Here is a 46767-nt window from a genome sequence, read left to right on the forward strand (position 1 = left end):
ACCCCCGGCCATGTGCAGTACACCCGCAACATGGTCACCGGCGCCTCCACCGCCGAGCTGGCGATCATCCTCGTCGACGCCCGCAACGGCGTCGTCGAGCAGACCCGCCGGCACGCCGCCGTCGCCGCCCTGCTGCGCGTCCCGCACGTCGTCCTCGCCGTCAACAAGATGGACCTCGTCGGCTACGAGCGGGCCGAGTTCGAGCGGATCGTCGCCGACTTCACCGCGCAGACCGCCGAGCTGGGGCTTCCCGAGGTCACCGCGATCCCGGTCTCGGCGCTGGTGGGGGACAACGTCGTCGACCGTTCCGCGCACATGGACTGGTACGGCGGCCCGGCGCTCCTGGAGTTCCTGGAGAACGTCCCGGTCGCCACGGACGCGGCCGACGCGCCGGCCCGCTTCCCGGTCCAGTACGTCATCCGGCATGGAGACATCCGTCACTACGCCGGGCAGCTGGTCTCCGGCTCGCTGCGGGTCGGTGACCGGGTCACCGTCCACCCGTCCGGGGAGACCTCCGAGATCACGGCGATCGACGTGCTCGGCACCGAGGTGGAGGCGGCGCACGCCCCGCAGTCCATCGGGGTGCGGCTGGCCGACCAGCGGGACGTCTCGCGCGGCGACATGATCACCGCCGGGCCGGAGGCGCCCGTGCTCACCCGGGACGTGACGGCGTCCGTGTGCCACCTGGCCGACCGGCCGCTCAGAGTCGGCGACCGGGTGCTGCTCAGGCACGCCACCCGGACCGTCAAGGCGGTCGTCCGGGACCTGGCGGGCGCCACCCGGCTCACCGCCAACGACCTGGGCCGGATCACGCTGCGCAGCGCCGAGCCGCTGCCGCTGGACGCCTACGCGGTCTCCCGCCGTACCGGCGCGTTCATCCTGATCGACCCGGCGGACGGCGCGACGCTGACCGCGGGGATGGTCGAGCTCGGCTGATCGCCCCGCGCCCGTATCCCGGCCGTATACGGAGGAGCCCCCGGCAGCAGCTGCCGGGGGCTCGGTGCGTTCCGCACGGTCACAAGGTCACGGCGCGTCAATAAGGCGGTAACAGTGCGGGCGGCCGTGCGAGACGGCCCGTCGGGCTGGGTAGGCAGCCGGTTACCGGGACGAAGGTCCGGTCCGGGGCCCGCCGACGGGTTCCGGAACGGGACCCGTACCATTCCTACAGTTGAAAGCAGGACAAGCAGTGATCGCCTGCGCCATGAACGGAACCGCCGTGTACGAACCACCCTCCTCCGCCGCCTCCTGGCGTATCGCGCTGCCGCACACCGTCGCGGCCGTGCCGGTCGCCCGTGCCCTGGTGCGTTCGGCGATGGAGGAGACGGACCACGCGGCGGACCCCGACACCGCCGAACTGCTCACGGCGGAACTGGTCGCCAACGCGGTGGAGCACACCGCGGGCAGGGGGCCGATAGAGCTGGTCGTCGAGCTGATGCCGGGGGGCTGCAAGGTCGAGGTGCACGACCCGGACCCGGCGCCGCCCGGCCATCTGACCCGTCCGGTGATCGAGGAGCCCGACCCCATGCAGGAGGGCGGGCGCGGCCTGCTGCTGATCCGCGCCCTCAGCTCGTCCTGCGGGCACCGCCCCACCGAGTCCGGCAAGGCGGTGTGGTTCAGGCTTCCTGTAGTACCGCGTCAGTGGCGTTCGGCGTAGCCGGTACGGCGGTGGCCAGCGTGGAGTTCCGGCGCCCGTAGCCGACGTAGACCAGCAGGCCGACCGCGAGGAAGACGGCGAACTGGATCCAGGTCGTCCACCCGGTCTCGTACATCAGGTACAGGCAGAAGCCGACGCCCAGCAGGGGCGCGACCGGGTAGAGCGGCACCCGGAAGGTGCGGGCGAGGGCCGGTTCGCGGCGGCGCAGGGCGAGCACCGCGATGTTCACCACGGCCATGATCGCAAGGGTGCCGATGGTGCACAGGTTCATCACCGCGTCCAGTGAGGCGAAGGCCGCCGGGAGCGCGAAGACGGCCGCCACGATGACAGTGCCCGCGACGGGCGTGGCGGTCTTCGGGGAGACCTTCTCGAAGACGCGCGGGATCAGGCCGTCCCGGGACATGGACATGAGGATGCGGGTCTGGCCGTACATCACCGCGAGGACGACGGAGGCGATGGCGACGACCGCGCCGAAGGCGATCACACCGCCGCCGACCGTGGAGCCGGTGACCTCGTTGACGACGTAGGACAGGGCGGCGGGACGGCCCGCGACCTGGTCGCCGCCGATGGCGCCGGTCGCGGCGAGCGCGACCGCGCAGTAGAGCAGGGTGACCACGCCCATGCAGACCAGGATCGCGACCGGGATGTCCCGGCGCGGGTTCTTGGCCTCCTCACCGGCCGTGGTGATCGCGTCGAAGCCGATGTAGGAGAAGAACGCGGCCGTGGTGCCCGCGCCGATGCCGCCCAGGCCCGCCGGGGAGAACGGCACGAGGTTGCCGTCCTTGAAGGCGCTGAAGCCGATCGCGCAGAAGGCGACCAGGATGACCAGCTTCACGGCGGCCATCGCGGCGGTGGCCCGGGCGCTCTCCCGCACCCCGCGCACCAGCAGGACGGCGGCCATCGCGATGACGACGACCGCGGGGAGGTTCACGATCCCGCCGTCACCGGGACCCGCGGACAGGGCGTGCGGGAGCTGGAGGCCGGTGAGACTGTGCAGGAGTTCGTTGACGTACTGGCTCCAGCCGACGGCGACGGCCGAGATCGAGATGCCGTATTCGAGAAGCAGGCACCAGCCGACCAGGAACGCGGTGGACTCGCCGAGGCCCGCGTAGGCGAAGGAGTACGACGATCCGGAGACCGGGATCGCGCCGCCCAGCTCGGCGAAGGAGAGGGCGGTGAAGACGCAGGTGATCGCGGCGAGCACGAAGGAGACGACGACGGCAGGGCCGGCCTGGGCGACCGAGTCGGAGAGGCCGACGAAGATGCCGGTGCCGACGATCGCGCCGATGCCGAAGCAGATCAGCTGGAAGAGGCCCATGGTGCGGCGGAGGCCGTGGCCCGCGCGGTCGGCGCCGGATTCGGCGACCAGCAGGTGCGGGGACTTGATGCGGGGCATGCGGGCGGTGCTCGTTTCTGGTGGTGCGGGTGCGATCCCGGTTCGGTCGCGGTGGCGGCCCGGGCGAGGGGTGGTGCCGGGCCGCCGCACAGCATAGGGGCAATGAACGGGGCTGGTCAGGCAAGTGTGGCCACCAGGACCGCCTTGATGGTGTGCATCCGGTTCTCGGCCTCGTCGAAGACGACCGAGTGCTCGGACTCGAACACCTCGTCGGTGACCTCCAGCTCGGTCAGCCCGTGCCGCTCGTGGATCTCGCGGCCGACGAGGGTGCCGAGGTCGTGGAAGGCCGGCAGGCAGTGCAGGAACTTGACGTCGGCGTTTCCGGTGGCGCGCAGCACGTCCATGGTGACGGCGTAGGGGCCGAGCAGCGCGATGCGCTCGTCCCAGACCTCCTTGGGCTCGCCCATCGACACCCAGACGTCGGTGGCGACGAAGTCGGCGCCCCGGACCCCTTCGTGCACGTCCTCGGTGAGCGTGATCCGGGCGCCGGACGCGCCGGCGAGCTGCTGGGCCAGCTCCACGATCGTCTCGTCAGGCCACAGCAGCCGGGGCGCGACGATCCGGACGTCCATGCCGAGCAGGGCACCGGTGACGAGGTAGGAGTTGCCCATGTTGTAGCGGGCGTCGCCGAGGTAGGCGAAGGCGATCCCGTCGAGCGGCTTGTCGCTGTGCTCGGTCATGGTGAGCACGTCGGCGAGCATCTGGGTGGGGTGCCACTCGTCGGTGAGGCCGTTGTAGACGGGCACCCCGGCGAACGCGGCCAGCTCCTCGACGACGCCCTGGCCGTGCCCGCGGTACTCGATCGCGTCGTACATCCGGCCGAGGACCCGGGCGGTGTCCTTCACCGACTCCTTGTGCCCGAGCTGCGAGCCGGCCGGGTCGAGGTAGGTCGTGGACGCGCCCTGGTCGGCCGCGGCGACCTCGAAGGCGCAGCGGGTGCGGGTGGAGGTCTTCGCGAAGACCAGCGCGATGTTCTTGCCCCGCAGGTACTGCGGCTCGGTCCCGGCCTTCTTGGCCGCCTTCAGCTCGGCGGCCAGCTCGACCAGCCCGCGGAACTCCTCCTGGGTGAAGTCCAGCTCCTTGAGGAAGTGGCGGCCGGCGAGGGCGGTCGGGACAGTCGCCATGGGGGCGCTCCAGCGGTAGGGGTCGACTTCGGGGACTTTGGAAGTCTATACGATGTTACACATTTCTATACAGGCGCTGCCGGGCCATCCCGACCGGCACGTCTTCATGCTGCGCCCCTTGCGGGGCTTCGGCTTCAGACGCGCTCCCTTTTGATGCCGATGGCCGTCGAGCGGTCCGGTCCGGGTCCGGCCTCCGCGCCTTCGGCGGCATGCCGGATCAGGCCACCGCGAACAGTCGCCCGGCAGCGGCATCGCCCCTCGGGCGGACTGCGACGGCGCTCCTCACACGGCATCCCGCTGCACCGGGCAGCTCATGCACCGTGGCCCGCCCCTCCCCCGCCCCAGCTCGCTGCCCGGGATCTCGATCACCTCGATGCCCTGCCTGCGCAGGTGGGTGTTGGTGGTGGCGTTGCGTTCGTAGGCGACGACGACGCCGGGTTCGACGGCGAGGACGTTGCAGCCGTCGTCCCACTGTTCGCGCTCGGCCGCGTGCACGTCCTGGGTGGCGGTCAGGACCCGGATCTCGCTGAGGCCGAGGGCGGCGGCGATCGCCCGGTGCATGTGCTCCGGCGGATGGTCGGTGACCTTGAGTTCCTTCTCGCCGGTGCCCGGTTCGATGGTGTACGAGCGGAGCATGCCGAGCCCGGCGTACTGGGTGAAGGTGTCGCCGTCGACCATCGTCATCACGGTGTCGAGGTGCATGAAGGCGCGCCGCTTCGGCATGTCCAGGGCGACGATGGTCTGCGCCGAGCCGGCCGCGAAGAGCTTGTGCGCGAGCATCTCGACGGCCTGCGGGGTGGTGCGCTCGCTCATGCCGATCAGGACCGCGCCGTTGCCGATCACCAGGACGTCGCCGCCCTCGATGGTGGAGGGGTAGGCGGCCTGCCCCTCGGACCATACGTGGAACGTTTCGCCACGGAAGAGCGGGTGGTGCCGGTAGATCGCCTCGAAGTGGACGGTCTCGCGCTGCCGGGCGGGCCAGCGCATGGCGTTGATGGAGACCCCGTCGTAGACCCAGGCGGAGGTGTCGCGGGTGAAGAGGTGGTTGGGGAGCGGTTCGAGGAGGAAGTCGTCGAGGTCCATGACGTGGAAGCGGACCGAGGTGGGCTCCTCGTGGGCGGCCAGGAACTCCCGCTTGGTCATGCCGCCGACCAGCGCCTCGGCCAGCTCGCGCGAGGGCAGGTTCTCGAAGGCGGTGCGCAGGTGGTCGGTGGCGAGCGGGCCGTACTCCTTCTCGTCGAAGACCCGGTCCAGGACGAGGGCGCGGGCGGCCGGGATCGCCAGCGTCTCTTCGAGCAGGTCGCCGAAGAGGTGGACGGCGACCCCGCGGTCGCGCAGCACGTCGGCGAACCCGTCGTGCTCGGCCCGGGCCCGGCGGACCCAGAGGACGTCGTCGAAGAGGAGGGCGTCCTTGTTGCTGGGGGTGAGCCTTTTGAGCTCCAGATCCGGCCGGTGCAGGATGACGCGGCGCAGCCGCCCGGCCTCGGAGTCGACGTGGAATCCCATGCCTCCATCCTGACCATCGCGGACCGCCTTCACCCCCTGCTCGGCCGTTTCTTGTTCTCGTCCTCTTGACGACAAACAGGTCCCGAGATTATGGTCATGATGACTCTAAAGACGAGGGGGCGGATTCGATGGCCGACATCACCCGGCGCCTGGGCTGGCGCCATCTGCGCGGGGCTCCGACGGCGCACGTCAGACACCACCGGGACGGCAAACTGCTGCACGACGGACCGGGGCTCAGCTTCTGGTTCCGCGCGCTCACCGCGGCGATCTCCGAAGTACCGGTCGACGACCGGGAACTGGCGATGACCTTCCATGCCCGTACGGCCGACTTCCAGGACGTGGCGGTGCAGGCGACGGTCACCTACCGCATCGGCGACCCGACGGTGGCGGCCGCCCGCCTCGACTTCTCGATCGACCCGGACACCGGTGCCTGGCGCGGCACCCCGCTGGAACAGCTGGGCACGCTGCTCACGGAGACGGCCCAGCAGCACGCGCTGGACGTGCTGGCCGGCACCCCGCTGTCGGAGGCGCTGGTCGACGGGACGGCCACGGTCCGGGAACGGATCGCGGCCGGCCTCGGTGCGGAGCCCCGCCTCCCCGCGACCGGCATCGAGGTGGTGGCCGTCCGGGTGATGGCGCTGCGGCCCGAGCCCGAGGTGGAGCGGGCGCTGCGCACCCCGGCCCGCGAGCAGATCCAGCAGGAGGCCGACCGGGCGACGTACGAGCGGCGCGCGGTGGCCGTCGAGCGGGAACGGGCGATCGCCGAGAACGAGCTGGCCAGCCAGATCGAACTCGCGCGCCGCGAGGAGCAGTTGGTCGACCAACGGGGCACCAACGCGCGCCGGGAGGCGGAGGAGCACGCGGCGGCGGACGCGGTCCGGGCGGCGGCCGAGGCGACCCGGACGGTGAAGCTGGCGGACGCCGAGGCGGCGCGCACGGTACGGCTGGCGGAGGCGGAGGCGTCCCGGTCGGTGAAGCTGGGCGAGGCGGAGGCGTCCCGGGCGGTCACCCTCGCGCGGGCCGAGGCCGCCGGGGCGCGGGAGGTCGGCGAGGCGCGGGCCGCGGCACAGGCGGCCTGGCTGCGGGTGCACGGCGAGGCGGACGTGGCCACCCTGCACGCCCTCACCGGCACCCGGCTCGCCGAGAACCTGCCGCGCATCGACAGCGTGACCGTGTCGCCGGACGTGCTGACCGGGCTGCTCGCCAGGCTGGGCGGGGAGCGGGAGTGAGCCTCGCGCCACGGGCCGTGCTGGTCCACCGGACCACCGAGTACGAGGAGTTGGTGGCCCGGCACGGCACGCACGGCCAGGCCGCCTTCTTCCTCGCCTCCCGGGGCCGGGACATGGCCGAGGTCGCCGAACGGCACCGGCGCGGCCGGCGGGCGCTCGCCGAGGTGGCCTCGGCGGTGCCGCTGACCTGGCGCCAGGCCCGGGTGGAGCGGGCCGACCTGGACCGCTTCCTGTTCGGGCCCGAGGACGTGGTCGTGGTGGTCGGCCAGGACGGGCTGGTGGCCAACGTGGCCAAGTACCTGGACGGCCAGCCGGTGATCGGCATCGACACCGACCCCGGCCGCAACCCGGGGGTCCTGGTGCGGCACCGGCCGGAGCAGGCGGCCGTACTGCTGGCGTCGGTCGCGGCGACGGCCGCGGCCACGGGGGCCGACGAGCTGACGATGGTCGAGGCGGTCGCCGACGACACCCAGCGGCTCGTGGCGCTCAACGAGATCTACCTGGGTACCGCCGGTCATCAGACCGCCCGATACCGCCTGGGCCTCGAGAACGACGGGGGTGTCGTCGAGGCCCAGGCTTCCTCCGGGGTGCTGGTGGGCACCGGCACCGGGGCCACCGGCTGGCTGCGCTCGGTGTGGCAGGAGCGCGGGGCCCGGCTGCCGTTGCCCGCCCCCACGGAGGACCGTCTCCTCTGGTTCGTCCGGGAGGCCTGGCCGTCGCCGGCGACCGGGACCTCCCTGGTCGCCGGCGAGTTGACGGCCTCGGCGGCGCTGACCCTCACGGTCGAGTCGGACCGCCTGATCGTCTTCGGCGACGGCATCGAGTCCGATGCCCTGGAACTCACCTGGGGGCAGACGGTCCGGGTGGGCGCGTGCGCGCGGCGGCTCCGGCTGGTCGGCTGACCGGCCGGCCGGGAGCCGCCGCGGTTCACAGCCGCGGGTCGACCGGTTCCGACTCCAGGGCCAGGACCCCGAAGACCGCCTCGTGCACCCGCCACAGCGGCTCGCCGTCCGCGAGGCGGTCCAGGGCCTCCAGGCCGAGGGCGTACTCGCGGATCGCCAGGGACCGCTTGTGGTTGAGGAAGCGGCCCCGCAGCCGGGCGAGGTTGTCGGGGCGGGTGTACTCGGGGCCGTAGATGATCCGCAGGTACTCCCGGCCCCGGCACTTGATGCCGGGCTGGACCAGCCGGCCCTGCGGGTCGCGGACCACCGCGCCGGCCGGCTTGACGACCATGCCCTCGCCGCCCCGGCCGGTCATCTCCAGCCACCAGTCGACGCCGGACCGCACCGACTCCGGGTCGCCGGTGTCGACGTGCAGGCGCCGGGTGGTCTGCAGGAGCCCCGTCGGGTCGTGCTCCACCAGCCGGTCCAGGAGGGCGAGTTGTTCGTCGTGCGGGAGCGCGGCGAGGCTGCGGCCCTGGACCGCGAGGATCTGGAAGGGGGCGAGGCGCACCCCGTCCAGGCCCTCGGTGGTCCAGCAGTAACGGCGGTAGGCGTCGGTGAACGCGGCCGCGTCGGCGGCGCGTTCACGCTGCCGGGTCAGCAGCCCTGTGACGTCGACGCCGCGGGCCGCCGCGCCCTCCAGGGCGGCCAGCGCGCCCGGGAAGACCGCGCCGGAGGCGGCGCCCACGGCCGCGTACTGGGTGCGCAGCAGCCCGGAGGCCTTGAGCGACCAGGGCAGCAGTTCGGCGTCCAACAGGAGCCAGTCGGTGGCGAGTTCGTCCCAGAGGCCGGCCGCGTCGACCGAGGCGCGGATCCGGCCGAGGATCTCCTCGGTCACCGACGCGTCGTCGAAGAACGGGCGTCCGGTGCGGGTGTAGAGGGAGCCGGTCGGGCCGGACGGGACGCCGAAGCGCTTGTGCGCGACCTCCGCGTCCCGGCACACCAGCGCGACCGCCCGCGAGCCCATGTGCTTCTCCTCGCACACCACCCGGGCGACGCCGTCCGCGGCGTACTGGGCGAAGGCCTCCTCGGGGTGCTCCAGATAGCCCTCGACGTGCGAAGTGGCCGTCGGGGCCATGGTCGGCGGCAGGTACGGCAGCAGGCGCGGGTCGATCGCGAAGCGGCTCATCACCTCCAGGGCGGCCGCCGCGTTCTCCTCGCGGACCGCGACCCGGCCCTGGTACCGCGTCTCGACGACCCTTCGGCCGTGCACGTCCGCCAGGTCCAGCGGGCGTCCGTCCTGGCCGCCGGGTGCCTCGGTGTGCAGCGGCCGGGCCGGCTCGTACCAGACCCGCTCGGCCGGTACGTCGACCAGCTCCCGCTCCGGCCAGCGCAGCGCGGTCAGCTTGCCGCCGAAGACGGCGCCGGTGTCCACGCAGATGGTGTTGTTCAGCCAGCTGGCCTCCGGGACCGGGGTGTGGCCGTAGACGACGGCCGCGCGGCCCCGGTAGTCCTCGGCCCACGGGTAGCGCACCGGCAGGCCGAACTCGTCGGTCTCGCCGGTGGTGTCGCCGTACAGCGCGTGCGAGCGGACCCGGCCGGAGGTGCGGCCGTGGTACTTCTCGGGCAGCCCGGCGTGGCAGACGACCAGCTTCCCGCCGTCGAGGACGTAGTGGCTGACCAGTCCGTCGATGAACTCCCTTACCTGCGCCCTGAACTCCTCGCTCTCGCCGTCCATCTGCTCGATGGTCTCGGCGAGTCCGTGGGTGTGCTGGACCTTGCGGCCCTTGAGGTAACGGCCGTACTTGTTCTCGTGGTTGCCGGGCACGCACAGGGCGTTGCCCGATCCGACCATCGACATCACCCGGCGCAGCACGCCGGGGCTGTCCGGGCCGCGGTCGACGAGGTCGCCGACGAAGACCGCGGTACGGCCCTCCGGGTGGACGCCGTCGGTGTACCCCAACTTGGCCAGCAGGGACTCCAGTTCGCTCGCGCAGCCGTGGATGTCGCCGACGATGTCGAAGGGGCCGGTGAGGTGGGTCAGGTCGTTGAAGCGCTTCTCGGTGACGACGGTCGCCGACTCGATCTCCTCGACGCCGCGCAGGATGTGCACCTTGCGGAAGCCCTCGCGCTCCAGGTGCCTTATGGAACGCCTCAGTTCGCGAATGTGGCGCTGGATGACCCGGCGCGGCATGTCGGCGCGGTCGGTGCGGGCCGCGTTGCGCTCGGCGCACACCTCCTCGGGCACGTCGAGCACGACGGCGATGGGCAGCACGTCGTACCGCTTGGCCAGGTCGATCAGCTGGCGCCGGGAGTCCTGCTGCACGCTGGTGGCGTCGACGACGGTGCGGCGGCCGGCCGCCAGCCGCTTGCCGGCGATGTAGTGCAGGACGTCGAAGGCGTCCTTCGTGGCGCTCTGGTCGTTCTCGTCGTCGGAGACCAGTCCCCGGCAGAAGTCGGAGGAGATCACCTCGGTCGGCTTGAAGTGGCGGCGGGCGAAGGTGGACTTGCCGGAGCCGGAGGCGCCGACGAGGACGACCAGGGAGAGGTCGGTGACGGGCAGGACCCGTCCGGTGCGCTGTGTCTCGGTCATGCCGCCTTCGCCTCCTTCGCGACGCATACGGTGGTCGTGCCTATTTCAAAAATGGCCATCTGGGTGGGCGGGCCGACCTCGGGGTCTTCCGGGCCCACGGGGGTGAACTCGACGTCGTAGCCGTGGAGTTCGGCGACCCGGGTGGCCCAGGCGCGGAACTCCTCGCGGGTCCACTCGAAGCGGTGGTCGCCGTGCCGGACATGCCCGGCGGGCAGCGTCTCCCAGCGGACGTTGTACTCGACGTTCGGGGTGGTCACCAGGACCGTGCGCGGGCGGGCGGCGCCGAACACGGCGTACTCCAGGGCGGGCAGCCGGGGCAGGTCGAGGTGCTCGATCACCTCGCTGAGCACGGCCGCGTCGTAGCCCTTGAGCCGCTGGTCGGTGTAGGCCAGCGAGCCCTGGAAGAGCTGGACGCGGGACGCCTGCCGCTCCCCCATGCGGTCCAGCTTGAGCCGGCGGGAGGCGATGGTGAGCGCCCGCACCGACACGTCGACGCCGACGATCTCGGTGAACGCGGGGTCCTTCAGCAGCGCCTGCACCAACTGGCCCTGGCCGCAGCCGAGGTCGAGGACCCGGGCGGCGCCGGAGCGCTTGAGCGCGCCGAGGATCGCCTCCCGGCGCTGCACGGCGAGCGGGGTCGGCTTCTCCTCCGTCTCGGTCTCCTCCTCGACGGCGTTGTCGATCTCCTCGACCTCGCTGTCGTCGGCCTCGGCGAGCCGTACCAGCTCCAGCCGTTCCATCGCCTGCCGGGTCAGCGACCAGCGGCGGGAGAGGTAGCGGCTGGTGATGAGCTTCTGCTCGGGGTGGCCGGGCAGCCAGCCCGCACCGGCCCGCAGCAGCTTGTCGACCTCCTCGGCGGAGACCCAGTAGTGCTTGGCGTCGTCGAGGACGGGGAGCAGGACGTAGAGGTGGCGCAGCGCCTCGGACAGGGTCAGCGCCTCGGACTCCAGGACCAGGCCGACGTACCGCGACTCGCCCCACTCCGGGAACTCGGCGTCCAGGGCGACCGGTTCGGCGGTCACCGTCCAGCCGAGCGGCTCGAAGAGGTGCCGTACCAGGTCCGGGCCGCCGCGGGCGGGCAGTGCGGGCACCTCGATCCGCAACGGCCGCGGCTGCGCCGGGGCTTCGGGGCGGGCCTTGCAGACGCCGCGGATCGCGCTGGAGAAGACGTTGCCGATCGCCACGGCGAGCAGCGAGGAGGCCGCGTACGGGCGGTCGTTGACGTACTGCGCGAGCGCCGCGTCGGGTGCTCCGCCGCGTCCCTTGCCCTTGCCGCGCCGGACCAGCGCGACCGCGTCCACCTCCAGGAGCAGCGCCGCCGTGCAGCGCCCGGCGTCCGCCTCCGGGTAGAAGACGTGCGCGATGCCGTGCGAGGTGGTGAAGGTCTGCGCGTTGTCGGGGTGCTTGTGCAGCAGGAACCCGAGGTCGGTGGCGGGACGTTCGGGGGTGCCGGTGGTGGTGATCGTCAGGAACACGGTGGGTCGCCTCGAAATGGGTCAGGAATCCGTGCGAAAGCGCTGGTCGTGCGCTTGTGCGCGGTTCCAACGTACAGAGGGTCGCCGTGCGGGGCCGGGGATTTTCTCCCGGGTCACCGGTCGGCCCGCTTCCAGGCGCCGACGCCGAGCTTTCCCGTGGTCCCGAGATCCAGGTGCGGCGTGACCGTCACGGGCGCGGCGCCGGGCTTCGCCAGGACCCGGACGTAGGGCACGTTCACCGCGGTGCCCGCCAGGGTCGTGTTGCGCCAGATCAGGCCGGAGAGGGCGGTCTCGCCGGGCTTCAGGACGAGGGCGCCCGGCGGGTCGTCGAAGCCGGTTCCCGAGGCGATGGCGGCGCCGCCGTGCAGGATGCGGATGCCGTCGACGGGCTCGCGGTCGTCGTCCAGGAGGGACAGCCGCGGGTAGCCGTCGAGCGCGTAGTCCCGCTTTCCGCAGTTCTGCAGGTGGAGTCCGACGACGCGCAGGCCCATCGCGGCGTCGCCGTCGTCGGCCCACAGCCGCACTCCCGAGGAGGGACAGGCGCCGGTCTCGGCCGGTGCCTCGTCGGCGGGGACCTTGGTGACCTCGGCGACCTTCACCCTCGTCACCGGGGAGGCGCCGGGGGCGAGCACGCCCAGGTGGACGGTTCCGGTGGTGCTGCGGCCGGGTTGGACCGCGGCCACGGTCACCTTCTTGTTCGCCATGACCCCGCCGGCGTCCGTCGTGAAGTCGAAGAGCACGGTGTAGGTCATGGCCTCGTCGCCGTCGTTGGTGACCTGGTAGGCGGCCCAGATGCCGGAGTCGCCGGGCAGCCGGTCGGCGTGGACCCGGCCCGGGGAGACGGACGGGGTCGGGGAGGCGGAGGGGATGGTGACCGAGGTGATCCGTACGCCGTCGACCGGGGGGTCGGTGACGGTGGCGCCGGGTTCCGGTACGGCCGCGCCGGCGCCACCGCCCGGGTCCGCGTGCTCCGCGCCGCAGGCCGTGGCCAGCAGGAGGACTGCGGCGGGGACCAGGAGGCGGGGGAAGAGACGGGGGTGTGGTCTGCGCATCCGGTCACCTCATCAGGGCGAACCCCCCGACGACCGTGATGGAAGCCATACTTCCGGTCACAGAGGTGTCACAGCCGACCGGATGCGCGGCCCCTGCCGGTCACGACAGCTGCGGCTGGACCTTGGCGGAGATCAGCTCCAGGTGGTCCAGGTCAGAGAGGTCGAGGATCTGGAGGTAGAAGCGCCGGGAGCCGATCTCGGCGTAGCGGCCGATCTTCTCGACGACCTCGGCGGGGGTGCCGGCCAGGCCGTTGGTCTTCAGCTCGTCGACCTCGCGGCCGATCGCGGCGGCCCGGCGGGCGACCTCCTGGTCGTCCTTGCCGACGCAGACCACGAGCGCGTTGGAGTACGTCAGCTCGTCCGCCCCGCGGCCGGCCGCCTCGGCGGCGGCGCGCACCCGGCCGAACTGCTGCTCGCTGTCCTCGACGGAGGCGAACGGCATGTTGAACTCGTCGGCGTACCGCGCGGCCAGCTTCGGGGTACGGGTGGCGCCGTGGCCGCCGATCAGCACCGGGATCCGCGCCTGGGCGGGCTTGGGCAGCGCGGGCGAGTCGGTGAGGTCGTAGTAGGTGCCGTGGAAGTCGAAGGTCTCGCCGAGCTTGGTCTCCCACAGCCCGGTGACGATCGCCAGCTGCTCCTCCAGGCGGCCGAACTTCTCCTTCGGGAAGGGGATGCCGTACGCCTTGTGCTCGTCCTCGAACCAGCCGGCGCCGAGGCCGAGTTCGACGCGGCCGCCGGACATCTGGTCGACCTGGGCGACCTGGATGGCGAGCACGCCGGGCAGCCGGAAGGTTCCTGCGGTCATGAGGGTGCCGAGGCGGATCCGCCGGGTCTCGCGGGCGAGTCCGGCGAGGGTGATCCAGGCGTCGGTGGGGCCGGGCAGGCCGTCCACGTCGCCCATCTTCAGATAGTGGTCAGAGCGGAAGAAGGCATCGAACCCGAGGTCCTCGGTGGCCTTGGCGACGGTGAGAAGGGTGTCGTAGCTCGCGCCCTGCTGGGGCTCGGTGAAGATACGAAGGTCCATGCACCCATCCTGCACGGCCCCCGCCCCGTCAACCCCATCGGCACCGCCCGTCAGGGGCGTCCACCCGCGGGTGAATATCGTCAACGGCGGGGCTCCGGGGCGGTGACCGGCCCCCGCGGTGATCGTTGGGTGGGGGGTGCCGGGCCGTCCGGCACCCGCGCCGGACGGTCGCCGTCGCCGCGCGTCGTTCGTGGCCCGCCGCCGACGGCGGGCCGGGGGGCCGAGGAGGCCGTCTTGTCCGAAGAGTACGTTCCACAGCAGGGTGGCCCCTCATCCGGTCAGCCGAAGGGGCTGCTCCAGCAGATGGAGGAACTCATGGCGGCGTTGAACGCGGACATCTCCGCGCTGGACGCGGATCTGCAACGCACCCCGAGGGAAGAGGCCGACCTCGGCTAGAGGGCCGTTCCCGCCGGTCGGCCCGATCCGCCGGCCACCTCCCCGAGGCCTGCCCTAGCCGTCGCGGACCTCCTCCCGGGCCGCCAGTTTGCGGAGCATCTCCAGCACGCGGTCCCGGGACTCGTCGGCCGCGTCGATGGCCTCCATGCACTGCCAGTACGTCGCCTCGTCGGCCGCGGCGCTGGCCATGCCGACCAGGGCGATGCCGACCTCGGCGAGGAGGCCGCCGAGGGAGAGCAGCGTCGCACGGGCGTCGTCCAGTTCGGTGAGCTGGGCGGCGCGCAGGGTGCCGGGGTCCAGGTCGGGGGTGCCCAGCACGCCGCAGCCCCGGCCCGCCAGCTCGGTCAGGCCGAGGGCCTCGCCACGCAGCTCGGGCGGGCCGGAGACGGCCAGCCGGCTGCCGATCGCCTGGGCCAGGGCCTGGGCCTGCCATACCTCGGTCATCATCTCCGGAACACCCGCGCCGTGCGCCAGCGCCCGTCTGCTCGCCACGATGAGCCGCATCGCGTCCATCCGTCGCCCCGTCCCCGTCGGTCCGAACTGCCTTGCCGCACTCAGTAGTTCACTACCCAGAGTGAGGGTTGCCGAGACCTGGAGCCAGAGGAAGACGGAAATCTGTGGACAACAATTCAGATTCGGGCGGGGATGTGATTACGGAGCGTTAATTCTGAGTGCTGAATACTCTCTGACTGGCCGTCAGGCGGGCGGGAACCGCTTCTCGTTGCGCTCGATCTTCGCGGCCAGCGCGGCCAGCGGGTCGATGTCCAGGACGTCGCAGAGCTGGAGGAGGTAGGACAGGACGTCGGCGACCTCGTCCGTGACCCGGTGGGCGGTGCCGGGGTCGGACATCACCCGGGACGACTCCTCCGGGGTCAACCACTGGAAGATCTCGACCAGTTCGGAGGCCTCCACACTGAGGGCGGCCACCAGGTTCTTGGGGGTGTGGTACTGCTGCCAGTCGCGGGCGGCGGCGAACTCGGCCAGCCGGCGCCGGAGTCCTGCCACGTCGAGAGGTTCGTCGGTCACGCGTCCAGGTGTACCACTGTGATCGCCTCCGCTCCGCCGATCCAGGAGGCGTCGCTCACCGCGCCGACGAACCGGATGTGGCCGCGCTCGCCCATCAGGACGGCCGTGCGCAGGAGTTCGGCGCGCTGGCCCGGGTCGAGGCTGCGGTCGAAGCCGTCGGCGAGGACGGTGAGGCCGCGCATGGCGTCGGGGACCTCGCCCGGGGCGTCGACCGCCAGGACACCGGGGCCGGTGAAGAGGACCAGGGCGAGGGCGAGGTAGCGCAGTTCGCCGTCGCCGAGCCGCTGCAGCTCGGTGCGGTGGCCGTCACCGCGGTCGAGCAGCGCCCGTACCCTGCCGTCGCCGAGTGGTTCGGCGAGCAGGTCGACGACGGGGCCGGCACAGCCGGTGCGCACCGCGTCGACGAGCTGGGCGTGCCGGCGGCCGCATTCGGAGCGGGTGCGCCACAGGACGTCGGCGAGGTTGTCGCAGCCGCGCAGCAGCCGGCCGGAGCCGGTGCGGACGGGTGCGCGCATGTCCTCGGGCCGCGGATCGCAGGGGAACACCGACCGCAGGGCGACGACCATCTGCTCGGCGGCGGCGAGGACCTGCCGCTGCCCGTCCGTCTTCCCGGCGACGCGCAGCGGCAGCAGGGCGGTGCCGAGGCGGTCGTCGGGAAGCGGGGCCCTGGTGACCGGTGCGGAGCCCGCCGTGTGCCAGGCGGCCTGCACCGCCGGGCGGCTCGGGTCGCGCAGCGCGGTCTCCAGGAGCACGAGCCCGTCCGCGGTCAACCGCTCGCCGACGATGCGCAGTTCGGGCTCGGCCTGCACGGCGACGTCGAGCCGTACCGGTCCCTCGGGGCCGTCGGCCGTACACCCGATACGGAACCCGCGCCGCCGCTGCGCGTCCGGCCGGGCCCGCTCCGGCACCAGCGCGCCCGGGTCCGGAAACACCTCCGCGAGCGCGGCCCCGCCCCCGAGCCGCGCGAGCGCCTCGTAGGCCGCGAGCACCGCGCTCTTCCCGCTCCCGCTGGCCCCGTCGAGCAACGTGACCCGCCCGACGGGAAAGCGAGCCCCCCGATGCCGGGCAAAGGCGGAGAGCCGAAGCTCGGTGACCCGGGGGCGGGGGTCTCGGCGGGGGGTGGGGGCTACGGGCATGGAGGGCGTTGAGGGCATGGACGGCGACGGGGCGCCCGGACGGCCCGAGCGGGCGCGCGGGACCTGCTCCGAGGAGCGATCGGATCCTGCGGACGGGGCGGAGGAGGCGGCCATATGCGGACCGTAGGACTCCGCGGAACAGCCGAACCGTTCCGCCCGCCCGCCCTTCCTTCGATCGGGGGATGCCCGGCCGTCCCGCCGGGCCCTCAGCCGCCCGACACCCCCGCCCCCTCCATCAGCCCGCTGACCTCGGTGCCGGGCGGGGTGAGGAGGAAGACGTTGCGGTCGACCCGGTGCATTCCGCTGGCCAGGCCGAAGACCACGCCCGTGCTGAAGTCGAGGACGCGCTTGGCGACCTCCGTCTCGGCGCTGGTGAGGTCGAGCAGGACCGGTATCCCGGCCATCAGCGTCTCGGCGACCTCGCGGGCGTCGGCGAAGACGGTGACCCGCAGGACGACGAAACGGCGGCGCGTCTCGGTCTCCGCGTCCGGGAGCGCACGGTGGCCCACCGCCGACGGCCAGGCGTCGCGGCCCCTCAGCGGCACGACCTGGGCGAGCCCCTCCCACTGTTCATCGGTGACGTCGTAACGGCTCACCGGCTCCCCCTGACCTGACTCGCACTTGATGCCTGCACCAGCCAATTCTTACGCCAAGTCACCCGTTCAGCCCAACAGCGACACGAAGCGCGAGCGTTTCCGGACGTCCGCGCACGAAAGAAGTGATCTTTTCACTTTTCAGGCGATTGCCACGCATTGGTGGCTTCTTACCGCCCTCACACCGGACTCTTCTCCTCCTGTGACGCCCCGCTCACCGCCCGCGATTACCGTCCGGTCCGTGCACTTGGCAGAAACACAACAGGTGACACCCGACCGGCGGACACAGTCGGCGGTGTCCGCCGCTCCGGGCGATGCCGGAGCCCCCGTACCCTGGCACCGCGTCCTGACGCTCCTCGCCGACATCGGCCTGTTCATCGGCACCCGGTCGGTGTGGACGCAGGCGGTGACGCACCACCTGGTCCTGGCGGCCCTGATCTCCGTCTGCTACGTCTCGATCCTGGTGACGGGCGTGCTGGCACTGACGGTCCGCAGCACGCGCTCGCTGGCCCGCCTCGACCTGGTGGTCCTGGTCACGGCGGTGACGCTCGTCCTGTGCACCTGGGTGCTGAACCACAACGGCGGCGACGAGGGCGCCCTGACCACCCAGGCGGCCAGGGAAATGCTCGCCGGTCACCCGGTCTACGGCCAGGCCTGGCCGTGGCTGTTCCACAACACCGGCATCGCCCTCACGCCGACGATAGGCGGCGGCTACGACTACACGTACGGCTATCCCCCGCTGGCCCCGCTGCTGACCGTCCCGCTGCTGTGGCTCGGCCACCACGGCGCCCCGGCGACGGCGGTGTGCACGGGCGCCCTGATCGCCGGCACGGCCGCGCTGTGGCGGATGCTCCCGGTGCCGTGGCGGTCGACGGCGACGCTGACCTGCCTGTGCTTCGGCTTCCTGCCGACGTACGCCAGGGTCGGCTACCCGGCCGTCATCGCCCTGGCGCTGCTGATCCCGGTGGTGGTGCGCTGGCCGCGGATCGGGCAGGGCGGCCGGCTGGGCGCGGCCGGGATCGCGCGGGCCGCATGCCTCGGGGCAGCCTGCGCGGCGCAGCAACTGCCGTGGTTCGTCACGCCGTTCCTGCTGGCCGGCATCTACGCGGTGCGGCGCGGGGAACTCGGCGGCCGGGCCGCCGCCGGGGTGGTCCTGCGGATCGCCGGGGTGGCCGCCACGGTGTGGCTGCTGATCAACACGTACTTCATCGTGTCCGAGCCCGGCCGCTGGCTGGACGGGATCGCGCTGCCGCTGACCCAGGGCGCCGTGGTGCACGGCCAGGGCCTGGTCGACATCACGCTCTACTACACCAACGGCAGCGACCGCATCGACTGGTACTCGCACGCGAGCATGCTCCTCGCGGCGGCCCTGCTGGCCCTGTTCGTGCTGTTCGTACGGCGCCTGGGCCCGGCCGCGACCGTGCTGCCGTGGCTCGCCTTCTTCCTGGCGACCCGCTCCCAGGACGGCTACTACCTGCTGATGACCCCGCTGTGGCTGGCGGCGGCCGTCACCGCCCCGCTGCCGGAGTTCGAGCACGCCTGGCAGCCGCGCCCGGCCCTGCTGACCGGTCCCCGCCGCCGCCCCGCCCTGATCGCGACGGTCGCCCTGCTGCTCGCCCCGGCGCTGGCGAGCGCGGCGGTCGCGGTGTCCGGCGGCCCGCCCCTGCACATGGAGATCACCGCGCTGCAGCGCGCCAGGCACCAGGCCGCGGTGGTCAGGGCGATGACGCTGAAGGTGGTCAACACCGGGAGCGTCCCGCTCACCCCGCACTACACGCTGACCACCGGCCAGGGCATGAGCATGTACTGGCTGCTGGTGCGCGGTCCGGCGACGATTCCCGGGCACGGCACGGCGAGTGTCGAACTCAGGCCGGCGAACGGCCGGTTCGGCATCCCCGCCAAGCCGAGCACCCGCATCCGGCTGCGCGCCTTCACAGCGGATCCGCAGACGCTGTCCAGCCAGGACGTCAAGCTCCGCCGGACGGTCCGTTGAGGCCGGCGGCCCGTCAGGCCGCCGCGTGGGTGAAGCGCAGGGTGGCGGTCACGGTGGTCGGGCCGCCCATCATGCCCATCTGGTTGAACGTGATACCGAACTCCTCGCGCACCACGGTGAACTCCACCTCCAGCGTCAGCCCGTCGGCGTCCGCCGAGACCAGCTTCGCGGTGGCCTGCTGCGGCCGGCTGATGCCACGGACGGTCAGCTGACCGTCGACGTGCACCGCGTCGCCCGCGCCCCGCTCGGCACCGCGCACCGCGAAGGTGATCTCCGGGTGGTTCGCGGCGTCGAAGAAGTCGGCCGAGCGCAGGTGGTCGTCGCGCTTCTTGTTCTTGGTGTCCAGGGAGGTCGCGTCGATCGTCACGCTGCCGGTGGCGGCGCCGTCGGCGGTGACCTCGCCCCGGCCGGTGACGCCCGTGAAGGTGCCCTTGACGGCGACCAGGCCCCAGAAGGTCTTGTGCCGGACGGCGACGGCGGAGGCGGTCGGGTCGAGCTGCCAGAGGCCGGTTGCCACGGTGACGGTCATGGCCGTACTCCGATCCATTGATGGTTCAAATTTGGATGACTGCGTATGCCTGCACGCTAGCCCACTATCCAAATTTGGACAACAGGTAGACTCGATGCCATGGCCGCCTCCCCGGAACACCCCGCAGAGCTGCCCGAATGTCCCTCCCTCAAGGGCGGCGGGCTGCTCCCGGCCGAGTTGCGCGCCTGGATGCTGCTGCTGGCCGCGACCGGCGCGGTGGAGCAGCGACTGCGGTCGGTCGTGAAGGAGACGCTGGACGTCTCGCACGACGAGTTCCTGATCCTGTGCCTGCTGGCCGAGCAGCCGCGCGAGGGTCTGCGGATGACCCGGATAGCCGAGCTCCTGGGCCGCCCCAAGACCCGCCTCACCTACCAGATCGCCTGCCTCCAGCACGCCGGCCTCGTCACCCGCAAGGCCGCCTGCGGCGACAAGCGGGGCATCGAGGTCGCCCTCACCGACAAGGCCCGCCGGCACATCCAGGACGCCTCCGCCGCCCTCGCCGACACGGTCGGGCAGGCGGTCGGCCACGTCATCGGCCCGGAGCAGCGCGAGGCGCTGTGCGCGCTGATCCCGGAGCTCGCCGACGACACGCCCTGACCGTACGAATCCGGCCACTTCACCCCCGGGAGGCGCAGGTCACAGCCACGGGGAGGGCAAGGTCACAGCCCTGCCAACGGTGCGGTTCGGGCGGTCTGCCCTAGCATCCGAGCATGACGGTCCTGCCTGACGACGGGCTCTCACTGGCCGCCGAGTTCCCTGACGCGACGCAAGAGCAGTGGCAACGCCTGGTCGAGGGTGTGCTGCGCAAGTCGGGCAAGGAAGTTTCGGGCGAGGCCGCCGAGGACGCTCTGTCCACGACGCTGGAGGACGGGCTGCGCACCCGTCCCCTGTACACCGCGCGCGACACCGCACCCGACCCCGGTCTGCCCGGCTTCGCACCGTATGTGCGCGGCGGCCGTCCGGAGGGCAGCGTCGCGGGCGGCTGGGACGTCCGGCAGCGGCACGCGGCGGCTCCCGACGGCGCGGTCCTGACCGACCTGGAGAACGGCGTCACCTCGCTCTGGCTGCTCGTGGGCCACGGCGGCATCCCGGTGTCCGGCCTCGCCCGCGCGCTCGACGGCGTCTACCTGGATCTGGCCCCGGTGGTCCTGGACGCGGGCCGGGACACCGAGGCGGCGGCGGCCGAGCTGTTCCGGCTGTACGACGAGAAGGGCGTCGACCCCAAGGCCGTACGCGGCAACCTGGGCGCCGACCCGCTGGGGTACGAGGCCCGCACCGGCAAGGCCCTGGACTTCGCGCCCGTCGCCGCCCTGGCGCGGCGCTGCGCCGGGGAGTTCCCGGGCCTGCGCGCGCTGACCGTGGACGCGCTGCCGTACCACGAGGCGGGCGGCTCGGCCGGACAGGAGCTGGGCGCCTCGCTGGCCACCGGGGTGGCCTACCTGCGCGAGCTGACCGAGGCCGGTCTCGGCGTCGAACAGGCCCTCGGGCAGCTGGAGTTCCGGTACGCGGCGACCGCGGACCAGTTCCTGACCATCGCCAAGCTGCGCGCGGCCCGCCGGCTGTGGGCGCGGGTCGCCGAGGTCAGCGGGGCGGCCGACGCGGGCGCCCAGGTGCAGCACGCCGTCACCTCGCCGGTGATGATGAGCCGCCGCGACCCGTGGGTGAACATGCTCCGTACGACGGTCGCGACGCTGGCCGCCGGGGTCGGCGGCGCCGACTCGGTGACCGTGCTGCCGTTCGACCACGCGATCGGGCTGCCGGACGCGTTCGCCCGCCGGATCGCCCGCAACACCTCCACGATCCTGGTCGAGGAGTCCCACCTGGCCCGGGTCGTCGACCCGGCCGGCGGATCCTGGTACGTCGAGAAGCTCACCGACGAACTCGCCCACGCGGCCTGGGAGTTCTTCCGGACGATCGAGCGGGACGGCGGCCAGGCGGCCGTGCTGCGCTCCGGCCGTCTGCGCACCGACCTCGCGACCACCTGGGCCGAGCGCGCCAAGAAGCTCGCCAAGCGCCGCGAACCCATCACCGGGGTCAGCGAGTTCCCGCTGCTCGCCGAGAAGCCGGTGGAGCGCGAGCCCGCACCCGAGTTGCCGTCCGGCGGTCTCCCCCGGGTCCGCCGCGACGAGGCCTACGAGGAGCTGCGCGCCCGCTCGGACGCCCACCTCGCGGCGACCGGCAGCCGCCCCCGGATCTATCTGGCGACCCTCGGCCCGGCCGCCGCGTACACCGCGCGCGCCGGCTTCGCCGCCAACCTCTTCCAGGCCGGCGGCATCGAACCCGTCACCGAGGGCGGCTTCGAGGAGAGCGGCGCCACCGAGGCGGTGCTCTGCTCCAGCGACGCCCTCTACGCCGAACAGGCCGAGCAGACCGCCGAGTCGCTGAAGGCGGCCGGTGCCCGGCACGTGGTCCTCGCGGGCCGGGGCGAGTTCGCCGGTGTCGACTCGTACGTCTTCGCGGGCTGCGACGCCGTGGCCGTGCTGTCCGAGACCCTCGACCGCATGGGAGTGTCCTGATGGGAATCCCCGACTTCTCCGGCATCGAGCTGGGGACCCCTGTCACCGACGGCAGCCCCGGGGAATGGCGGGCGGCCGGCGGCGACCTGCCGCTGTGGGAGACCCCCGAGGGCATCGGGGTCAAGCCGCTCTACACCGGCCGTGACCTGGAGGGCCTGGACTTCCTCGGGACCTACCCGGGCATCGCGCCGTACCTGCGCGGTCCGTACCCGACGATGTACGTCAACCAGCCCTGGACCATCCGGCAGTACGCGGGCTTCTCCACCGCCGAGGAGTCCAACGCGTTCTACCGGCGCAACCTGGCGGCCGGCCAGAAGGGCCTGTCGGTCGCCTTCGACCTGCCCACGCACCGGGGTTACGACAGCGACCACCCGCGGGTGACCGGTGACGTCGGCATGGCGGGCGTGGCCATCGACTCGATCTACGACATGCGGCAGCTGTTCGACGGGATCCCGTTGGACAGGATGACCGTGTCGATGACGATGAACGGCGCGGTGCTCCCCGTGCTGGCGCTGTACATCGTGGCGGCGGAGGAACAGGGCGTACCGCCCGAGAAGTTGGCCGGGACCATCCAGAACGACATCCTCAAGGAGTTCATGGTCCGCAACACCTACATCTATCCGCCGAAGCCGTCGATGCGGATCATCTCCGACATCTTCGCCTTCACCTCGCAGCGGATGCCCCGCTACAACTCGATCTCCATCTCCGGCTACCACATCCAGGAGGCGGGTGCGACAGCCGACCTGGAGCTGGCGTACACGCTCGCGGACGGCGTCGAGTACATCCGGGCGGGCCGGGAGGCGGGCCTGGACGTGGACGCGTTCGCGCCCCGGCTCTCCTTCTTCTGGGCGATCGGCATGAACTTCTTCATGGAGATCGCCAAGATGCGCGCGGCCCGGCTCCTGTGGGCCAAGCTGGTCGCGCAGTTCGAGCCGCAGAACACCAAGTCCCTGTCCCTGCGCACCCATTCGCAGACCTCCGGCTGGTCGCTGACCGCGCAGGACGTGTTCAACAACGTCACGCGTACGGCCGTGGAGGCGATGGCCGCGACCCAGGGCCACACCCAGTCCCTGCACACCAACGCGCTCGACGAGGCGCTCGCCCTGCCGACCGACTTCTCGGCGCGCATCGCCCGCAACACCCAGCTGCTCATCCAGCAGGAGTCGGGCACGACCAGGGTCATCGACCCGTGGGGCGGCAGCGCCTACGTGGAGCGGCTGACGTACGACCTCGCGCGCAAGGCCTGGGCGCACATCCAGGAGGTCGAGGCCGCGGGTGGCATGGCCAAGGCGATCGACGCCGGCATTCCCAAGCTGCGCATCGAGGAGGCGGCGGCCCGCACCCAGGCCCGGATCGACTCCGGGCGGCAGCCGGTGATCGGCGTCAACAAGTACCGGGTGGAGAGCGACGAGGCGATCGAGGTCCTCAAGGTCGACAACTCCTCCGTACGCGCCCAGCAGATCGAGAAGCTGCGGCGGCTGCGTGCGGAGCGGGACGAGACGGCCTGCCGGGACGCGCTCGACGCGCTGACCCGGGCCGCGGACGGCGACGGCAACCTGCTGGAGCTGGCGGTGAACGCGGCCCGCGCGAAGGCGACGGTCGGCGAGATCTCGGACGCCCTGGAGAAGGTGTACGGCCGGCACGCGAGCCAGATCCGTACGATCTCCGGTGTGTACCGCAACGAAGCAGGCGAGTCCCCCGACGTGGACCGCACCCGGGCCCTGGTCGACGCCTTCGACGAGGCCGAGGGGCGCCGCCCGCGCATCCTGGTCGCCAAGATGGGCCAGGACGGTCACGACCGCGGCCAGAAGGTGATCGCGACCGCCTTCGCCGACCTCGGCTTCGACGTCGACGTCGGCCCGCTGTTCCAGACCCCGGAGGAGGTCGCCCGCCAGGCGGTGGAGGCGGACGTCCACGTGGTCGGCGTGTCCTCGCTGGCGGCCGGCCACCTCACCCTCGTACCGGCGCTGCGCGAGAAGCTCGCCGAGGAGGGCCGGGAAGACATCATGATCGTGGTCGGCGGGGTGATCCCGCCGCAGGACGTGCCGACCCTGCTGGAGATGGGAGCCACGGCCGTGTTCCCGCCCGGGACGGTGATTCCGGACGCGGCCTACGACCTGGTCGAGCGGCTGTCGGCGGAACTCGGGCACGGCCTGTGATCGATGTCGACACCTATGTGAAGGGGGTGCTCGACGGGAGGCGCGCGGTCATCGCCCGCGCCATCACCCTCGTCGAGTCCACCCGGCCACAGCACCGGGCGCTGGCGCAGGAGTTGCTCACCGAGCTGCTCCCGCACAGCGGCCGGGCCCGGCGGATCGGCATCAGCGGGGTGCCGGGCGTGGGCAAGTCGACGTTCATCGACGCGTTCGGCACGCTGCTGACCGGACTCGGGCACCGGGTCGCGGTCCTTGCCGTGGACCCGTCCTCCACCCGGACGGGCGGCTCGATCCTCGGCGACAAGACGCGGATGGAGCGGCTGGCGGTCGACCCGGACGCCTTCGTCCGCCCCTCCCCCAGCGCCGGCACGCTCGGCGGGGTCGCCAAGGCGACCCGCGAGTCCATGGTGGTCATGGAGGCGGCCGGGTACGACGTGATCCTGGTCGAGACGGTCGGCGTCGGCCAGTCCGAGACCGCGGTCGCCGACATGGTCGACTCCTTCCTGCTGCTCAGCCTGGCCCGCACCGGCGACCAGCTCCAGGGCATCAAGAAGGGCGTCCTGGAACTCGCCGACGTGATCGCCGTCAACAAGGCGGACGGCCCGCACGAGCGCGATGCCCGGTCCGCGGCCCGGGAGTTGGCGGGCGCGCTGCGCCTGATGCACGGCAAGGACGCCTTCTGGACTCCCCCGGTGCTGAGTTGCAGCGCTCGGGAATCGACCGGCCTGGAACTGGTCTGGGAGCGGCTCGAACAGCACCGGGCGCTGCTCGACTCCACCGGACGGCTCGCCGAGAAGCGCCGTGACCAGCAGGTGGGCTGGACCTGGTCGATGGTCCGGGACGACCTGCTCGGCCGGCTGGCCGCCCACCCGGCGGTGCGGGCGGCCGCCCCCGGCCTCGAACAGCAGGTCAGGGACGGCACGTTGACGGCGACACTGGCCGCCGAGCAGATCCTGAAGGCGTTCGGCGAGCCGGCCGAGGGTCCTCAGGCCAGCTGACCCTGCAGCGCCTCGCGGGCCCGGGCCACGCGGGAACGGACCGTGCCGACGGGGCAGTCACTGACCTCGGCGGCCTCGGCGTACGGCAGCCCGACGAGTTGGGTGAGGACGAAGGCCTCGCGGCGCTCGTCGGGCAGCGCCGCCAGCAGATCGAGCAGCGCGACCCCGTCGTCGAAGCCGGGCAGCCCGTGCGGCTGAGCCCGCTCGGCTGCGAGTTGCCAGTCGGGCACGTCCGCCGGACGCGGCCGGGCGGCTGCGTACCGGTGGCTGTCCACGACCGCCCGCCGGGCGATCGACAGCAGCCAGGAACGGGCCGAGCCATGGCCCTCGAAGCGGTGCAGGCTGCCCAGCGCGCGCAGGAACGTGTCCTGCGCGAGGTCGTCGACCGCCTGCGGGTCGGCGCAGAGATGGGCGACGTAGCGGAGGACGTCGCGGTGCAGGGCCCGTACGAACGCGTCCACGGCGGCCGGGTCTCCGGACCGGGCCGCGAGGGCCCAGGCCGTGATCGACGCGTCGCGTTTCTGGTCCGGCGCAGGGCGTGCGGGCAGGACGGAAGTGATCACTTGGTGTCCTTGTGAGAAAGGTGCGCGGGGGCGGCGGCCCTCAGGCGTACGGCCGCCGTGTTCGTCCGGGGCGCGCATGGGGCGGCCCCGGAACACCAGCTGTCGTCAGGCGACAGCCGTCCGCACCGGCGGACCCCGGGAAGTGATCGCGTGGACGAGGAGAAGCAGCCGCGGCGCCCGGTCCGAACGGCGGCGGCGCGGCCGAAGGCGCGGGCGCTCGGGGGTGGCCGGCAGCGCCAGCAGCAGCCGGAGCGGCGCGACGAGCCGGCCGGCGACGGCCCGGACGATACGGAACGCCGCGCGTTCGCCGTGGCCGAGCCAGAGGCCGCACAGCAGCGCGGCGAGCAGGTGGGCGGCGAACATGCCGGTGGAGGCGGTGCCGCCGGTGCCGAAGCCCAGGTATTCGACGGGGTCGGTGTGGGCGGGGCCCATGTGCATGGACCCCATGTTCATGGCGGCCAGGTCCCCGGCCATGTCCATGTGCACGGACCCCATGGACGTCATGGGCGCCGTGCCGCTCGTCCACACCTGGGCCGCGGAGAAGCCGGAGTGCAGGGCAGTCTGGGCGCCGACCGCGGCGGACACCACCAGCGGCAGCCCGCGTTCGCGTCCGGACAGGGCCCAGCCGAGGACGGCGGTGAGCGCCAGGGCGGCGGCCAGGGCCCAGCCGGGCACTCGGTTCCCGGACATCATGACGTGGCCGACGGCGGCGAGCAGCACGCAGACGGTCGCGAACACCGCGGACCGTATCGTGCGCGCACACCACCCTGCCGTCATGGCGCATCATCCTCGCATCAGGACCGGCCCTGTCAGGGAGTGGTACGGCGATCCACAGGTGGTGCGCTCAACTCATAGGCGAGGTGGGGTGGTTAACAGGTTCCTTCGGGCGCGGGCCGGTGGGGGCTGGTCGCGCAGTTCCCCGCGCCCCTGAAGGGGCGCTGCCCAGCCGTGTCTCCATAGCCGCGGGCAGCCCCGCTCAGCCCTTCGCCCACGGTCCCTCCGGCACCCCCGGCCGTACCCGTGCCCCCGTCACGTCCACCACGATCGTGCGGTCGTCGTCCAGGTCCTCCCTGACCCGGCGCAGCCGGCCCGCCCCGTCGATCCAGTACCTCAGCGGCGCGTCACCGGCGGAGATGACGTCGTACCGCCGGCCGTCGATGCGGTCCGTCCCCAGATGGCGTCGGCCCGACCGGGCGATCCGCCGCGCGTCTCCCGGGCGGTCGGCGGCCAGCGACAGCGTCAGCCGCAGCGCCGTGTCCAGCGAAGCGGGCCCGTACCGGCGCCGGATCCACGCCGCGGGCTTCAGCCGCGCCGCGTCCCGTACGGCCTCCGCCGTCGACGCCGGTCTCGCCAGCGGGCCCGCGCTGCCGTCCACCTTGGGGCGGGCGACCGCCAGCCCGGCACCGTCCCACGCCAGCAGCCCCCGCTCCGCCGCGTCCCCCGTGTCGAACCAGCCCACGGCCCGGTGCCGGTGCTCGTCGACCACCGCACGGACCACGGCCGTACCGCCGGGCAGCGGCGCCCGTACCGTCACCTCGGCCGGGCTGTCCCGGTACGTGCGCAGCGGAGTCAGGGCGACGCGCCGGGCCTCGGCCGCCGTCAGGGGGCGGGGACCGTCGCCGCCGGCGGCGAGGAACGGCAGCGCCGCGCACGTTCCCGTCACGGCGGCGAGGGCCGCCCAGGTCCAGGGGGATCGCATCCGTGCTCGTAGCCGCGCCGGTGTCATCCGCATGGCAACGTACCTACACGCCGGACGGGCCGCGCCCGGCGGGCACCGGTGCGCGGCCCGCTCGGCATCACCCTTGCGGGGTGCGCCGTTTGCTCCGTACCGGGGTGCAGGCCGTGTGGCGGGCCTCGGGCAGCCTGGTGGCGCGCAGCGAGGCCGTGTCATCTCCGGTCGAGATGACAGACATCCAGGATCATCGCCGTACGGAGGGAAGCATCGTGGACGGCCGGGCGCTGGTGAGGGGTGAGAGCAACGTCTCCGGTGAGGAAGGTCCCGTGTCCCAGTCGTCGTCGTCCGAAGTCCGCTCCCCGCGCCGGGAGGCGGCCGCCGAGGCCGCCCACGGGGTGCCGGGCTGGCTGATCGCGCTGTTCGCCGTCGCCTCCGGCATGACGGTCGCCAACCTGTACTACGCACAGCCCCTGTTGTCCGAGCTGCGCGGTGTCTTCCACATCGGTGAGCCCACCGCGGGTCTGCTGATCACGCTCACCCAGGTCGGCTACGTGATCGGCATGGTCTTCCTGGTGCCGCTCGGCGACCGGCTGGAGAAGCGGAACCTGGTCACCGCGCTGTTGACGGTCACCACGCTCGCCCTGGTGGCGGCCGGTCTCGCGACCGGGTTCCCGATGCTGCTGGCCGCCTCGCTGGTCAGCGGAGCCACCTCGGTGGTCGCCCAGATCCTGGTGCCGTTCGCCGCGAGCCTGGCGCCCGACCACGCCCGGGGCCGGGTGGTGGGCCGGGTGATGAGCGGGCTGCTCACCGGCATCCTGCTGTCCCGCACGCTCAGCAGCCTGGTCTCCGGCGCCGCCGGCTGGCGGGTCGTCTACCTCGGCTCGGCCGTCCTGATGGCCCTGCTGGGCGTGGCCCTGCGGCTGGCCCTGCCCCCGCAGGCGCCGACCACCTCGGTGCCGTACCACCACGTGCTGCGCTCCACGGCGGCGCTGGTGCGCACGCACCCCGCGCTGGTGCGCCGGGGCCTCTACCAGGCGGCGATGTTCGGTGCCTTCAGCGCCTTCTGGACCACCGTCTCCTACGTCCTGACCGGGCCCGGCTTCCGCTACTCCGCCGTCGGGGTCGGGGTGTTCGCTCTGGTCGGCGCGGCCGGTGCGGCGATCGCCCCGCTCGCCGGGCACTGGGCGGACCGCGGGCTGACCCGGCCGATGACCGGTGCCGCGTTCGGTGTGGCCGCGCTGGCCTTCGCCATAGCCGGCTTCGGGCAGCACAGCGTCGTCCTGATAGCGCTGGCGGCGGTCGCCCTCGACATGGCCGTCCAGACCAGCCTGATCCTGGGCCAGCACACCGTGTACCAGCTCGACCCGCTCGCCCGGGCCCGCCTCAACAGCGCCTTCATCGCGATCTTCTTCGTCGGCGGCGCCCTCGGCTCACAGCTCGGCTCGATCGCCTTCCGGGCCGGCGGCTGGAGCGCGGTCAGCATCCTCGGGGCCGCCCTGCCGGTGCTGGCCCTGCTGTACTGGCTGACCGAACGCCGGACCCGCGCGGCGCGCCCGGCGCAGGGCGACGGGGCCGGGGCGGCTGCCTAGGATGCCAGCGGAGACCGCGCTCGGCCGAGGCGGGCGCTGCGCCACCGGGAGCGGATGATGGATCTGCGGCAGATGGAAGTCGTCGTCGCCGTGGCCGACGCGGGCGGTTTCACCGCGGCGGCGCGGCGGCTGCACGTGGTCCAGTCCGCCGTCTCCGGCACGGTCCGCGCCCTGGAACGCGAGCTGGGCACCGCGCTGTTCACCCGGACCACGCACCGGGTCCGGCTCACCCCGGCCGGTGAGGCGTTCGTCCCGGCGGCGCGGCAGGCCCTGCGCGCCGCCGAGCTGGCCCGGGAGGCGGTCGACGCGGCGAAGGGGGAACTGCGCGGCCGGGTGACGGTCGGCACGATGCAGGGGGTCTGGGCGGACCTGCATCTCGCACTGGCCGCACTGCGGGCGGAACACCCGCGGGTGGTGGTCCGGTTGCGGCAGGCGGCCGTCACCGACCTGCGGCAGGCGCTGCGCGAGGGCACGGTGGACCTGGCGGTGGTGGCGCTGGACCGGCAGCAGCAGCGCGGGCTGGTGAGCAGGCTGCTGTCCCGGGAGGAGATGGTCCTGGTGGCCTCGCCCCGCCGGACCCTCACCACGAGCGGCACGGTGGACCTGGCGGACATCGCCGAGCTGCCGCAGGTGGAGTTCCCGCCCGGCTGGGCCATCCGGGACGCGGCCGACCGCTCGTTCCGGGCGGTCGGCGTCGAACGTGCCACGGCCTTCGAGGTCAACGACATCGTGGCCGCGTCCGAACTGGTCCGCAACGACCTCGGGGTCTGCATCATGCCGCCGACCATCGCCGGCCGCTTCCCGGACCTGGCGACCTACCGGATCGCCCGGCACGCGCCGACCTGGAAGGTGATGGTGGTACGGCCGCCGGGGGAGCCCCCGGCGGCCGTCGCGGCGCTGTTGCGCCACATCACCTGACGCGCGCGGGTACCGGCCGCTCAGAAGTCGTCGGACTCCGGGATCACGTGCATCGCCGCCTCCTCCGCCGACGCCCCGGCGCCGTCCAGGCCACGGTCGGAGGCGAACAGGTCGGAGTCGGTGACCTCGTGCGCGCCCTCGTCCGGTGCGAGGAGCCGGCCGGCGCGGTCGTCGCCGACCTCGTCGTCGAGGAGTTCGCCGTCCGTGTCCCAGGTGTCGCCGAGTTCGTCGCCCTCCGGGTCGGCGAGGTCGGGGACCTCCTCGGCGAGGCGCTCGTCCAGGGTCTCCCCGCGCCGTCCCTCCGCCGCCGTCACGCCGGTGTGCTCTACGGCCCAGGGCCGCTCCGGCGGCGAGTAGCCCTCGTCCAGGGCCTCCTCGCCGGCCCGGTAGTCCAGGGTGTCGGAGGCGTCCAGCAGTCCCGCGTCGTCCTGCACCTCCGAACCGTCCGGCTGGTAGACCTCGTCACCCATCGCCTCGTCGGTCATGCGCGCTCCATCGTCACTCGGGCCATCGGTTCGATCCGGCCGTCAGCGGAAAGGGTAGGGGCCGTTCTCGCGGCGGTGCGGTGCGATCACGAAAACACCGGTGCCTGGCGTGTGGGAGGCCGCGCCCGACGCGCGGGCTGCCGGACCGTGAGTGCGCCGGCAACCGGGTAGCGGACCTCGGGGACGACGGCGCGGCGTGGCGTGGCGCTTCCAGCGGAGCGTTCAGCTCTTCGGCGACCCCGTGTCCGGGGCGGGCCGGGCGCACAGGGCGTGGTCGACGAGGGTGCCCGTCGCGCGGTTGAGGGCGGCCAGGTCCGGCGGCGCGGTCGTGGTGGTGAGGGAGACGGTCACCGCGCGGCGGCCGTCCGCGCTGACCGCGGGGCGGGTGTTGACGCCCGCCCCGTCGCCCTCGTGGGTGTAGTAGTAACCGCCGCAGGAGAGCGGGATCCTGCGCAGCCCGAGGCCGTAGGTGCCCTCGGGCATCTCGGCGACGTCCTCCGGGTCGTCGGTCCGCCGGACGGTCTGCCGCATCTCGCGCCACTGCTCGGCGGGGAGCAGCCGGCCGCCGGCCAGGGCGCGGAAGAAGGTGTTCAGGTCGGCGGTGGTGCTCACCACCCCGGAGTCCGCGGTGTGCTGGAAACTGTGCTCGGTGACGTCGAGGCGCCGGCCGTCGGCGGTCGTCAGGTACGCGTTCACGTGCGGGTCGGGCAGGTAGGGGTCGAGCCCGGGAACGGTGGTGTTCCGCAGGCCCAGTTTCGCGATCACCCGGTGCGCGACCAGGTCCTGCCAGCTCGCGCCGCCGGCCTTCTCGGCGATCATCCCGGCGACCAGGTAGTTGGTGTTCGAGTACGCCCAGCGGGTGGCTCCGCCGGGCTGCGGTACGAACACCGGCCGGTGCTTCATCGCCACCGCGACCAGGTCGGCCGCCGGGGTGGTGTCGTAGCGGTTCTCGTCGAAGTGGTTGATCAGCCGGTCCTGGATCTCAGGGTCGTCGACGTAGTCGTACAGGCCGCTGGTCTGGCGGAGCAGGTCGCGGACGGTGATACGGCTGCCGTCGTTGCCGTTGCCCGCGACGACCCCCGGCAGCCAGTGCTCGACGGTGTCGTCCAGCGACAGCCGTTTCTCGGCGGCGAGTTGGAGGACCACGGTCGCCGTGAACGTCTTCGTCGTGCTCGCCACGCGGAAGTGCGCGTTCCACGGGACCGGGTCCGCGGAGTCGGCGGTCCGGGTGCCGATGCGCGCCATGAGCGGCGGCCCGTCGGCCCGGTCGACCCTGGCGAGCACGTTCACCTCGCCTCCCCCGGCCTGCCGTACGGCCGCCAGGTCCTGCCGGAGCGTGGCCTCGCCGTAGGAGGGCCGCGCGGCCGGCCGGTGTCCGGTGGTGACGGCGGTGGCGGTCAGGGGCGAGGCCAGCACGAGCAGCGCTGCGGACAGCACGGCGGCCCTGGCCTTCTTCGACGACGGCATCTGCATGGACGGATCCCCCGTTGCACTGGGTGTCGGTCGGTGACGACCACCAGCCAACCGGATCCGGCAGCGCGTGAGGATGGGACTTCCCTCCGGATGCGGGGTGTACGTAGCGCCACCCGGGTCGGCGAAGGCGGACCGTTATGTACACATATGCCATTCTGAAATCTGATAAAGAACCTTCAGCCTGCTTATCCGTTCTTGCTGTGGCCACGGTGGGGCAGGGACGCGCCAGGAGGCCGGAATGCACCGCTCAATCGTGTGGGCGGACCCGACGACGTCGGTGCTGGGCGACGCCCGTCGGCCGCAGGCGACCGCAACGGGACACCCGTGATGTCAGGAATCGGGGAAGGGGCGTACGCCAGGGAGCCTCACCTCTCCGACCTGCACCTGCGCCTGCGCACCGAGCTGGGCCGGATCGACGAGCAGCTGCACGCCCTGCTGACCGCCATGGACCGGCTCCAGGGGCTGCTGGACGCGGTGGTGGCCATCAGCAGGGAGGTCGAGCTGCCCGGGGTGCTGCACCGTATCGTCACCACCGCCATGGACCTGGTGGGCGCCCGCTACGGGGCACTGGGCGTACTCGACGAGTCGGGAGACCGGCTGGCGCAGTTCATCTCGGCGGGCCTGTCCGAACGGGAGCACGCCGATCTGGCCGAGACCGGCTACCCCCGCGGCCTGGGGGTCCTCGGGCACCTGATCCACCATCCCGAGCCGCTGCGGGTGGAGCACATCCCGGCCCATCCGTCGTCCGTCGGCTTCCCGCCCGGCCACCCGCACCTGCGCACCCTGCTCGGCATCGCCATCAGCGTCCGCGGCGAGGTCTACGGCGACCTCTACCTCTCCGAGCGGTACGACGGACGGCCCTTCGACGCCCACGACGAGAGCGTCGTCGTCGCCCTGGCCGGCGCGGCCGGCATCGCGATCGAAAACGTCCGCCTGTTCGAACGGGTACGCATCGGAGCGGAGCAGTTCCAGCGCCTTCTGCTGCCCAAGCTGCCCGACCTCCGGCCCTTCACCGCCGCCGCGGTCTACCGGCCCGCCGCCGAGCCCAGCCGGCTCGGCGGGGACTGGTACGACGCGATCCCCCTGCCCGGCAACGTCGTGGCGGTCGTCATCGGCGACGTGGTCGGTCACGACCTCCGGGCCGCGGCCGCCATGGCGTCCATCCGCAACATGCTGCGCGCGCTGCTGTTCGAAGGGGGCGGCCCGCCCGGGGCGGTTCTCGCCCAGCTCGACCGCACCCTGCAGGCCATCACGGAGAACCCCGTCACCACCACGACCCTGGCCCGCATCGAACCGGACGGGCCGGGCTGGCGCCTGCGGTGGAGCAGTGCCGGGCACGTCCCGCCCCTGCTCATCGTCCCCGGGCGCCGGGCGGAGTACCTGTTCGTCGAGCCCGGGCTGCCCCTCGGGGTCGACTCCGAACAGCCCCGTCCCGACCACTCCCGCTTCGTGCCCCCGGGCGCCACCCTGGTCTTCTTCACGGACGGGCTGATCGAGCGCCCGGACCGGCCCATCGACGCGAGCCTCGACGACCTCACCGGTCTTGCCACCACGTACGCCGATCTGCCCCTGGCGGAGTTCGTCCGGGCACTGGCCGACCACCATCCCAGCGACGGCCACGACGACATGGCCGTACTCGCCCTGCGGACCCCGCGCGCATGAGCCGCCCGGCCCGACACCCGGACCGACGCCCGACCCGACGCCCGGCGCGCCGGCACAGCCGAACATCCAGCTCAACGGTGCCGTGGAGGATCGGACGGATCCGGCGGATGATGGACCTCGGGGCGATGTCGATGCGGAGGTCGCCCGATGGCTGTCGCCCGGCGTGAACGGCTCCGGCGCGGCGGTGTGGCTGCCGTGGACATCTGCGTCGTCGCCGCGCTGTACTACGGCGCGGCGAAGGTGGGGCTCCTCCAGCAGCTGGTGCGCGGCCAGGTCACCCCGCTGTGGCCGCCGACCGGTATCGCCGTGGCGGGCCTGCTCCTGCGCGGCCCGTGGGTCTGGCCGGGGATCGCTCTCGGCGCGCTCCTGGTCAACCTCTCCCTCGGACCGACGCTCTGGGCCGTACTGCTGATCGCGGCGGGAAACACCCTCGCGCCGGTCTGCTCGTACCTGCTGCTCCGCCGTACCGGATTCCATGTCGAACTGGACCGGCTGCGGGACGCGCTGGCGCTGATCTTTCTCGGCGCGTTCACCGGGATGCTGGTCAGCTCGACGGTGGGCAGCGGGACCCTGGCCCTCGCCGGCGCACTGCCCGACGACCGCTTCTGGCCGACCTGGTCGGTCTGGTGGACCGGCGACGCGATGGGCGTACTGGTGGTGACGCCGGTCCTGCTCGTGCTGCGCTCGGCACACCGGCCGAGGGACGTTCCGGTGTCCCGCTGGGTGGAGGCGCTGCTGCTCGTCGCGGCCACGTACGGCGTCGGCCTCCTGGAGACCGGCAGCACGCCCCTCATGTTCCTCGGCTTCCCGTTGCTGATCTGGGCGGCCTTCCGCTTCCGGCTGGCCGGGGCAGCGCCCTGCGCGCTGGCGGTGTCGACCTTCGCGGTGATGGCCGCCGCCCGGGGCACCGGCCCGTTCGCCGGTCACAACCTGCTCACCGACATGATCACCCTTCAGGCGTTCAACGGTTCCTCCTCGCTCACCGCGCTGCTCGTCGCGACGGCCGTCAGCGAGCGCGACGAGACCCAGCGGGAGATCGCACGAGCCTGCGGACAACTCGCCGCGATGGTGGCCAGGATCGCCGCGGGCGGCTACCACGCACTGGACGCCGGGGAAGAGCCCGACGAACGGCGCGGACGCCCCGAAAGACCGCCGTGACGGCCGCCCGTGCCCACTGCCCCCGCCCGGCACCGTCGGCGTGTACGTCACGGGAGGAGCTCATGGAGTCGAGCCCGGAGAGACCGGGCGATCCGGTCCGCCTGGTCGGCCGTCACCCGCTCCTGTTCCGGCCGTCGCAGCAGCTCGAAGACGCCCGGCCCGCGATGCTCCGGTCGCAGATCCGCCATCCGCGGAACGATGTGGAAGTGCACATGCGCGAAGCCTTCCGCTTCGGCGAACTGGACGACGTAGGTCTTGGCGCAACCGGTCACGGCCCGCAGCGCCCGGGAGAGCCTGACCTGCCACATGCCCAGGGCCGACGCCTCGGCATCCGTGAGGTCGTGCACCGCGGCCACGTGACGCCGGGGCAGCAGCACCAGCCAGCCGGGCACCGCGGTGCCCAGGGCGTGGGCCACCCGCCAGTGCTGGTCGTGCGCCACGCACTCGCGTGCCGGCAGGCCGTCGAACTCCGCTTCCTTGCCGCATGCGTAGCAGTCGGGGGTCGTCATGAACCGAGATCGTAGAACCGGGGGCTACGGGAGCCGGTCTCCGCCCAGCCCCGCGCGCATCGCGAGCAGCCCGGCCTGCACCCGGCTCTCGCAGTGCAGTTTCTCCATGATCCGCGAGACATGGGCCTTCACGGTCGGCACGCGCAGGTTCAGCCGTCGGCCGATCTGGGCGTTGCTCAGCCCGTCCGCTATCGCCGCCAGCACCTCCCGCTCGCGTGGTGTGAGCGCGGACAGCCGGGGCGGCACGGCCGGCGGCGGCTCGGCGGCGGCCCGGGCCACCAGGTGGTTCACCGCCTCGGGGGCCAGGGCGTGGCGGCCGGCCGCGGTGTTCCGTACCGCGTCGAGGACCTGGCCCGGCTGGGCGTCCTTGAGCAGGAAGCCGTGGGCGCCGGCCCGGAGCGCCGGCAGCAGGTAGGTCTCCGCGTCGAACGTGGTCAGCATCAGGATCCGCGGCGGTGCGGGCAGCGCGGACAGTTCCCTGGCCGCGCCCACGCCGTCCAGGCCGGGCATCTGCACGTCCAGCAGCACCACGTCCGGGTTCACGCGGGCGCACGCCTCGACCGCGGTCCGTCCGTCGTCGGCCTCGGCGACCACCGTGATGTCGGGGGCGGTCTGCAACAGCAGACGCAAGCCGGTGCGGACCAGGGCCTCGTCGTCGGCGAGCAGGACCCGGATCACCGGGCCTCACCGGCGGGCTCCGCCCTCGTCGTCCCCTGCTCCCGGTTCGGTGCGGGCGGTGCGACGGGCAGCCGGAGCAGGACCCGGAACACGCCGTCCCGGTTCTCGGTGTCCAGCACGCCGCCGAGCAGCGCGGCCCGCTCCCGCAGACCGTGCAGGCCCAGGCCCGCACCCTCCCCGGCCGCCTCGCCGGGCAGGCCGGTCACCGGGTTGGTCACCTCGCACTCCAGGTTGTCCCCAGTCACCCGCAGCCCCAGCGTGGCGCGGGCGCCGTGGGCGTGCTTACGGACGTTGGTCAGCGCCTCCTGGACGATACGGTAGACGGTGTGCTCCACCGCCGAGGGCAACGGCCTCGCCCCGGCCCGGACTTCGGTCGCCTTCGCGGACCACGGCGCCCAGTCCACGGGCACACCCGCCGCCGCCGAGTCGGCCAGCAGCTGGGGCAGGTCCCGCAGTGCCGGGCCGGGCCGGAAGGAACTCTCGACGGTGTCCGGGTCGCGCAGCACATCGAGGATCTGGCGCAGCTGAGCCAGCGCGCGCCTGCCGGTGACCCTGACCAGCTCGCCGGTCTCGCGGGCCCGCTCCGACTCCCGCGGATCCACACTCAGCGCGCCCGCGTGCAGCGTGATCAGGCTCACCTCGTGGGCCACCACGTCGTGCATCTCGCGCGCCAGCGCGGCCCGTTCCTCCGCGCGGACCCGGCGGGCGATCAGCAGCGCCTCCCGTTCGGCCTGCTCGGCGCGCTCGGCCAGCTGCTCCAGCCTGGCGTACCGGTACCGGATCACGGTGCCGCGCCAGGCGGGCGCGCCCACCAGCAGCGCTGCCGCGATGACGCCCGTCGCCGGGGAGCCCGTGGTGAACTGGCTGAGCACCGCGGTGGCGTAGACGCCGTACCGCAGGAGGCTCGTCGCCCGGCGTCTGGCCAGCGAGTACATCGCGAACGGCAGGGCCGGCTGAACGCTCAGCAGGCTGACTCCGGCGACCACGGCCGCGACCAGGGTGGGCCGGTCGCGCCGCCAGGCCAGCAGGAGTCCGGTGCCGCACTCCAGGACAGCGGAGACGGCGAGCGGCAGCGGCAGCAGGGACCGCGGTGCGACGGTCTGCAGGAGTCCGCCGCTGGCGATCACCGCCGCCAGCACCCAGGCGAACGGCTCGGCGGGCCACTTGATCCGGGCAGGGCGGGCCGGGACCGGGGGCGGCGCGGAGGAGACGGACACGCGTGCCAAGGTAGAGGACCCTTCGGATGATCGTTCCGGTGACTGCCGCCGGCGTACGGCCGAGCCGGTTCAGGGCTTGGCGCTCTGGCTGCTCTTGCCGTTGTCCTGGGCGGCCTCGTCCGCGGCGGACGGCAGGGCCTTGGTCAGGGCGACCTTGCCGTCCCGGTAGCAGATCTGAAAGGTCTGCTTCTTCTCCAGGGACACCTGCTTCTGCAGGTAGTAGTCACAGGTGGTGCCGGCCGGCGGCTTGGGCTTGTCCTGCGGCTGGAGACCGCCGGGCTTGCCGATGCGGTCCCGCACGGCGTCCTGGTCCTCGCCGACGTGCACGCCCTTGAACTGGGCCTCGGTGATGGTGTGCGAGCTGATGTCGCCCGCGACGTGCCTGATGCTGAGCCAGAGACCGACTCCGGCGAGCACGGCGAGTCCCATGATTCCGAGCAGGATCTTTCCGGCGACGCGCATGGCAGAACTCCTTGGTCAAGGGGGGATCGACGTCCTTCGACGCCGCCCAAGCAGTCTGTTGCGGCACGCCGCGCGGATCGTCGCCCTGCGCGGGGAACCCGACCCCCGACTTTCGTATCCCCTCACGTCCTCCGTGCAGCCCCGGGGCCGGCCCCCTCTCCCCCTACGCTCCCGGCTGGAGATCCTGTTTCGCCAGCCAGTCCAGACTCGCCTCGGCGACCTCGCGCCAGCCGCTGTCGCTGGTCAGCGAGTGGCCGCGGGTCGGAAAGCCGGCGAGGTCGGTCACGGCTTTTGAATCCCGGTACTGGTTGAGCGTCGCCCTGGTGATCGTTTCCGGGACGGTGTGGTCACGGCCGCCCGCCACCAGCAGCAGCGGCCCGCAGTCCGGGTTCCGGGTGTCGGCCTCGGCCGGTGAGTGCCGGGAGAAGTTGGCCGCCGCCGCCTCGAAGAGCGGTGTTCCACGCTCTCGGCGACCCCGGGCCGGCCGGGGGCGACGGGGCGGTAACCGATTCCCGGAAGAGCTCCTCCCAGGGGCCCCAGGAGCTGGGATGCAGCCAGAGGCCGTGGATGAGGACGACGGGACGCGGGGACCGGTTCACGCTCGGTCTTCCTTCCAACTGGTTGTCTCGGGAAAGGGGTTCGGAGTACGGCAGCTCACCACGTAGGGGTTCTGGGTACGGCGACTCACCACGTGGGGACGAACCCGCCGTCGATCCGCAGGTCGCTGCCGATGATGTTGGCGGCCCGGTCACCGGCCAGGAACACGACCAGGTCGGCGATCTCCGAGGCCCGGGAGAAGCGGCCGCTGACGGTGGCGGCCGCGGCCTGCGCCATGACGTCCTCCGGTTCCAGTCCCGCCGCCGCCGAGACGGTGTCGGCCACGCCCCCGCCTCCGAGCCACAGGTCCGTCTCGACCGGCCCGGGGCTCACGCTGTTGACGCGCACGCCCCGCGGGCCGAACTCCTTCGACAGGGCTTTCGAGAAGTTGACCAGTGCGGCCTTGGACGCGCTGTAGTCGACCACGGTCGGGTCCGGCAGTTCGGCGTTGACCGAGCCGATGTTCACGATGGAGCCGCGACCTGCCTCCAGCATGCCCGGCAGTACCGCCCGGGTCACCGCGACGGCGGTGAACAGGTTGAGTTCGAACGTCTGCCGCCACTGGGCGTCGGTCACGCCCAGGAAGCCGCCGGGCCGGGCCGGGGCCGAGCCCACGTTGTTGACCAGCACGTCGATGCGCGGGCCTGCCGCGGCCACCAGGCGCTGCGCGCTGTCCGGCTCGGTCAGGTCCAGCCGGACCCAGCGGGCGCCGCCCGCCTTCACCAGGACGTCGAGCCCCGGCGACGTGGTCCGCGCCGCCGCGACCACCTCGGCTCCCGCCGCCACCAGCGCCTCGGCCACCGCGAGGCCGATGCCCTTGCTGGCGCCCGTGACCACGGCCGTCCTGTGGTGCAGTTCTGCTGCCATTGCCCTGCTCCTCGTCACTCGGGGTTGCCGGCTGTCTCCAGTCTCCGGCCGGGGAACACCGTCGTGCTTGAGTAGACCGACTGAGGCGGCTCCGGCCCGCTGCGCCACGGCGCCCGCGGCTACGTATGCTGGCCGCGCGCCGGCCGGGAACTGGCGGCCACCGGCGGCAGCGTGGACCGGCGGCGCCCCGGCCGCTGGGCGGCCCTGTTCCCGCAGGAGCTGGAGATCGCCCGGCTCGCCGGGCAGGTCCTGTCGAACCGGGCGATCGGCGAACGGCTGTATCTCTCGCACCGCACCGTCGGCTCCCATCTGTACCGGGTCTTCCCGAAGCTGGGCGTGCGGGCCCGGGGTCAACTGGCGGCCGCGCTGGCGGAGTCCGGGGAGTCTCAATGACCGAGTCGAGGAGATGAGGCGTCGTCCGTGGGTGAAGCCGGCGCCCGCGCCGTCGGCGACACTCTGCCAGTCACCATGATCGGCGAATCGGTGGGGCGTCCTTCAGCGAGGACGCCGGCAGCTCCGGCAGCTCAGTCGGCCGCACCACTTGCCGTGTGGGCTTGACCCGGCCGTTCTCCCATTGGAGCGGCACACAGCCAGGCTCGGCGCGTCGCAGGTCAGCGAAGTAGCGTGCGTAGAACGGCTCGGGATATTCTACGGTGAGAGCCTCTTCGAGCATCTGCGTCAGGGTCTGGTCGAGCGGGAAGAGTGCGTGCTCCAAGCAGCACAGGTTCGGGTCCCAGCCCCATAGCGGCCCGGACGGGTCGCGGCAGTCGATCAGAGTCGTGATCGCGCAGCCCCAATCGATCAGCGGGAGGCACCAGCGACGCTCCCCCCAGTCAGGGTCGTCGACAGTCGCGAGCGCTGCGTCGGTCATGTCGGCGAAGATGTCGGTGCAGTACCAGTTGTGGCCGCGCACTCCGTAGAGGGCCCCGCGTGGCCCGAAACCGCCGTTGGCAACTTCCGTGAACAGTCGCACGAGTAGTGGGGGCAGACGGTATCCGCAGGCGGCCTCGGTCTCGGCGACAGCTTCGCGTGTCGCGGGACGAGGAACGTCACGGCGGAAAACGTCGTTGCGGACAGCACCCACCAGTTCGTCTTCGGTCACGACCGCACTGTAGGTCGGCGCTCTGACACCTCATCGCGGCTCAATGAGCACTTTCCCAACCTGCCGGCCGAGTTCGGGCCTCCTCGCGGGGCCGGGCGCACTGAAGCCTTCTCAGTGGCATCTCGTGATGGTTACGAGGGGGAAGCTTGTTCCTGGCGCGCTCGATCGCGCCGAAGGAAACCGCGGGGGAGAGCTGTCGGCTACTGCTCGCCCAGACTGGTGGCGTGTTGATCCACTTCGATGTCCGAGCGCCGTACGCCAGTGAATCGTGTGGGCCGGAAGGCCCCGAGGAGGTCCTGCTCCTGATCGGTTGTGATCTCGGCCGCGACCAGGCGTCCCAGAATCGGCGCCAGGGTGACCCCGCTGTGCGAGACGAGGCAGTAGACACGGGACTGCGCGGAGGCATAGCCGGCGACAGTGTGGCCGTCCGCGGGCAGTGACCGGAAGCCGATGCGCAGGTCGATCTCCGGTGCCCCGCCCGGGTCGGGCAGCAGTGCGGAGAACCGTCGGGCGAGGGTGCTTGCGATGTCCCCGTCCGCGGCCGGCGGGTCTGCCGGATCGACGTGGGCGTTCAGATCGAGAGCCTGCAGGACGGTATGCCCGCCGACCTCGGGGCGGAGGTTGAGGCCGGGGCTGTGGATCACGCAGCGCAGGTCGAGTTGTGGTGACCTGGCGTACCCGAGCAGGCCGACGGTCTGCGCTCCGCGACCGGCATCCGTGACCATGGGAACGTCGATCCCGGCCCGTGCGGCGAGCCGTTCTGTCCAGCGGCCTGCCGCCAGGACGACCCGATCGCCCGTGCAGACCTTGCCTCCGGCCAGGGTGACGGAGACTCGGTCGGGCCCGTCGTTGATGGCTACGACCTCGCCCATCGCGAACGTGGCTCCGTGCTGCTCGGCGTCCGCCAGCAGGCTGTTCACGAAACGGCCCGGCAGAACGTATCCCTCGCTGGGGAAGTGTGCGATGGACGTGATGGTCGCCGGGATGCGGAGGCCGCCTGCGGTCCGCGCCGCTTCGTTGGGGGTGACCCAGTATGCGGGGTAGCCGAGTGCCTGCAGTCGTTCCACGTTGTCGGCGAGCCGCTGCTCGTTTGCGGCGTCCGCCCACTGCAGCGCTCCGCTGGGGAAGTACGACGGTGCGCCGCGCAGTTGCCCAGCGAGCCTGGTGTGCTCCGCCATCCCCGCGAGGTTCAGCCGGTGGTAGTCCGGGTCGGGCTTCCGGCTGGAGTTGGTCCAGGCGAAGGTGGTCGCGGTCGTGCCGGTGCCGGCTCCCCGCTGATCGAGCAGGAGAACGTCCTCACCGGCGACGGCAAGCTGCCTCGCGACGCTCACGCCCAGCACGCCGGCACCGACGATGATGACCTTCATGGTGTGCGCATCCTTTCTGGCAGCGGCACGCTGCTCACATGGCGGGGACGGGAAGCTCCAGGAAGAACTCGGCGGTTCCCGGACGGACGAGGGTCGTCACCACCTCGACGGTGCTGCCGTCATCGGCACGCAACTCCCTGCGCCTCGTCAGCGCGGGCGTTCCGGCCTCGCTGTGCAGCAATGCGGCGTCGTGCTCGTCGAGGGCCACCGGGTCGAGGTAGAGCCGGATCGAGTCGATCGGTACCCCTCGGCGCTGCAGATACGGGAGGGTGACGAGTTCTTCGAGGTTCTCGTTCAGCAGGTCGGGGGCGGCCGCGAAGAGGACGACGTGCCGCTCGACCGACTGCGGCTCCTCGCGTACGTTCAGTTTGCGGCGGACCAGTTCCACTACGGCCGTGTCGGCGGAGGCGCCAGGGAGGGCCAGGATGGCGTCGGCGGCCCTGACGATCCGCGCGGAAACCACTTCGTGCCTGCCCGGCGCGCCCTTTGCGGCTGCCGCGGGGGTGACGAAGTTGAGCAGATTGATCTGCCGCGTCACGTCCGCCACGAACGATCCGTGGCGCCGCTGGCGGATTGCCAGCCCCGCCTCGGCCAGGTCGTTGAGTACCCGTTGGGCCGTGGCACGACTGACGCCGTACTCGGCGGAGATATCCATCTCGCTTGGCAGACGCGAGCCCGGCGGGAGGGCCCCGGACAGGATCTTCGCTTCGAACTCTCGCCTGATCTGTACATAGAGTGGCACGGTCATGGCTAGACCGTACATTCAATCGATTGACTGGTAAGAGCGAGCTGACCAGCCCAGTCTTCAGCGTCCGAGCCTCATGGGCGGGGTGCTGTTCCCGACCTGTCCCGCGCGGTTCGGGTTCGACGGTGACCACGGAGCCGAGCCGACGACGGTACGGGCGCGGCTGCGCCTGGACCCTTGCCTGATTCGCCATGTCGGTCTCCCGCCTGATCTGCCCGGCGACCAGCACCCTCCACTAGACCGTACAATCAGATAATTGACCGGTCAATACGCATGGGCAGAGGATCTACTCAGCAGCCACCTCCCTGAGAGGAAGGCCAGTGCCGCCGACGTCCTCGCCGGGTAGCACGGTCTGCTGCGACTGGGCTGCCTCCAACGCGGCGGCTGCAACCGCGTCCGCGCCTCGCACCGCCCGGTTGGCAAGCCGCGCCGCGAGCGGCGCCCGGCCACTGCGCCTGATCGTGGATGGGGTCTGATGGCTGGTCAGCAGCACCAACGCACTCTTGTGGGCCGAGTGGTCGAAGGCCCGTTCCAGTGCCGGAAAGTTGCCTGTGCGTACGTCGCGGAGCCGGTTGACCATCCGCACTCGATCGGCCACCAGGTCCGAGCGACAGTCGGTCGGCAAGGCAAGGTCCGCAGCCGGCTGAGCGGGCACGTCGATAGTGGCGAAGTCGCGGCGGTGGCGTGCGGTCGCCGTCAGGATCGCAGCCTCGGTCGTTCTCGATCTTCTTGGACCACCAGGTCGTCCCGGTCTCATCGACGACTGCAGCCCAGTGGTGTCCCTTGCCCGCATCGATTCCGGCCCAGACAGTGATCCCCTCCTGCGCCTACAACGCCTTGAGGATCTCGGCGAGTCGGGCCCGAGAGGTGATGCCTAGCCGGGGGAAGATCCGGTACAGGTACGAACCCACCGTACGGGGCGAGAGATAGAGCCGGTCGCCGATCTGACGGTTGGAGAGTCCTTCGGCGGCCAGCTGCGCGATCTTTCGAAGATCTCCTCCAGCCAGGCCATGCGGGCGCGTTCGAGCTCCGGCAGATCGTCCCGGCCGGCCGCGCCCAGCAGCCGCCGCACGAGGTCGGAGCGGCCGAGCCGAAGGCGTGTTCGGCCGCAAGGAGCAGACGTCGTGCGTGGTCGGCGGGGGCCGGAGACAGCTCGGCGGCACGCTCCAGCACCCGGATCGCCGTGAGCGCCGAACCGCGCTGGAGCGCGAGCCGGTGATGGGCCTCCACCCGGCCGGCGACTTCCTCGTCGGGGGCGTCGAGCGCGAGCGCCTGGTGCCAGGTGGCGCGGTAGGGGTCGTCGGCGAGCAGCCGTGCCAGTGCCTGGTGCGCGGCGCGCAGGCGCCGCGGCGGAGCCGCCTGGAGGACGCCCGACCGCACCAGGGGATGCCGGAAGTGGACGCGCAGGCCGTCGACGCGCATGAGCCCGGTGTCCACGGCGGGCTGCAGGTCGTCCATGGTCAGCTGACGGCCGCTCAGTACCGAGGCGACGGCGAGGATTTCGGCGATCCGGTCGCCCGAGTCCGCCGCGGCCACCAGAACCAGGTCGCGGGCGGTCCGCGGCAGGTCGCGCAGCCGCCCGACGAAGGCCTGCTCCAGCCGGGCGGTGAGGGTGAGCCCGTCACCGTACTCCCCCGGCTCCGGCAGGGAGGCCGCCGGGTCGGCCGGCTCCGCAGGAGAGGCCCCCGGGTCGGCCGACCAGCTCGTCGACAGCTCCACGAGGGCGAGCGGGTTGCCCTCGGCCTTGGTGAGGATGCGGTCGCGGGCGGTCGGGGCGAGTCGGCGCGGGCCCGTCGCACGAGCTCGGACGCGTCGGCCGCGGACAGCGGGCCCAGATCGACCCGGGGCAGGTCGGCCGGGACCGGCCGCTCCCCGGTGTGCGTGCGGGAGGTGGCCAGCAGCACGATCGGGTCGTAGCCGAGGCGCCGGGCCACGAAGGCGAGGGCGTCGGCGCTCGGCTGGTCCAGCCACTGGAGATCGTCCACGCACACCAGCACCGGCGCCTGGGCCGCGGTCTCGACCAGCACTCCGAGGGCGGCCAGAGCGACCAGGAAGGGCTGTGGAGCGGACCCCTGCCGCAGTCCGAGGGCGGTCATGAGCGCCCGGTACTGGGCCGCGGGAAGGCGGGAGGCCCGGTCGAGGAGCCGGACGAGCAGCCGGTGCAGGCCGTGGGACGACACCTCCGCGGCCGACTCGGAACCGGCCACGCGCACCACGGTGAAGCCGGCCTGCCCGGCCTGCAGCCGCGCGGCTGCCAGCAGGCTCGTCCTGCCGATCCCCGGCTCCCCGGCGACGACCAGTGCGCCACCGCCCTCCGCCGCCAGGAGCCTGCCGATGATCCGCAGCTCCGCCTCCCGGCCGACGAGCACCCCCGTGTCGGCGGCGGCCGGGGCACCGGCCGAGTCATGATCAGTACCGCCCACGCACCGGATCCTACGTGCCCGAAGCGGCCACCAGCAGATCACGAGCCCCTTCGCCGGCCCCTGGTCAGGACAGGTCGGCGGACGCCCGCCACGCCGGTTCCGCCGCGGGTCGCAGTCACATGACACAAGCGGCCCCGCTCCGTCGCTCCCATGCTGGAGGGGAAGGGCACATCCGCCGCAAGGAGTGAGGGAACGATGACCGACATGCGCGCTGTTCGTGCTCACGAGCGAGGCGGTCCGGAGCAGCTGGTGTACGAGACCACGCCGCGTCCCCGGCCGGCCGACGGCGAGGTGCTGGTCGCCGTGCACGCGGCCTCCGTCACCAACGGAGAGCTCGCCTGGGACGCCACCTGGACCGACAGCTTCGACGGAACCGGCGCCGACCGGACACCGGTCGTGCCCTCGCACGAGGTCAGCGGTGTCGTGGCCGAGCTCGGTCCGGCGGTGACGGACCTGGCCGTGGGGGACGAGGTGTACGGCCTCACGCCCTTCACCCGGGACGGAGCCGCTGCCGAGTACCTCGCCGTTCCGGCCCGGGTGCTGGCGGCCAAACCGGCCGGCCTGGACCACGTGCGGGCGGCGGCCGTACCGCTGGCGGCGCTCACCGCCTGGCAGGCGCTGGTGGGCCGGGCCGTACTCGCGCCCGGGCAGCACGTCCTGATCCACGGGGGCGCAGGCGGCGTCGGCACCCTCGCGGTGCAGATCGCCGCGGCGCTCGGCGCACGGGTGACGTCGACCGCGTCCGCGCAGGACCGCGAGTTCGTCGCACGGCTCGGTGCGGAGCAGGTCCTCGACTACGCCGCCGACCGCTTCGAGGAGCATGTGCACGACGCCGACGTCGTGCTGGACACGGTGGGCGGGGAGACACTGTCGCGCTCGTGGGCCGCGCTGCGCCCCGGCGGGGTCCTGGTCAGCATCGTCCAGCCGCCGGACCAGGACGCCGCCGCCGCGAAAGGGGCGCGGGGCGTCTTCTTCGTCGTCGAGCCGGACCGGGCCGCGCTGGAGGCCGTCACCGGCCTGATCGACAAGGGCAGCCTGATCCCGGTCGTGGACCGGGTAGTACCCCTGTCGGAGACACGCGCCGCGTACGAGGCGCTGCAGACGGAGCACCCCCGGGGAAAAATCGTGATCCGGGTGAGCGTGCCCTCCGCCTAGGGGCTCCCCGCCGGCTGTGTCTGTCGTCACCGGCGACAGATAGTTGATCGTTGAACTTTCTTGGGTACAGTGAAGACGCGGAGGCCCGGCGGGAGAACGACCCGTCGACCCCTCCCGTCGCCGTACGTCCACATCCTCATTGTGGATTGATCAATCCTGAACCCTGGGAAGAAACTCATGTCTCACCTGCTCCACATCGACTCCAGCTCCCGCGGGACCGACTCCCTCACCCGGCAGATAGGCGCCCGCTACGTCGCCGCCTGGCGCCGGCAGCACCCCGAGGGCACCGCGGCCTACCGGGACGTCACCCTGGACGTGCCGGACCTCGTCTCCGCGGACTGGATCACCGGGGTCTTCGCTCCGGCCGAGCACCACACACCGCGGACCCGGGCCGCAGTGGACGCGTCCTCCGTGCTCATCGGCGAGGTGGAGGCGGCCGACGTCCTGGTGCTGGGCGTGCCGATGTACAACTTCGGCGTGCCCGCGGCCTTCAAGGCCTGGATCGACCAGATCTGCATGGCGGGACGCACCTTCGCATACGACGAGAACGGCCCGCGCGGCCTGCTCGCCGCCAAGAAGGCCGTCGTCGTGCGGGCGTCCGGCAGCGACTTCAGCGATCCCGCGTTCGCCGCCATGGACTTCCACGCCCCCTACCTGCGCGGCATCCTCGGCTTCATCGGCATCACCGACGTCGAGTTCATCTCCGTCAACGGACCGACCCCCGAGCAGATCGAGGCCGGGCTCGCCGAGGCCGACCGGGCCATCGCGGCGTCCCTCAAGACCCTCTGACGCCGTCGGCGGGATCCTTTCGGCGTGGCGGCCGCTGGGTGCGCACCCCTGGGGTG

44 protein-coding genes and 2 pseudogenes are annotated in these 46767 nt (G+C 72.4%); 17 read left to right on the forward strand and 29 right to left on the reverse strand.

Going from position 1 to position 46767, the window contains the following annotated elements; all coding sequences use genetic code 11:
- On the forward strand, positions 1 to 936 hold a 936-nt coding region (locus tag ACWGKQ_RS41940), incomplete at its 5' end, for a sulfate adenylyltransferase subunit 1 (RefSeq protein WP_453297298.1).
- Between the two features lie 265 nt (positions 937 to 1201).
- Entirely contained in the window at positions 1202 to 1654 is a 453-nt protein-coding gene (locus ACWGKQ_RS41945) for an ATP-binding protein (RefSeq protein WP_453297299.1), read from the forward strand.
- Here ACWGKQ_RS41945 and ACWGKQ_RS41950 read toward each other — a convergent pair.
- From ACWGKQ_RS41950 to ACWGKQ_RS41960, 3 genes are all read right to left on the reverse strand, one after another.
- A complete protein-coding gene (locus ACWGKQ_RS41950) occupies positions 1614 to 3050 on the reverse strand; it encodes an amino acid permease (RefSeq protein WP_453297300.1) in 1437 nt (478 codons plus the stop codon). The genes ACWGKQ_RS41945 and ACWGKQ_RS41950 overlap by 41 nt on opposite strands.
- A gap of 116 nt (positions 3051 to 3166) precedes the next feature.
- The gene (argF, locus tag ACWGKQ_RS41955) at positions 3167 to 4174 is read right to left on the reverse strand and encodes an ornithine carbamoyltransferase (protein WP_453297301.1); all 1008 of its coding nucleotides are present in this window, start codon (positions 4172 to 4174) and stop codon (positions 3167 to 3169) included.
- Between the two features lie 282 nt (positions 4175 to 4456).
- Complete coding sequence (locus tag ACWGKQ_RS41960) at positions 4457 to 5680, reverse strand: arginine deiminase (RefSeq protein ID WP_453297302.1); 1224 nt, start codon at positions 5678 to 5680, stop codon at positions 4457 to 4459.
- A gap of 128 nt (positions 5681 to 5808) precedes the next feature.
- Here ACWGKQ_RS41960 and ACWGKQ_RS41965 point away from each other — a divergent pair, with 128 nt between their 5' ends.
- Together ACWGKQ_RS41965 and ACWGKQ_RS41970 are read left to right on the forward strand one after the other, a co-directional pair.
- On the forward strand, positions 5809 to 6909 hold the full coding sequence (locus tag ACWGKQ_RS41965; RefSeq protein WP_453297303.1) for an SPFH domain-containing protein: 1101 nt from the start codon (positions 5809 to 5811) through the stop codon (positions 6907 to 6909).
- Positions 6906 to 7811 carry a hypothetical protein gene (locus ACWGKQ_RS41970; protein ID WP_453297304.1) on the forward strand — a complete coding sequence of 302 codons (906 nt, stop codon included), beginning with the start codon at positions 6906 to 6908 and terminating at the stop codon, positions 7809 to 7811. The genes ACWGKQ_RS41965 and ACWGKQ_RS41970 overlap by 4 nt, the downstream gene beginning before the upstream one ends.
- Positions 7812 to 7836: 25 nt before the next feature.
- On the opposite strand, the gene ACWGKQ_RS41975 is transcribed toward ACWGKQ_RS41970, so the two are convergent.
- From ACWGKQ_RS41975 to ACWGKQ_RS41990, 4 genes are all read right to left on the reverse strand, one after another.
- Positions 7837 to 10383, reverse strand: a complete 2547-nt coding sequence (locus tag ACWGKQ_RS41975; RefSeq protein ID WP_453297305.1) for a polynucleotide kinase-phosphatase — start codon at positions 10381 to 10383, stop codon at positions 7837 to 7839.
- Positions 10380 to 11858: a 3' terminal RNA ribose 2'-O-methyltransferase Hen1 gene (locus tag ACWGKQ_RS41980; protein ID WP_453297306.1), complete on the reverse strand. Its 1479-nt coding sequence runs from the start codon at positions 11856 to 11858 to the stop codon at positions 10380 to 10382. The genes ACWGKQ_RS41975 and ACWGKQ_RS41980 overlap by 4 nt, the downstream gene beginning before the upstream one ends.
- 113 nt (positions 11859 to 11971) lie before the next feature.
- The gene (locus tag ACWGKQ_RS41985; protein ID WP_453297307.1) at positions 11972 to 12910 is read right to left on the reverse strand and encodes a DUF4232 domain-containing protein; all 939 of its coding nucleotides are present in this window, start codon (positions 12908 to 12910) and stop codon (positions 11972 to 11974) included.
- A 100-nt stretch (positions 12911 to 13010) separates the two neighbouring features.
- The gene (locus tag ACWGKQ_RS41990; RefSeq protein WP_453297308.1) at positions 13011 to 13934 is read right to left on the reverse strand and encodes an LLM class F420-dependent oxidoreductase; all 924 of its coding nucleotides are present in this window, start codon (positions 13932 to 13934) and stop codon (positions 13011 to 13013) included.
- Positions 13935 to 14168: 234 nt separating this feature from the next.
- Between ACWGKQ_RS41990 and ACWGKQ_RS41995 the strand changes: the two genes are divergently transcribed.
- Positions 14169 to 14330, forward strand: a complete 162-nt coding sequence (locus ACWGKQ_RS41995) for a hypothetical protein (protein ID WP_453297309.1) — start codon at positions 14169 to 14171, stop codon at positions 14328 to 14330.
- 54 nt (positions 14331 to 14384) lie between these two features.
- Here the strand turns inward: ACWGKQ_RS41995 and ACWGKQ_RS42000 are convergent, their stop codons facing one another.
- The 4 genes from ACWGKQ_RS42000 to ACWGKQ_RS42015 form a co-directional block, all read right to left on the reverse strand.
- Positions 14385 to 14843, reverse strand: a complete 459-nt coding sequence (locus ACWGKQ_RS42000) for a DUF6099 family protein (protein ID WP_453297310.1) — start codon at positions 14841 to 14843, stop codon at positions 14385 to 14387.
- A 183-nt stretch (positions 14844 to 15026) separates the two neighbouring features.
- A complete protein-coding gene (locus tag ACWGKQ_RS42005; RefSeq protein WP_453297311.1) occupies positions 15027 to 15356 on the reverse strand; it encodes a nucleotide pyrophosphohydrolase in 330 nt (109 codons plus the stop codon).
- Complete coding sequence (locus tag ACWGKQ_RS42010; RefSeq protein ID WP_453297312.1) at positions 15353 to 16510, reverse strand: ATP-binding protein; 1158 nt, start codon at positions 16508 to 16510, stop codon at positions 15353 to 15355. The genes ACWGKQ_RS42005 and ACWGKQ_RS42010 overlap by 4 nt, the downstream gene beginning before the upstream one ends.
- Before the next feature lie 188 nt (positions 16511 to 16698).
- On the reverse strand, positions 16699 to 17088 hold the full coding sequence (locus ACWGKQ_RS42015; RefSeq protein WP_453297313.1) for a cell division protein SepF: 390 nt from the start codon (positions 17086 to 17088) through the stop codon (positions 16699 to 16701).
- Positions 17089 to 17380: 292 nt separating this feature from the next.
- Here ACWGKQ_RS42015 and ACWGKQ_RS42020 point away from each other — a divergent pair, with 292 nt between their 5' ends.
- Positions 17381 to 19078 carry a hypothetical protein gene (locus ACWGKQ_RS42020; RefSeq protein ID WP_453297314.1) on the forward strand — a complete coding sequence of 566 codons (1698 nt, stop codon included), beginning with the start codon at positions 17381 to 17383 and terminating at the stop codon, positions 19076 to 19078.
- 13 nt (positions 19079 to 19091) lie between these two features.
- Here ACWGKQ_RS42020 and ACWGKQ_RS42025 read toward each other — a convergent pair whose 3' ends face one another.
- The gene (locus tag ACWGKQ_RS42025) at positions 19092 to 19607 is read right to left on the reverse strand and encodes a YceI family protein (RefSeq protein ID WP_453297315.1); all 516 of its coding nucleotides are present in this window, start codon (positions 19605 to 19607) and stop codon (positions 19092 to 19094) included.
- A 99-nt stretch (positions 19608 to 19706) separates the two neighbouring features.
- On the opposite strand from ACWGKQ_RS42025, the gene ACWGKQ_RS42030 reads away from it, so the two are divergent.
- The 4 genes from ACWGKQ_RS42030 (at position 19707) to meaB (ending at position 25277) form a co-directional block, all read left to right on the forward strand.
- Positions 19707 to 20204, forward strand: a complete 498-nt coding sequence (locus ACWGKQ_RS42030) for a MarR family winged helix-turn-helix transcriptional regulator (RefSeq protein WP_453297316.1) — start codon at positions 19707 to 19709, stop codon at positions 20202 to 20204.
- Positions 20205 to 20317: 113 nt separating this feature from the next.
- Positions 20318 to 22123 carry a methylmalonyl-CoA mutase family protein gene (locus ACWGKQ_RS42035; protein ID WP_453297317.1) on the forward strand — a complete coding sequence of 602 codons (1806 nt, stop codon included), beginning with the start codon at positions 20318 to 20320 and terminating at the stop codon, positions 22121 to 22123.
- A complete protein-coding gene (gene scpA, locus ACWGKQ_RS42040) occupies positions 22123 to 24282 on the forward strand; it encodes a methylmalonyl-CoA mutase (RefSeq protein ID WP_453297318.1) in 2160 nt (719 codons plus the stop codon). Before ACWGKQ_RS42035 ends, scpA begins: the two co-directional genes overlap by 1 nt.
- Positions 24279 to 25277 (forward strand): methylmalonyl Co-A mutase-associated GTPase MeaB, encoded by a 999-nt coding sequence (gene meaB, locus ACWGKQ_RS42045; protein WP_453297319.1) that lies wholly within the window; start codon positions 24279 to 24281, stop codon positions 25275 to 25277. The genes scpA and meaB overlap by 4 nt, the downstream gene beginning before the upstream one ends.
- On the opposite strand, the gene ACWGKQ_RS42050 is transcribed toward meaB, so the two are convergent.
- From ACWGKQ_RS42050 to ACWGKQ_RS42060, 3 genes are all read right to left on the reverse strand, one after another.
- On the reverse strand, positions 25265 to 25840 hold the full coding sequence (locus ACWGKQ_RS42050) for a sigma-70 family RNA polymerase sigma factor (protein ID WP_453297320.1): 576 nt from the start codon (positions 25838 to 25840) through the stop codon (positions 25265 to 25267). The genes meaB and ACWGKQ_RS42050 overlap by 13 nt on opposite strands.
- A 105-nt stretch (positions 25841 to 25945) precedes the next feature.
- On the reverse strand, positions 25946 to 26617 hold the full coding sequence (locus tag ACWGKQ_RS42055; protein WP_453297321.1) for a hypothetical protein: 672 nt from the start codon (positions 26615 to 26617) through the stop codon (positions 25946 to 25948).
- A 199-nt stretch (positions 26618 to 26816) separates the two neighbouring features.
- Positions 26817 to 27539 carry a hypothetical protein gene (locus tag ACWGKQ_RS42060; protein WP_453297322.1) on the reverse strand — a complete coding sequence of 241 codons (723 nt, stop codon included), beginning with the start codon at positions 27537 to 27539 and terminating at the stop codon, positions 26817 to 26819.
- Between the two features lie 110 nt (positions 27540 to 27649).
- Here ACWGKQ_RS42060 and ACWGKQ_RS42065 point away from each other — a divergent pair, with 110 nt between their 5' ends.
- Positions 27650 to 29104: an MFS transporter gene (locus ACWGKQ_RS42065; RefSeq protein ID WP_453297323.1), complete on the forward strand. Its 1455-nt coding sequence runs from the start codon at positions 27650 to 27652 to the stop codon at positions 29102 to 29104.
- Positions 29105 to 29176: 72 nt separating this feature from the next.
- Entirely contained in the window at positions 29177 to 30022 is an 846-nt protein-coding gene (locus tag ACWGKQ_RS42070) for a LysR family transcriptional regulator (RefSeq protein ID WP_453297324.1), read from the forward strand.
- Between the two features lie 20 nt (positions 30023 to 30042).
- Here ACWGKQ_RS42070 and ACWGKQ_RS42075 read toward each other — a convergent pair whose 3' ends face one another.
- Both ACWGKQ_RS42075 and ACWGKQ_RS42080 read right to left on the reverse strand, forming a co-directional pair.
- The gene (locus ACWGKQ_RS42075; protein WP_453297325.1) at positions 30043 to 30507 is read right to left on the reverse strand and encodes a DUF5709 domain-containing protein; all 465 of its coding nucleotides are present in this window, start codon (positions 30505 to 30507) and stop codon (positions 30043 to 30045) included.
- A 222-nt stretch (positions 30508 to 30729) separates the two neighbouring features.
- Positions 30730 to 31980 (reverse strand): serine hydrolase domain-containing protein, encoded by a 1251-nt coding sequence (locus ACWGKQ_RS42080; RefSeq protein ID WP_453297326.1) that lies wholly within the window; start codon positions 31978 to 31980, stop codon positions 30730 to 30732.
- A gap of 327 nt (positions 31981 to 32307) precedes the next feature.
- Between ACWGKQ_RS42080 and ACWGKQ_RS42085 the strand changes: the two genes are divergently transcribed.
- Positions 32308 to 33642 (forward strand): PP2C family protein-serine/threonine phosphatase, encoded by a 1335-nt coding sequence (locus ACWGKQ_RS42085; RefSeq protein WP_453297327.1) that lies wholly within the window; start codon positions 32308 to 32310, stop codon positions 33640 to 33642.
- Between the two features lie 147 nt (positions 33643 to 33789).
- Positions 33790 to 34800 (forward strand): MASE1 domain-containing protein, encoded by a 1011-nt coding sequence (locus ACWGKQ_RS42090; protein WP_453297328.1) that lies wholly within the window; start codon positions 33790 to 33792, stop codon positions 34798 to 34800.
- A gap of 47 nt (positions 34801 to 34847) precedes the next feature.
- On the opposite strand, the gene ACWGKQ_RS42095 is transcribed toward ACWGKQ_RS42090, so the two are convergent.
- From ACWGKQ_RS42095 to ACWGKQ_RS42120, 6 genes are all read right to left on the reverse strand, one after another.
- Positions 34848 to 35309: an HIT family protein gene (locus ACWGKQ_RS42095; RefSeq protein ID WP_453297329.1), complete on the reverse strand. Its 462-nt coding sequence runs from the start codon at positions 35307 to 35309 to the stop codon at positions 34848 to 34850.
- Positions 35310 to 35333: 24 nt separating this feature from the next.
- Complete coding sequence (locus ACWGKQ_RS42100; RefSeq protein ID WP_453297330.1) at positions 35334 to 35987, reverse strand: response regulator; 654 nt, start codon at positions 35985 to 35987, stop codon at positions 35334 to 35336.
- Positions 35984 to 37204 carry a sensor histidine kinase gene (locus tag ACWGKQ_RS42105; RefSeq protein WP_453297331.1) on the reverse strand — a complete coding sequence of 407 codons (1221 nt, stop codon included), beginning with the start codon at positions 37202 to 37204 and terminating at the stop codon, positions 35984 to 35986. Before ACWGKQ_RS42105 ends, ACWGKQ_RS42100 begins: the two co-directional genes overlap by 4 nt.
- Positions 37205 to 37273: 69 nt before the next feature.
- Positions 37274 to 37666, reverse strand: coding sequence for a hypothetical protein (locus tag ACWGKQ_RS42110; RefSeq protein ID WP_453297332.1), 393 nt, complete (start codon positions 37664 to 37666; stop codon positions 37274 to 37276).
- Positions 37667 to 37829: 163 nt separating this feature from the next.
- Complete coding sequence (locus ACWGKQ_RS42115; RefSeq protein ID WP_453297333.1) at positions 37830 to 38030, reverse strand: hypothetical protein; 201 nt, start codon at positions 38028 to 38030, stop codon at positions 37830 to 37832.
- A 320-nt stretch (positions 38031 to 38350) separates the two neighbouring features.
- The gene (locus ACWGKQ_RS42120; protein WP_453297334.1) at positions 38351 to 39130 is read right to left on the reverse strand and encodes an SDR family NAD(P)-dependent oxidoreductase; all 780 of its coding nucleotides are present in this window, start codon (positions 39128 to 39130) and stop codon (positions 38351 to 38353) included.
- A 171-nt stretch (positions 39131 to 39301) separates the two neighbouring features.
- On the opposite strand from ACWGKQ_RS42120, the gene ACWGKQ_RS42125 reads away from it, so the two are divergent.
- Positions 39302 to 39523, forward strand: a complete 222-nt coding sequence (locus ACWGKQ_RS42125; RefSeq protein WP_453297335.1) for a response regulator transcription factor — start codon at positions 39302 to 39304, stop codon at positions 39521 to 39523.
- Positions 39524 to 39593: 70 nt separating this feature from the next.
- On the opposite strand, the gene ACWGKQ_RS42130 is transcribed toward ACWGKQ_RS42125, so the two are convergent.
- The 6 genes and pseudogenes from ACWGKQ_RS42130 to ACWGKQ_RS42155 all read right to left on the reverse strand — a co-directional run bounded on the left by ACWGKQ_RS42130 (position 39594) and on the right by ACWGKQ_RS42155 (position 44767).
- Complete coding sequence (locus ACWGKQ_RS42130; protein ID WP_453297336.1) at positions 39594 to 40232, reverse strand: SMI1/KNR4 family protein; 639 nt, start codon at positions 40230 to 40232, stop codon at positions 39594 to 39596.
- A 200-nt stretch (positions 40233 to 40432) separates the two neighbouring features.
- On the reverse strand, positions 40433 to 41599 hold the full coding sequence (locus ACWGKQ_RS42135; RefSeq protein WP_453297337.1) for an NAD(P)/FAD-dependent oxidoreductase: 1167 nt from the start codon (positions 41597 to 41599) through the stop codon (positions 40433 to 40435).
- Between the two features lie 34 nt (positions 41600 to 41633).
- Entirely contained in the window at positions 41634 to 42347 is a 714-nt protein-coding gene (locus ACWGKQ_RS42140) for a GntR family transcriptional regulator (protein WP_453297338.1), read from the reverse strand.
- A 325-nt stretch (positions 42348 to 42672) separates the two neighbouring features.
- Positions 42673 to 43159: pseudogene (locus tag ACWGKQ_RS42145) on the reverse strand (IS110 family transposase); the annotation flags it as partial.
- Between the two features lie 12 nt (positions 43160 to 43171).
- A pseudogene (locus ACWGKQ_RS42150) lies at positions 43172 to 43330 on the reverse strand (response regulator transcription factor); the annotation flags it as partial.
- 489 nt (positions 43331 to 43819) lie between these two features.
- Positions 43820 to 44767, reverse strand: a complete 948-nt coding sequence (locus ACWGKQ_RS42155; RefSeq protein WP_453297339.1) for an AAA family ATPase — start codon at positions 44765 to 44767, stop codon at positions 43820 to 43822.
- 195 nt (positions 44768 to 44962) lie between these two features.
- Here ACWGKQ_RS42155 and ACWGKQ_RS42160 point away from each other — a divergent pair, with 195 nt between their 5' ends.
- Together ACWGKQ_RS42160 and ACWGKQ_RS42165 are read left to right on the forward strand one after the other, a co-directional pair.
- Positions 44963 to 45922 carry an NADP-dependent oxidoreductase gene (locus ACWGKQ_RS42160; protein WP_453297340.1) on the forward strand — a complete coding sequence of 320 codons (960 nt, stop codon included), beginning with the start codon at positions 44963 to 44965 and terminating at the stop codon, positions 45920 to 45922.
- 177 nt (positions 45923 to 46099) lie between these two features.
- Complete coding sequence (locus ACWGKQ_RS42165; protein ID WP_453297341.1) at positions 46100 to 46711, forward strand: FMN-dependent NADH-azoreductase; 612 nt, start codon at positions 46100 to 46102, stop codon at positions 46709 to 46711.
- Positions 46712 to 46767 lie beyond the last annotated feature (56 nt).

The sequence above is a fragment of the Streptomyces sp. NPDC054770 genome, assembly GCF_053611985.1.

Excerpts from the sequence above, each read along its gene's own strand:
- ACWGKQ_RS41945 (WP_453297299.1), top strand. The coding sequence starts at position 1,202 with ATGAACGGAACCGCCGTGTACGAACCACCCTCCTCCGCCGCCTCCTGG.
- ACWGKQ_RS41950 (WP_453297300.1), bottom strand. The coding sequence starts at position 3,050 with ATGCCCCGCATCAAGTCCCCGCACCTGCTGGTCGCCGAATCCGGCGCC.
- argF (WP_453297301.1), bottom strand. The coding sequence starts at position 4,174 with ATGGCGACTGTCCCGACCGCCCTCGCCGGCCGCCACTTCCTCAAGGAG.
- ACWGKQ_RS41960 (WP_453297302.1), bottom strand. The coding sequence starts at position 5,680 with ATGGGATTCCACGTCGACTCCGAGGCCGGGCGGCTGCGCCGCGTCATC.
- ACWGKQ_RS41965 (WP_453297303.1), top strand. The coding sequence starts at position 5,809 with ATGGCCGACATCACCCGGCGCCTGGGCTGGCGCCATCTGCGCGGGGCT.
- ACWGKQ_RS41975 (WP_453297305.1), bottom strand. The coding sequence starts at position 10,383 with ATGACCGAGACACAGCGCACCGGACGGGTCCTGCCCGTCACCGACCTC.
- ACWGKQ_RS41985 (WP_453297307.1), bottom strand. The coding sequence starts at position 12,910 with ATGCGCAGACCACACCCCCGTCTCTTCCCCCGCCTCCTGGTCCCCGCC.
- ACWGKQ_RS41990 (WP_453297308.1), bottom strand. The coding sequence starts at position 13,934 with ATGGACCTTCGTATCTTCACCGAGCCCCAGCAGGGCGCGAGCTACGAC.
- ACWGKQ_RS42000 (WP_453297310.1), bottom strand. The coding sequence starts at position 14,843 with ATGGACGCGATGCGGCTCATCGTGGCGAGCAGACGGGCGCTGGCGCAC.
- ACWGKQ_RS42010 (WP_453297312.1), bottom strand. The coding sequence starts at position 16,510 with ATGCCCTCAACGCCCTCCATGCCCGTAGCCCCCACCCCCCGCCGAGAC.
- ACWGKQ_RS42025 (WP_453297315.1), bottom strand. The coding sequence starts at position 19,607 with ATGACCGTCACCGTGGCAACCGGCCTCTGGCAGCTCGACCCGACCGCC.
- ACWGKQ_RS42030 (WP_453297316.1), top strand. The coding sequence starts at position 19,707 with ATGGCCGCCTCCCCGGAACACCCCGCAGAGCTGCCCGAATGTCCCTCC.
- ACWGKQ_RS42035 (WP_453297317.1), top strand. The coding sequence starts at position 20,318 with ATGACGGTCCTGCCTGACGACGGGCTCTCACTGGCCGCCGAGTTCCCT.
- scpA (WP_453297318.1), top strand. The coding sequence starts at position 22,123 with ATGGGAATCCCCGACTTCTCCGGCATCGAGCTGGGGACCCCTGTCACC.
- ACWGKQ_RS42055 (WP_453297321.1), bottom strand. The coding sequence starts at position 26,617 with ATGACGGCAGGGTGGTGTGCGCGCACGATACGGTCCGCGGTGTTCGCG.
- ACWGKQ_RS42060 (WP_453297322.1), bottom strand. The coding sequence starts at position 27,539 with ATGCGATCCCCCTGGACCTGGGCGGCCCTCGCCGCCGTGACGGGAACG.
- ACWGKQ_RS42070 (WP_453297324.1), top strand. The coding sequence starts at position 29,177 with ATGGAAGTCGTCGTCGCCGTGGCCGACGCGGGCGGTTTCACCGCGGCG.
- ACWGKQ_RS42075 (WP_453297325.1), bottom strand. The coding sequence starts at position 30,507 with ATGACCGACGAGGCGATGGGTGACGAGGTCTACCAGCCGGACGGTTCG.
- ACWGKQ_RS42080 (WP_453297326.1), bottom strand. The coding sequence starts at position 31,980 with ATGCAGATGCCGTCGTCGAAGAAGGCCAGGGCCGCCGTGCTGTCCGCA.
- ACWGKQ_RS42085 (WP_453297327.1), top strand. The coding sequence starts at position 32,308 with ATGTCAGGAATCGGGGAAGGGGCGTACGCCAGGGAGCCTCACCTCTCC.
- ACWGKQ_RS42090 (WP_453297328.1), top strand. The coding sequence starts at position 33,790 with ATGGCTGTCGCCCGGCGTGAACGGCTCCGGCGCGGCGGTGTGGCTGCC.
- ACWGKQ_RS42095 (WP_453297329.1), bottom strand. The coding sequence starts at position 35,309 with ATGACGACCCCCGACTGCTACGCATGCGGCAAGGAAGCGGAGTTCGAC.
- ACWGKQ_RS42110 (WP_453297332.1), bottom strand. The coding sequence starts at position 37,666 with ATGCGCGTCGCCGGAAAGATCCTGCTCGGAATCATGGGACTCGCCGTG.
- ACWGKQ_RS42120 (WP_453297334.1), bottom strand. The coding sequence starts at position 39,130 with ATGGCAGCAGAACTGCACCACAGGACGGCCGTGGTCACGGGCGCCAGC.
- ACWGKQ_RS42135 (WP_453297337.1), bottom strand. The coding sequence starts at position 41,599 with ATGAAGGTCATCATCGTCGGTGCCGGCGTGCTGGGCGTGAGCGTCGCG.
- ACWGKQ_RS42140 (WP_453297338.1), bottom strand. The coding sequence starts at position 42,347 with ATGACCGTGCCACTCTATGTACAGATCAGGCGAGAGTTCGAAGCGAAG.
- ACWGKQ_RS42160 (WP_453297340.1), top strand. The coding sequence starts at position 44,963 with ATGACCGACATGCGCGCTGTTCGTGCTCACGAGCGAGGCGGTCCGGAG.
- ACWGKQ_RS42165 (WP_453297341.1), top strand. The coding sequence starts at position 46,100 with ATGTCTCACCTGCTCCACATCGACTCCAGCTCCCGCGGGACCGACTCC.